The sequence below is a fragment of the Sphingomonas fuzhouensis genome, assembly GCF_034659795.1.
In the GTDB taxonomy this organism is placed as follows: domain Bacteria; phylum Pseudomonadota; class Alphaproteobacteria; order Sphingomonadales; family Sphingomonadaceae; genus Sphingomonas; species Sphingomonas fuzhouensis.
The window spans coordinates 57,093-112,957 of sequence record NZ_JAXSQY010000004.1 but is presented as its reverse complement, the minus strand read 5'-3'; the positions used below and the strand labels follow the sequence as shown (position 1 = coordinate 112,957).

General features: G+C 67.2%; 54 protein-coding genes and 1 tRNA gene (2 of these 55 cut by a window edge). 27 read left to right on the top strand and 28 right to left on the bottom strand.

Translation table 11 applies throughout. The features are described 5' to 3' along the window. From U1H82_RS10515 to U1H82_RS10495, 5 genes are all read right to left on the bottom strand, one after another. Positions 1-32 carry the beginning of a LolA family protein gene (locus U1H82_RS10515; protein ID WP_375339514.1) on the bottom strand. Its footprint begins 601 nt before the window's first position, so only the first 32 of its 633 coding nucleotides appear in the window; it begins with the start codon at positions 30-32; its stop codon lies off the left edge, out of view. Between the two features lie 67 nt (positions 33-99). Then, positions 100-1,500 carry a carbohydrate porin gene (locus tag U1H82_RS10510; RefSeq protein WP_322964875.1) on the bottom strand — a complete coding sequence of 467 codons (1,401 nt, stop codon included), beginning with the start codon at positions 1,498-1,500 and terminating at the stop codon, positions 100-102. Positions 1,501-1,780: 280 nt separating this feature from the next. Then, a complete protein-coding gene (gene msrB, locus U1H82_RS10505; protein ID WP_322964874.1) occupies positions 1,781-2,242 on the bottom strand; it encodes a peptide-methionine (R)-S-oxide reductase MsrB in 462 nt (153 codons plus the stop codon). Positions 2,243-2,263: 21 nt separating this feature from the next. After that, positions 2,264-2,920 carry a DsbA family oxidoreductase gene (locus U1H82_RS10500; RefSeq protein WP_322964873.1) on the bottom strand — a complete coding sequence of 219 codons (657 nt, stop codon included), beginning with the start codon at positions 2,918-2,920 and terminating at the stop codon, positions 2,264-2,266. Positions 2,921-2,997: 77 nt separating this feature from the next. Continuing rightward, entirely contained in the window at positions 2,998-3,198 is a 201-nt protein-coding gene (locus tag U1H82_RS10495) for a hypothetical protein (RefSeq protein ID WP_322964872.1), read from the bottom strand. A gap of 194 nt (positions 3,199-3,392) precedes the next feature. On the opposite strand from U1H82_RS10495, the gene U1H82_RS10490 reads away from it, so the two are divergent. Beyond that, complete coding sequence (locus U1H82_RS10490) at positions 3,393-4,142, top strand: SDR family NAD(P)-dependent oxidoreductase (protein WP_322964871.1); 750 nt, start codon at positions 3,393-3,395, stop codon at positions 4,140-4,142. Here U1H82_RS10490 and U1H82_RS10485 read toward each other — a convergent pair whose 3' ends face one another. Further along, a complete protein-coding gene (locus U1H82_RS10485; protein ID WP_322964870.1) occupies positions 4,143-4,649 on the bottom strand; it encodes a GNAT family N-acetyltransferase in 507 nt (168 codons plus the stop codon). Between the two features lie 93 nt (positions 4,650-4,742). Between U1H82_RS10485 and U1H82_RS10480 the strand changes: the two genes are divergently transcribed. Next, a complete protein-coding gene (locus U1H82_RS10480; RefSeq protein WP_322964869.1) occupies positions 4,743-5,429 on the top strand; it encodes a hypothetical protein in 687 nt (228 codons plus the stop codon). A 128-nt stretch (positions 5,430-5,557) separates the two neighbouring features. On the opposite strand, the gene U1H82_RS10475 is transcribed toward U1H82_RS10480, so the two are convergent. Continuing rightward, positions 5,558-5,632, bottom strand: a tRNA-Gly gene (locus tag U1H82_RS10475). 129 nt (positions 5,633-5,761) lie between these two features. Between U1H82_RS10475 and U1H82_RS10470 the strand changes: the two genes are divergently transcribed. The 3 genes from U1H82_RS10470 to U1H82_RS10460 all read left to right on the top strand — a co-directional run bounded on the left by U1H82_RS10470 (position 5,762) and on the right by U1H82_RS10460 (position 11,412). Further along, entirely contained in the window at positions 5,762-6,523 is a 762-nt protein-coding gene (locus tag U1H82_RS10470; protein WP_322964868.1) for an ImuA family protein, read from the top strand. Next, positions 6,414-7,967, top strand: coding sequence for a DinB/UmuC family translesion DNA polymerase (locus U1H82_RS10465; protein WP_322964867.1), 1,554 nt, complete (start codon positions 6,414-6,416; stop codon positions 7,965-7,967). Before U1H82_RS10470 ends, U1H82_RS10465 begins: the two co-directional genes overlap by 110 nt. Before the next feature lie 157 nt (positions 7,968-8,124). Then, positions 8,125-11,412: an error-prone DNA polymerase gene (locus tag U1H82_RS10460; RefSeq protein ID WP_322964866.1), complete on the top strand. Its 3,288-nt coding sequence runs from the start codon at positions 8,125-8,127 to the stop codon at positions 11,410-11,412. Between the two features lie 42 nt (positions 11,413-11,454). On the opposite strand, the gene murA is transcribed toward U1H82_RS10460, so the two are convergent. Then, positions 11,455-12,735: a UDP-N-acetylglucosamine 1-carboxyvinyltransferase gene (gene murA, locus U1H82_RS10455; protein ID WP_322964865.1), complete on the bottom strand. Its 1,281-nt coding sequence runs from the start codon at positions 12,733-12,735 to the stop codon at positions 11,455-11,457. A gap of 180 nt (positions 12,736-12,915) precedes the next feature. Between murA and U1H82_RS10450 the strand changes: the two genes are divergently transcribed. Together U1H82_RS10450 and U1H82_RS10445 are read left to right on the top strand one after the other, a co-directional pair. Beyond that, positions 12,916-13,650, top strand: a complete 735-nt coding sequence (locus U1H82_RS10450) for a Crp/Fnr family transcriptional regulator (RefSeq protein ID WP_322964864.1) — start codon at positions 12,916-12,918, stop codon at positions 13,648-13,650. 524 nt (positions 13,651-14,174) lie between these two features. Further along, the gene (locus tag U1H82_RS10445; RefSeq protein WP_322964863.1) at positions 14,175-15,134 is read left to right on the top strand and encodes an NAD(P)/FAD-dependent oxidoreductase; all 960 of its coding nucleotides are present in this window, start codon (positions 14,175-14,177) and stop codon (positions 15,132-15,134) included. A 31-nt stretch (positions 15,135-15,165) separates the two neighbouring features. Here U1H82_RS10445 and clpS read toward each other — a convergent pair whose 3' ends face one another. The 3 genes from clpS to U1H82_RS10430 all read right to left on the bottom strand — a co-directional run bounded on the left by clpS (position 15,166) and on the right by U1H82_RS10430 (position 17,583). Beyond that, positions 15,166-15,522 (bottom strand): ATP-dependent Clp protease adapter ClpS, encoded by a 357-nt coding sequence (gene clpS, locus U1H82_RS10440; RefSeq protein WP_322964862.1) that lies wholly within the window; start codon positions 15,520-15,522, stop codon positions 15,166-15,168. A 275-nt stretch (positions 15,523-15,797) separates the two neighbouring features. Next, positions 15,798-17,390, bottom strand: coding sequence for a cisplatin damage response ATP-dependent DNA ligase (locus U1H82_RS10435; protein WP_322964861.1), 1,593 nt, complete (start codon positions 17,388-17,390; stop codon positions 15,798-15,800). 7 nt (positions 17,391-17,397) lie between these two features. Continuing rightward, positions 17,398-17,583, bottom strand: coding sequence for a DUF1328 domain-containing protein (locus tag U1H82_RS10430; RefSeq protein WP_007407044.1), 186 nt, complete (start codon positions 17,581-17,583; stop codon positions 17,398-17,400). A 171-nt stretch (positions 17,584-17,754) separates the two neighbouring features. Here U1H82_RS10430 and U1H82_RS10425 point away from each other — a divergent pair, with 171 nt between their 5' ends. Beyond that, on the top strand, positions 17,755-18,483 hold the full coding sequence (locus U1H82_RS10425; RefSeq protein WP_322964860.1) for a Crp/Fnr family transcriptional regulator: 729 nt from the start codon (positions 17,755-17,757) through the stop codon (positions 18,481-18,483). A 69-nt stretch (positions 18,484-18,552) separates the two neighbouring features. Here the strand turns inward: U1H82_RS10425 and U1H82_RS10420 are convergent, their stop codons facing one another. From U1H82_RS10420 to U1H82_RS10410, 3 genes are all read right to left on the bottom strand, one after another. After that, a complete protein-coding gene (locus U1H82_RS10420; RefSeq protein WP_322964859.1) occupies positions 18,553-19,050 on the bottom strand; it encodes a Dps family protein in 498 nt (165 codons plus the stop codon). A gap of 111 nt (positions 19,051-19,161) precedes the next feature. Further along, positions 19,162-19,719: a TMEM165/GDT1 family protein gene (locus tag U1H82_RS10415; protein ID WP_322964858.1), complete on the bottom strand. Its 558-nt coding sequence runs from the start codon at positions 19,717-19,719 to the stop codon at positions 19,162-19,164. A gap of 11 nt (positions 19,720-19,730) precedes the next feature. Then, entirely contained in the window at positions 19,731-20,069 is a 339-nt protein-coding gene (locus U1H82_RS10410) for a hypothetical protein (protein WP_322965075.1), read from the bottom strand. A gap of 192 nt (positions 20,070-20,261) precedes the next feature. Here U1H82_RS10410 and rpmG point away from each other — a divergent pair, with 192 nt between their 5' ends. Beyond that, positions 20,262-20,429, top strand: a complete 168-nt coding sequence (gene rpmG, locus U1H82_RS10405; protein WP_007407030.1) for a 50S ribosomal protein L33 — start codon at positions 20,262-20,264, stop codon at positions 20,427-20,429. Positions 20,430-20,653: 224 nt separating this feature from the next. Here the strand turns inward: rpmG and U1H82_RS10400 are convergent, their stop codons facing one another. Further along, positions 20,654-21,544, bottom strand: a complete 891-nt coding sequence (locus tag U1H82_RS10400) for a LysR substrate-binding domain-containing protein (RefSeq protein WP_322964857.1) — start codon at positions 21,542-21,544, stop codon at positions 20,654-20,656. A 261-nt stretch (positions 21,545-21,805) separates the two neighbouring features. Between U1H82_RS10400 and U1H82_RS10395 the strand changes: the two genes are divergently transcribed. Beyond that, on the top strand, positions 21,806-24,097 hold the full coding sequence (locus U1H82_RS10395; protein WP_322964856.1) for a CDC48 family AAA ATPase: 2,292 nt from the start codon (positions 21,806-21,808) through the stop codon (positions 24,095-24,097). 209 nt (positions 24,098-24,306) lie between these two features. Here the strand turns inward: U1H82_RS10395 and U1H82_RS10390 are convergent, their stop codons facing one another. Beyond that, on the bottom strand, positions 24,307-24,627 hold the full coding sequence (locus tag U1H82_RS10390; RefSeq protein WP_322964855.1) for an antibiotic biosynthesis monooxygenase family protein: 321 nt from the start codon (positions 24,625-24,627) through the stop codon (positions 24,307-24,309). Between the two features lie 144 nt (positions 24,628-24,771). On the opposite strand from U1H82_RS10390, the gene U1H82_RS10385 reads away from it, so the two are divergent. Next, a complete protein-coding gene (locus U1H82_RS10385) occupies positions 24,772-25,386 on the top strand; it encodes a class I SAM-dependent methyltransferase (protein ID WP_322964854.1) in 615 nt (204 codons plus the stop codon). Between the two features lie 92 nt (positions 25,387-25,478). Here the strand turns inward: U1H82_RS10385 and U1H82_RS10380 are convergent, their stop codons facing one another. After that, positions 25,479-26,666 carry a phospholipase D-like domain-containing protein gene (locus U1H82_RS10380; protein WP_322965074.1) on the bottom strand — a complete coding sequence of 396 codons (1,188 nt, stop codon included), beginning with the start codon at positions 26,664-26,666 and terminating at the stop codon, positions 25,479-25,481. Positions 26,667-26,813: 147 nt separating this feature from the next. On the opposite strand from U1H82_RS10380, the gene rpoZ reads away from it, so the two are divergent. Next, on the top strand, positions 26,814-27,158 hold the full coding sequence (gene rpoZ, locus U1H82_RS10375) for a DNA-directed RNA polymerase subunit omega (protein WP_230483483.1): 345 nt from the start codon (positions 26,814-26,816) through the stop codon (positions 27,156-27,158). A 75-nt stretch (positions 27,159-27,233) separates the two neighbouring features. Here rpoZ and U1H82_RS10370 read toward each other — a convergent pair whose 3' ends face one another. Further along, positions 27,234-27,560, bottom strand: a complete 327-nt coding sequence (locus U1H82_RS10370; RefSeq protein WP_322964853.1) for a hypothetical protein — start codon at positions 27,558-27,560, stop codon at positions 27,234-27,236. A gap of 205 nt (positions 27,561-27,765) precedes the next feature. Here U1H82_RS10370 and U1H82_RS10365 point away from each other — a divergent pair, with 205 nt between their 5' ends. Then, positions 27,766-28,377, top strand: a complete 612-nt coding sequence (locus U1H82_RS10365; protein ID WP_322964852.1) for a hypothetical protein — start codon at positions 27,766-27,768, stop codon at positions 28,375-28,377. Positions 28,378-28,599: 222 nt separating this feature from the next. On the opposite strand, the gene U1H82_RS10360 is transcribed toward U1H82_RS10365, so the two are convergent. Beyond that, complete coding sequence (locus U1H82_RS10360) at positions 28,600-29,997, bottom strand: M20/M25/M40 family metallo-hydrolase (protein WP_322964851.1); 1,398 nt, start codon at positions 29,995-29,997, stop codon at positions 28,600-28,602. Positions 29,998-30,275: 278 nt separating this feature from the next. Between U1H82_RS10360 and U1H82_RS10355 the strand changes: the two genes are divergently transcribed. Further along, positions 30,276-30,929 carry a queuosine precursor transporter gene (locus U1H82_RS10355; protein ID WP_322964850.1) on the top strand — a complete coding sequence of 218 codons (654 nt, stop codon included), beginning with the start codon at positions 30,276-30,278 and terminating at the stop codon, positions 30,927-30,929. A gap of 48 nt (positions 30,930-30,977) precedes the next feature. Next, positions 30,978-31,877: an acetylglutamate kinase gene (argB, locus tag U1H82_RS10350; protein WP_322964849.1), complete on the top strand. Its 900-nt coding sequence runs from the start codon at positions 30,978-30,980 to the stop codon at positions 31,875-31,877. A 193-nt stretch (positions 31,878-32,070) separates the two neighbouring features. Here argB and U1H82_RS10345 read toward each other — a convergent pair whose 3' ends face one another. Next, positions 32,071-32,232 (bottom strand): DUF1674 domain-containing protein, encoded by a 162-nt coding sequence (locus tag U1H82_RS10345; protein WP_322964848.1) that lies wholly within the window; start codon positions 32,230-32,232, stop codon positions 32,071-32,073. A gap of 68 nt (positions 32,233-32,300) precedes the next feature. Between U1H82_RS10345 and U1H82_RS10340 the strand changes: the two genes are divergently transcribed. From U1H82_RS10340 to purH, 4 genes are all read left to right on the top strand, one after another. Beyond that, on the top strand, positions 32,301-33,644 hold the full coding sequence (locus U1H82_RS10340) for an RsmB/NOP family class I SAM-dependent RNA methyltransferase (RefSeq protein ID WP_375339513.1): 1,344 nt from the start codon (positions 32,301-32,303) through the stop codon (positions 33,642-33,644). A 32-nt stretch (positions 33,645-33,676) separates the two neighbouring features. Next, a complete protein-coding gene (rpe, locus tag U1H82_RS10335; RefSeq protein ID WP_322964847.1) occupies positions 33,677-34,333 on the top strand; it encodes a ribulose-phosphate 3-epimerase in 657 nt (218 codons plus the stop codon). Between the two features lie 16 nt (positions 34,334-34,349). Then, the gene (locus U1H82_RS10330) at positions 34,350-36,092 is read left to right on the top strand and encodes a heparinase II/III family protein (protein ID WP_322964846.1); all 1,743 of its coding nucleotides are present in this window, start codon (positions 34,350-34,352) and stop codon (positions 36,090-36,092) included. A gap of 419 nt (positions 36,093-36,511) precedes the next feature. Continuing rightward, positions 36,512-38,131 carry a bifunctional phosphoribosylaminoimidazolecarboxamide formyltransferase/IMP cyclohydrolase gene (purH, locus tag U1H82_RS10325; RefSeq protein ID WP_322964845.1) on the top strand — a complete coding sequence of 540 codons (1,620 nt, stop codon included), beginning with the start codon at positions 36,512-36,514 and terminating at the stop codon, positions 38,129-38,131. Between the two features lie 174 nt (positions 38,132-38,305). Here purH and U1H82_RS10320 read toward each other — a convergent pair whose 3' ends face one another. Then, positions 38,306-39,820, bottom strand: a complete 1,515-nt coding sequence (locus U1H82_RS10320; protein ID WP_322964844.1) for a lipopolysaccharide biosynthesis protein — start codon at positions 39,818-39,820, stop codon at positions 38,306-38,308. Between the two features lie 208 nt (positions 39,821-40,028). Then, positions 40,029-42,803, bottom strand: a complete 2,775-nt coding sequence (polA, locus tag U1H82_RS10315) for a DNA polymerase I (protein ID WP_322964843.1) — start codon at positions 42,801-42,803, stop codon at positions 40,029-40,031. 287 nt (positions 42,804-43,090) lie between these two features. On the opposite strand from polA, the gene U1H82_RS10310 reads away from it, so the two are divergent. Then, positions 43,091-43,447, top strand: coding sequence for a hypothetical protein (locus tag U1H82_RS10310; RefSeq protein ID WP_322964842.1), 357 nt, complete (start codon positions 43,091-43,093; stop codon positions 43,445-43,447). A 74-nt stretch (positions 43,448-43,521) separates the two neighbouring features. On the opposite strand, the gene U1H82_RS10305 is transcribed toward U1H82_RS10310, so the two are convergent. Together U1H82_RS10305 and nadB are read right to left on the bottom strand one after the other, a co-directional pair. Beyond that, the gene (locus tag U1H82_RS10305) at positions 43,522-44,661 is read right to left on the bottom strand and encodes a serine hydrolase (RefSeq protein ID WP_375339523.1); all 1,140 of its coding nucleotides are present in this window, start codon (positions 44,659-44,661) and stop codon (positions 43,522-43,524) included. A gap of 235 nt (positions 44,662-44,896) precedes the next feature. Next, complete coding sequence (gene nadB, locus U1H82_RS10300; RefSeq protein WP_322964841.1) at positions 44,897-46,474, bottom strand: L-aspartate oxidase; 1,578 nt, start codon at positions 46,472-46,474, stop codon at positions 44,897-44,899. An 88-nt stretch (positions 46,475-46,562) separates the two neighbouring features. On the opposite strand from nadB, the gene U1H82_RS10295 reads away from it, so the two are divergent. Continuing rightward, positions 46,563-47,342, top strand: a complete 780-nt coding sequence (locus tag U1H82_RS10295; protein ID WP_322964840.1) for an energy transducer TonB — start codon at positions 46,563-46,565, stop codon at positions 47,340-47,342. Between the two features lie 156 nt (positions 47,343-47,498). On the opposite strand, the gene pdeM is transcribed toward U1H82_RS10295, so the two are convergent. Beyond that, entirely contained in the window at positions 47,499-48,161 is a 663-nt protein-coding gene (gene pdeM / locus U1H82_RS10290) for a ligase-associated DNA damage response endonuclease PdeM (RefSeq protein ID WP_322964839.1), read from the bottom strand. Positions 48,162-48,319: 158 nt separating this feature from the next. Here pdeM and U1H82_RS10285 point away from each other — a divergent pair, with 158 nt between their 5' ends. Next, positions 48,320-50,272, top strand: coding sequence for a potassium transporter Kup (locus U1H82_RS10285; RefSeq protein ID WP_322965070.1), 1,953 nt, complete (start codon positions 48,320-48,322; stop codon positions 50,270-50,272). A 177-nt stretch (positions 50,273-50,449) separates the two neighbouring features. Here the strand turns inward: U1H82_RS10285 and U1H82_RS10280 are convergent, their stop codons facing one another. Next, entirely contained in the window at positions 50,450-50,716 is a 267-nt protein-coding gene (locus U1H82_RS10280) for a hypothetical protein (protein WP_322964838.1), read from the bottom strand. Between the two features lie 128 nt (positions 50,717-50,844). Beyond that, positions 50,845-52,239, bottom strand: coding sequence for a DEAD/DEAH box helicase (locus U1H82_RS10275; protein ID WP_322964837.1), 1,395 nt, complete (start codon positions 52,237-52,239; stop codon positions 50,845-50,847). A 274-nt stretch (positions 52,240-52,513) separates the two neighbouring features. On the opposite strand from U1H82_RS10275, the gene U1H82_RS10270 reads away from it, so the two are divergent. Further along, a complete protein-coding gene (locus U1H82_RS10270; protein ID WP_322964836.1) occupies positions 52,514-53,515 on the top strand; it encodes a fumarylacetoacetate hydrolase family protein in 1,002 nt (333 codons plus the stop codon). Between the two features lie 190 nt (positions 53,516-53,705). Here the strand turns inward: U1H82_RS10270 and U1H82_RS10265 are convergent, their stop codons facing one another. Further along, on the bottom strand, positions 53,706-54,128 hold the full coding sequence (locus U1H82_RS10265) for a 4a-hydroxytetrahydrobiopterin dehydratase (protein WP_322964835.1): 423 nt from the start codon (positions 54,126-54,128) through the stop codon (positions 53,706-53,708). Between U1H82_RS10265 and U1H82_RS10260 the strand changes: the two genes are divergently transcribed. The 4 genes in view from U1H82_RS10260 to U1H82_RS10245 are tightly spaced (at most 6 nt apart) and all read left to right on the top strand, a layout consistent with a single transcriptional unit that may run on beyond the window. Then, entirely contained in the window at positions 54,053-54,487 is a 435-nt protein-coding gene (locus U1H82_RS10260) for a metallopeptidase family protein (protein ID WP_322964834.1), read from the top strand. The genes U1H82_RS10265 and U1H82_RS10260 overlap by 76 nt on opposite strands. Beyond that, on the top strand, positions 54,484-55,074 hold the full coding sequence (ccmA, locus tag U1H82_RS10255; protein WP_322964833.1) for a heme ABC exporter ATP-binding protein CcmA: 591 nt from the start codon (positions 54,484-54,486) through the stop codon (positions 55,072-55,074). Before U1H82_RS10260 ends, ccmA begins: the two co-directional genes overlap by 4 nt. Then, positions 55,071-55,709: a heme exporter protein CcmB gene (locus U1H82_RS10250; protein WP_322964832.1), complete on the top strand. Its 639-nt coding sequence runs from the start codon at positions 55,071-55,073 to the stop codon at positions 55,707-55,709. Before ccmA ends, U1H82_RS10250 begins: the two co-directional genes overlap by 4 nt. A 6-nt stretch (positions 55,710-55,715) precedes the next feature. Then, a protein-coding gene (locus U1H82_RS10245; protein ID WP_322964831.1) for a methyltransferase crosses the window boundary here: on the top strand, positions 55,716-55,865 show its 5' portion. The gene runs 609 nt beyond the window's last position; only the first 150 of its 759 coding nucleotides appear in the window; its start codon is at positions 55,716-55,718; its stop codon lies off the right edge, out of view.

Genomic DNA, 55,865 nt, shown 5'->3' with positions numbered 1-55,865 from the left:
AGCAGGGCGGACGCCATCATCGAACGGATCATCAAATCACTCCTTTGGGCACGCCTGTCCTTGCGCGCCGCCTATTGAACGGGTCGTGAATCATCAGCGTTACAGGGTGAAGGCTGCCTTCAGTCCCAGGATCGTTACGTCGTTGGCTTGGGCATAGCCGCCGGGATGGTGGACGAACTGGACGTTGGGCCGCATCTCCAGCCATTCGGCGGGGTGGATGCTGTAATAGACTTCCGCCGCATATTCCGACCCCTGCACGGCGGGCCGGGTGGGGTCGAGCCGCTGGCCGTCCGCCACGCGGTTGTTCACATGGGTCCGCGCGACGCCGAAGCCCAGCACGTCGCCCGGCACGGCGGGGACCAGCCCCTTGTAGAACAGGCCCGCCGCAACCTGGTTGTCGGTCACGCTGGTCGCGCGGTCGGCCTGGGTCGCGTTCAGGAAGATGCTGAGGCCGTTCTCCGCCTTGCCGTCCTTGGTCTCGCCGGTCAGCTGCTGCTGGATGTTGATATAGACGCCGTAGCGGCTGCTGCGTTCGAGCGGGGCCAGACCGGTGATGGCGATGGGGCGGCGGTTGACGTCGAGGAACACGTCCGGCGCATCCGCCGTCGCGATCCAGCCGCCCAGCTTGTACGATCCGATTCGCCCGGCCGTGGGATTGTTGATCCAGCCGATCTCGGCCGGGACCAGCACGCCGGTCGCGCCCTTGAAATGGCCGATGAAGAAATCATTGTCGAGGTTGCGCGGATTGATCTCATAGACCGCGCCCTGGACATAGAGGTCGTCGCGCGGTTCGTAGCGCAGCCGCGCACCCCATTGGCTGACCGGCCAGTTCTGCCAGTAATCGCCGACCAGATTGCCCGGCTGCGCCCCGCAGAAGCTGAGGTTCATGAAGTGGCAGGAGAAGATGGCGAAATCCTCGCCCGGATTGGTGCGACCGAGCTTCAGCTCGAAGCGATCGCCGATCCGCTGTTCATACCAGAACTGGGTCAGGCGCAGCGTCTGGCCGCGCCCATAGACCTCCTGCACCTGTTGCAGCGTGCCGAGATTCGCATCGTCGCTGAGGTTGCGGCCCCGGCGATAGGTGAGGGTGGCCTGGAACGCGCCGCCCTTCAGCCCCATCACCTTTTCCAGATCGAACAGCGCGCCTGCGTCGAACTGGCCGGTTTCGCGGAACAGCGTCTTGCGCCCGCCGGTGATGTTGGCCGCGCTTTCCGAGGCATAGCGCGCGGTGACGGTGATGCCGCGCTCGTTCAGCCGGGTGCGGATGTCGTGCCAGTCGCCGATGATCCCCGGCGGCGGCGCGCGGCGGGTGTCGGCGGTGATCGCCGAGGGCGCGCTATCGGAGACACGGACGGGACGGCGGCGGGTCGGGGTACGCTGCGTATCGCCAGCGGCCGCATCGGGGGTGACGCGGGCGGCGGTCGGTACGGGGTCGGTGGTCTGCTGGGGCGCCAGCGGGGCCGCCATCAGCAGCGGCGTCCAGATCATCGTCGTCAACATTGCCCCTGTTTCCCGAACCTTATCGTTGCGCGAGCCAAACGATCGGAGGGGAAAAAGGTGCCGTAAACGGCAATGCGTATTCCTCCCCTGCAAGGGGAGGTGGCAGTCTGCAGGACTGACGGAGGGGTGTCCCGGTCGGAGAGGTGGGACAACCTCGCCGGCGGTGACACCCCTCCACCATGCTTCGCATGGTCCCCAGTGACAGGTCGATCATGCCCCCGGCATGATCTGGATTGCCTGGGAGGCAATCCACCTGCCACTCCTTACAGGGGAGGAATTTTCAGCCTTGCTCGGCGGCGCGGACCTGGTCGACGTAATCGCCATAGCCTTCCGCCTCCATATCCCCCAGCGGCACGAAGCGCAGCGAGGCCGAGTTGATGCAGTAGCGCAAACCGCCGCGATCGCGCGGGCCGTCGGGGAAGACATGGCCCAGATGGCTGTCGCCATGCGCCGAGCGGACCTCGGTGCGGACCATGCCGTGGGTAGTGTCGCGCAGTTCGTTGACATGCGCGGGTTCGATCGGCCGGGTGAAGCTGGGCCAGCCGCAATGCGAATCGAACTTGTCGGCCGAGGCGAACAGCGGCTCGCCCGAGACAATATCGACATACAGGCCCGGCTCGCGGGTGTGGAGATATTCGCCGGTGCCGGGGCGCTCGGTGCCGCTTTCCTGCGTCACATAATATTGCTCGGGGGTAAGCTTGGCGAGCGCTTCCTCGGTCTTGGCATAACGGGTGTCGGCCATGGGACTGTCCTTTCCGTGGATTCAGGCAGCAGCAGGTTCGGCGGCGATCTGGCGCAGCGCCTGCTCGAAGGATTCGGGCGGCTGTCCGCCCGAGATGAGATAGCGATTGTCGATCACGATGGCGGGCACCGACTGGATGCCACGCCCCTGCCACAGCCGCTCCGCCTCACGCACCTCGCTCGCATAGCGGTCGGAGGACAGGATCGCGGCGGCCTCGTCGGCATCCAGCCCGGCGCGGGTGACGGCGGCGATCAGCACGTCCTGGTTCGAGATATCCTCGCCACGGGTGAAATAGCTGTCGAACAGCGCGTGCTTCAGCGCCGCCTGCCGCCCCTGGGTCTCCGCCCAGTGGAGCAGCCGGTGCGCGTCGAAGCTGTTATAGATGCGCGCATCGTCGGCCATCGCCATGGTGAAGCCGACCGACGCCGCCCGCTCGCGGATATTGGCGCGGTTGGCCGCGGACTGTTCGGGCGTTGCGCCATATTTGCGGCCGATATGCTCGACGATATTCTCGCCCTCCGGCGCCATGGCGGGGTTCAGCTCGAAGGGCTGGAAATGGATATCCGCCTCGACCGTATCGCCCAGTCGCTCCAGCGCGATCTCCAGCCCGCGCAGCCCGATGATGCACCAGGGGCAGGAAATGTCGGAGACGAAGTCGATACGGAGGCGGCGGGGCATGAGCGATCCTGGCTTGCGCGACCTCGAAGCGGCCGCCCCGCTTATGTGGGAGGGCGATCCGGCCCCCGCAACCGCCCCTACCAGCGCACCCGGACCCAGCTTTCCGCCGTCTCGTCGGGGCAGGGATAGACGATGCGGACGGCCGCCGGATCGCCGGCGGTCATCGCTCCCATGGTCAGCGCAGGCCGGAAATCGCATTGCCCGCCTTTCGCGCGCGGGAAGGGCCCGTGCGGGCGGTCAAGGGCGATTCGGCGCGGGCGTTGCGGTTGTTGATCCATGCCTTTCCTCTCCCGACGCGGATCATGCCGCTGCCCGCCAGCCCCGGCCATCCGGGAAAAGCCCGGTATTTCTATCACTTGGATCGTCACGGGGAACAGGGAAAAGCGCCCGACCCTTTTGCCCTGCGCATGCTTTGCCAGATTCGGTGCCGCCGGATACCAGCAGCGAATCGCGTTGATGAGGAGATGAACGGATGACGAAGACAGCCCTGGTGACCGGCGCGACCGCCGGGATCGGTGCAGGCACCGCGCGCGCCTTTGTCGCGGCCGGATGGCGGGTGATCGGGACGGGGCGCCGCGCCGACCGGCTCCAGGCGCTGGCCGACGAACTGGGCGCGGCCTTCCACCCGCTCGCCTTCGACATCACCGACGAGGATGCGCTCGACGCCGCGCTGGGCGGTTTGCCGGAGGATTTCGCCGCGATCGATCTGCTCATCAACAATGCGGGCCTCGCGCTCGGCACCAAGCCCGCCCAGGACAGCGATCTGGCCCAGTGGCGGACGATGATCGCGACCAATATCGACGGGCTCATCACTATCACCCACCGGCTGCTGCCCCGCCTGATCGAACGGCGCGGGGGGATCATCAACCTGTCCTCGGTGGCGGCGAACTATCCGTACACCGGCGGCAACGTCTATGGCGGGACCAAGGCGTTCGTGAAGCAATTCTCGCTGAACCTGCGTGCCGATCTGCACGGCAAGGGGGTGCGCGTCACCTCGATCGAGCCGGGCATGGTCGAAACCGAGTTCACCACCGTCCGCACCGGCGGCGACCAGGCGGCATCGGATGCGCTTTATGCGGGCTCCGACCCGATGACGGCACAGGATATCGCCGCCACGCTGCTCTGGGTGGCCGAGCTGCCGCCGCATCTCAACATCAACCGGCTGGAACTGATGCCGGTCAGCCAGTCCTTTGCGGGTTTCCAGGTCGCGCGGGCGGGGTGACTATAGCGGTCGGTGCATCACCAGCGCATCGACCAGCCCCAGGCGCGGGTGCCGGAACGCCCCCGGCACCCGCCCGACCGTCGCAAAGCCCAGCGCCGTCCACAGATGCACGGCAGCCTCATTGCTGGCGACCACGAAGTTGAACTGCATCGCGGTGAAGCCCCGTGCACGGGCTGCGTCGAAGGAATGCAATGCCATCGCCCGCGCGACCCCGCGCCCGCGTGCGGCAGCGCTGGTCATGTATCCGGCATTGGCGACATGATCCCCGCCACCCGCCTGATTGGCGCGGAGATAATAGGTGCCGAGGATCACGCCCTCTTCCTCGAACACGAAGACGGTCTTGTCGCTGTCGAACCAGTAATCCAGCGCGGCCGTCTCGGTCATCGCCGGGTCGAGCGCATAGGTCTCACCCGCCCGGATCACCGGCCGGATGATCGCGGCGATGGCGGGCGCGTCCTGAGGAAGGGCGGGGCGGAGGCGCCGCTTCGTATCCGACGGTAAAGGCAATCCTGAATCTTCCCGGATGTTCGATGCTTCGGCCCCCCTCCTAACGCCTGGGGTGGGAGGAACGACATGCCATTTCCACATGATATTCGCAGGATGTTGCTGGCCAGAGCGGAGCAGGATGTCCGCCGCTGGTGTTGCCCGAGAGAGGCGAGGGTCGATCGGAGGCGTCATCCCGATACGCATTGGCTGTGGCTGTTTTCAGGCCAGGTGGAAGCCAATGACGCACGCCTGTTCCTGTCGACGTTTTTGTTGACCAAGTTCGTCGCCTGGGACCGTGCGGGGGTGGCGGCGGCCATCATGGCGATCCAGGCGGCGGCTGCGTTCGACCCGTGCGTCGATATTCCCCGATGGGCGGACAGATTGCCGATCCTGAGGGGGCAGCGGCGGCAATTTAGCTCGGCCGCCAGCAAGATCGCGACCTTTGCCCGGCCACGCGACGAAATCTATATCTGGGACCGATTGGCCAGCAAGGCGGCGCGGCATCGCGATTGGGTTCGCAACGGGCGTGTCGGTGCGCAATATCTCGGGCGGCCTTACGAAGCCGATGGCCGCCATGATTATCCCGCCTTCTGGCGCGCCTGCGATCAGGCGCGGCGGGAAGAGCGTGAAAAGGTGGATTTCCAGCAGGCACGCGACCGGCTGATCGCCGATTTCCGTCATGGGGCGGGCGGGGAGGTCATGGCCGATGCGGCGCGTGTCCCCGATTCCTTCATCGAACGTCGCCTGTTGGACAAGCTGATGTTCTGGGAAGGCACATTGTTGGAAAACCGACCCCTCTGAAGAGCGAGCAAAGGCCTCGGCAACATGTCGGGGCCTATCCCTGCATGGTCATTGCCATGGAACCGCGATGGATTATGGTGAGATGGTCGGTCGTCGCGCGACCTGTGCGATCTCTTACGAGAGACCGCTGGAGCGGGCGAAGGGATTCGAACCCTCGACCCCAACCTTGGCAAGGTTGTGCTCTACCCCTGAGCTACGCCCGCTCTGGCGTTCCGGCCGGTAGATCCCGGCGGGGTGAGGGGCCCAATATAGGGGGGGTGCCGAACCGGCAAGCTCTTTTTTCAAAAATTTTACATTGGCGACTCCCCACTTAGAACATTACAAGAACAAATATGGAGGAATCCTTCGCCCTGATCGATCGCCTGCGCGGGGCCGCCGCACAGGCGGCGCGTGGCCGATCTGGTGAGGGGGATGGGGCGGACGGTGCGCTGCCATCCCTATCGCCGGCGCAACTTCATGAGATTCACGTGCTTTCGACCGAAGAGGCGGCCAGCGGCGCAGGCTTTGCGATCGGGTGCGTGTTGGCGATAGCGGCGCGGCCGGTGCTGTGGCTGCGCACCGAAGCGGCCGAGCGGCAGGGCGGGCGACTCCATGGGCCGGGGCTGATCGCGATGGGTCTCGATCCGCAGGAACTGGTCGTGGTGGTGGTCGCCGATGATTCGGCGCTGCTGCGCGCGGCGGCGGATGGCGCGCGCTGTCCGGGGCTGGGCACGGTGATTACGGAAGGGTGGGGGGCGATGCGCGCGCTCGACCTGACGGCCTCGCGCCGGTTGATGCTGGCCGCCGAAGCCTCGGGCGTGATGATGATCCTGCTGCGTATCGGTGGGCAGGTGGTGTCCAGCGCGGCGGCGACCCGCTGGGCGGTCGCGCCCGCGCCGTCGCGGGCGCTGGCGGCGGATGCGCCGGGTGCGCCCGCCTATGATCTGGAATTGCTGCGCCGACGGGGAGGGCCCGCGGGCGCCCGGTGGCGCGTGGAGTGGAACCGTGACACGCAGAGCTTCGATCCCGCGCCGCTATCTGGCCCTCGTCTTCCCCTGGTTGTCGATCGAGCGGTTGCGGGCACGCCGTCCGCACCTGTTCGTGGCGCGCGATGAGGGGCCGATCGTCTTTGCCGAATCGGTGGGTGGCGGCATCCGGCTCGCCGCGCTCGACCGAGCAGCGGTAGCGGCGGGGCTGACGGTCGGGCTGACCCTGGCCGATGCGCGCGCGCGGGTGCCGGAGGTGGAGGTGTTTCCGCACGACCCCGCCGCGGATGCCGACTGGCTGGAGCGGCTGGCCGAGGGTGCGCGGCGGTACAGCCCGGCGGTGGCGCTCGATCCGCCGCAGGGGCTGGTGCTCGACAGTGCAGGCGCGGATCATCTGTTCGGCGGCGAGCGCGGGCTGGCCGAGGATATCGAGACGCGCATGGCCAGGCGCGGGCTCACCGTGCGGCTGGCCTATGGCGACACGCCCGAGGCGGCGCGGGCTCTCGCACGCCATGCGGGCGCACCCGCGCCGGACGAGATGGGGGCGATCCGCCGCCTGCCCGTCGCGGCGCTGGAGCTGGACGAGGATGCCACCGCCGCGCTGATGGCGGCGGGGCTGAAGCTGGTCGGCGACGTGCTGGGTCGACCGATGGCGACGATCGCGTCGCGATTCGGGCGTGAGGCGGCAACGGCGCTCCGGCGGCTGACCGGCGAGGAGGACAGCCCGCTGACCCCGCGCGTCGTCGCCACACCGATCGGGGTGGAGCGCCGCTTTGCCGAGCCGGTGGCGCGGACCGAGCATATGCTGGGGGTGCTGGAGGAACTGGCGGCGCAAGCGGCGCGCCTGCTGGAGGAACGGCATGAGGGCGGACGCCGCTGGGACGCGCGGCTATTCCGCGCCGATGGCGAGGTGCAGGCGCTGCGGGTCGAGACCGGGCAGCCGACCCGCGATCCCGCCGTGCTGCTGCGGTTGTTCGCCGAGCGGATCGAGGCGCTGGCCGATCCGCTCGATCCCGGATTCGGCTATGACCTGATCCGGCTGGATGTCGGGTTGGCCGAGAAGCTGGATGCGGTGCAGTTGCGGCTGGAGGGTGGCGAGGCGCGGGCGGAGGCGGTGACCGCGCTGATCGACCGGCTGGGCACCCGGCTGGGGCGCGAGCGGGTGCGGCGGATTCATCCGCGCGACAGCCATATCCCCGAACAGGCCGAATTGCTGCTGCCCGCGACGGATAGCGCACCGCGGACGGAATGGACGCCGCCGCCAGCGGGCGAACCGCCGCTGCGTCCGATCCATCTGTTCGACCCGCCCCAGCCGATCGAATCGCTCGCCGCCGAAACCCCGGACGGTCCGCCCGCGCGATTCCGCTGGCGGCGCAAGCTGCATGACGTGGCGCGCGCCGAGGGGCCCGAGCGGATCGCGGGCGAATGGTGGCGCCGCGCCGACATGGCGCCGCCGACTCGCGACTATTACCGGGTCGAGGATGTGCGGGGGCGGCGCTTCTGGATCTTCCGCCACGGCCTGTACAGCGAGACCGAGCGGCCGCGCTGGTATGTGCACGGACTGTTCGCGTGAGGGGAGAGGCCCGAATTCCTCCCCTGGAAGGGGAGGTGGCAGGACGAAGCCCGGATGGAGGGGTGTCGCGGCTTGTGAAGATCATTCTCGCTAGCGGCGACACCCCTCCACCATGCTGCGCATGGTCCCCCTCCCTTTGCATGGGAGGAAAAAGGTAATGCCCGACTTCGCTGAACTGGTCGCGGCGACGCACTATTCCTTCCTCGACGGCGCGAGTTCGGCGGAGTCGATGGTCCAGCAGGCGATCGCGCTGGGGTTGGACGGACTGGGCATTGCCGACCGGAATACGGTGGCGGGGGTGGTGCGCGCCCACCGGGCCTTGCGGCTGATCCGGGAAAAGCTGGGCGAACGGATGCGCCCCTTCGAACTGGTCGTCGGCGCGCGTCTCGTCTTTGCGGACGGGACGCCGGACATCGTCGCCTATCCGGTCAATCGTGTGGGCTGGGGGCGGCTGACCCGGTTGCTGACGCTGGGCAACAAGCGCGCAAGGAAGGGCGGGTGCATCCTGGGGCTAGGCGACCTGACCCGTCATGCCGAGGATTTGCTGCTGATCGTGCTGCCGACCTCCAGCGCGCGGCTTTGCGAGCCGGTGCCCGACGCCATGCTGCCGCCCAGCCGCGCCGATCCGGAGCTGGCCGCAACGCTGGACCGATTGGTCGCGGTGGCGCCGGGGCGGGTGTGGCTGGGCGTGACCATGCCGCGATCGGGCGCGGACCGGCGGCGGCTGGCCGCCCATGCCGCGCTGGCCGAGACGCGGGGTGTGCCGCTGCTCGCCACCACCGATGCGCTGTTCGCGACTGCGGCGGACCGACCGGTACAGGATATACTGACCTGCATCCGCGAAGGCCTGACCGTCCGCACGGGTGGACGGCGGCTGGCGGCCAATGCCGAACGCCATCTGAAGCCCGCCGCAGAGATGGCGCGGCTGTTCGCCGACCGGCCGGGGGCGGTGGCGGAGAGCGTGGCGATCCTCGACCGCATCACCTTCCGGCTGGAGCATATCTCCTACGAATATCCGCATGAGCCGGTGCCCGACGGATGGGCCGCGCAGGATTGGCTGGAGACGCTGGTCTGGACCGAAGCGGCGGACAAGTTTCCCGAGGGCATTCCGGCCAAGTTGCAAGCCTCGTTGACCGAGGAACTCGCGCTGATCCGGGGCCGCCACTATGCGCATTATTTCCTGACCGTGCATGACGTGGTGCGGCACGCCCGCAGCCTGACGCCGCCGATCCTGTGCCAGGGGCGGGGCTCGGCGGCCAATTCGGCGGTGTGCTGGATCTTGGGGGTGACCTCGGTCGATCCGACCAAGCACGACCTGCTCTTCTCGCGCTTCGTCTCGGCGGAACGGGGCGAGCCGCCCGATATCGATATCGACTTCGAGCATGAGCGGCGCGAGGAGGTGATCCAGTACATCTATGATCGATACGGCCGTCACCGCGCCGCCATCGCCGCCACCGTCATCCATTACCGCCCGCGCAGTACGGTGCGCGAGGTGGGACGGGCGTTGGGGCTGAGCGAGGATGTGACCCAGCGGCTGACCAGCACGGTCTGGGGCAGTTTCTCCAAGCAGTTCGAGGAAAAGCGGTTCCACGAAAACGGCTTTTCGCCCGACAATCCCGAGATCGCCCGGCTGCGCACCCTGGTCGACCGGCTGCTGGGGGCGCCGCGCCATTTGTCGCAGCATGTCGGCGGCTTCGTGCTGACGCAAGGCAGGCTCGACGAGACGGTGCCGATCCATAACGGCGCGATGGCGGGGCGGACCTTCATCGAATGGGACAAGGACGATATCGACGAGCTGAAGATCATGAAGGTCGATATCCTGGCGCTCGGCATGCTGACCTGCATCCGCAAGGCGTTTGACCTGATGGAGGCGCATGGACTGCCGCGGCCCGACCTCACCAATCTGGCGCAGGACGAGGACGCGCGCGTCTATACGATGCTGCAAAAGGGCGACAGCATCGGCGTATTCCAGGTGGAGAGCCGCGCCCAGATCAACATGCTGCCCCGGCTGAAGCCCAAGGAGTTCTACGACCTCGTCGTGCAGGTCGCGATCGTTCGGCCTGGGCCGATCGAGGGGGACATGGTCCATCCCTATCTGCGTCGACGCGCGGGAACGGAGCCGGTCAGCTATCCGTCGCCCCGGAACGGCCCGGCGGATGAATTATATCAGCTGCTCGGCAAGACATATGGCGTGCCGTTGTTCCAGGAACAGGCGATGAAGCTGGCCATCACGGCAGCCGGGTTCACCCCTGACCAGGCCAATGAGTTGCGTCGCGCCATGGCGACGTTCCGCAATGTCGGCACCATCCAGAATTTGCATGAGAAGATGGTCGGCGGCATGGTCAAACGCGGCTACGAACAGGAATTCGCCGAGCGATGCTTCAAGCAGATCGAGGGCTTCGGTTCCTACGGCTTTCCCGAAAGCCATGCGCTGTCCTTTGCCCGACTGGTCTATGTCTCGGCCTGGCTGAAATGCCATCAGCCTGCGATCTTCACCTGTGCGCTGCTCAATGCGCAGCCCATGGGGTTCTACGCGCCCGCCCAGCTCGTTCGCGACGCGCGCGAGAATGGCAAGGTCGAGGTGCGTCCGGTGGATGTGAATCACAGCGGCTGGGACAATCGGCTGGAGCGGCGCGAGGACGGCGCGTTGGCGCTGCGGCTGGGCTTTCGGCAGGTCGACGGGTTCCGCGAAACCTGGGGTCACGAAATCGCGAACCACGCACCCTATGAGACCATTGAATCAGTGGCGATCCGCGCACAACTGCCGCGCCGCGCGCTCGACCTGTTGGCGCAGGCCGACGCCTATCGCTCGCTCGGACGTGGGCGGCGCGAGGGGCAGTGGGAGGCACGGCGGATGAAGTCGGCGCAACTGCCGCTGTTCGCCGCGATGCGGGCCCCCGAAATGGCCGCCGAGCCCCATGTCGCCCTGCCGCCCATGCCGCTGTCCGAACAGGTCAGCGCCGATTACCGCGCGACCCGGCTATCGCTCAAAGGCCATCCCATGGCGTTCCTGCGTGCCGAGCTGGCACGCGAGGGCATATTGTCCGCCGCGCAACTCGCCGATCTGGCCGATGGACGACGGGCCAAGGTGGCGGGGGTGGTGCTGGTCCGCCAGCGGCCGGGCAAGGGCAATGCGATCTTCGTCACGATCGAGGACGAGACGGGCATCGTCAACGCGTTGATGTGGGCACGCGATTTCGAGGCGAACCGGCGCGCGGTGATGGCATCGCGGCTGATGCTGATCCACGGCGTCGTCCAGCGCAGCGAGGAAGGCGTCGTCCATCTGATGGCGGCGGGGGTCGAGGACCGCAGCGCGATGCTCACCCGGCTGGAGGATGTGCCCGCCGCGGCTACCCGCTCGCACGACCCGCGTGAGCCGGTGGCACCGCGCGGCGTGCATCCGCGCGATGTCCGGCTGCTGCCGCGCTCGCGCGATTTCCACTGATATCGGGGCCTCCCCAAGCATGGCCTGGGGAGGATGGAACGGTCAGTCGCCGACGCGTTCGATGTCCGCGCCGACCGCCGACAGCTTTTCCTCGAGACGCTCGTAACCGCGATCCAGATGATAGACGCGGCTCACCGAGGTCTCGCCATCGGCTGCCAGGCCCGCCAGGATCAGGCTCATCGAGGCGCGCAGATCGGTCGCCATGACGGGCGCGCCGGTCAGCTTTTCGACGCCCTTCACCATTGCGGTGCGGCCATGGACCTGGATGTCCGCGCCCATCCGCGCCAGCTCGGGCACGTGCATGTAGCGGTTTTCGAAGATCGTCTCGGTCAGCGTGCTGGTGCCCCCGGCCTTGCACAGCATCGCCATGAACTGTGCCTGCATGTCGGTTGCGAAGCCCGGATAGGGCGCGGTCGACAGGGTCAGCGGCTGGAGCGGGCCATGCGCGGTGACGCGGATCGAGTCGCGCTTTTCCTCGACGGTCACACCCGCCTCGGTCAGGGCCGCCAGCGTCGCGCGCATGTCGTCGGCACAGGCACCGACCAGTTCCAGATCGCCGCCGGTGATCGCGGCGGCGCAGGCATAGGAGCCCGCCTCGATCCGGTCGGGCATCACCGAATAGGTCGCGCCGTGCAGCCGATCGACACCCTCGATGGTCAGCGTCTCGGTCCCGATGCCGTCGATCCGCGCGCCCATCGCGATCAGCAACCGGCACAGGTCGACGATCTCGGGCTCGCGCGCAGCATTGCCCAGCACCGAGCTGCCCTTGGCGGTGACGGCCGCCATCAGCGCATTCTCGGTCGCGCCGACCGACACCACCGGGAAGGTATAGCGCCCGCCCGACAGACGCCCGCCGGGCGCGCTGGCCTTGACGTAACCGGCGGTCAGCTCGATCTCGGCACCGATCGCCTCCAGGGCCTTCAGGTGAAGGTCAATCGGGCGGTTGCCGATCGCGCAGCCACCGGGCAGCGACACCCGTGCCTCGCCCGCACGGGCCAGGATCGGGCCGAGCACCAAGATCGACGCGCGCATCTTGCGCACGATGTCGTAGGGCGCCTCGGTCGAGAAGAGCTGACCCGCCCGGATCGTCATCACCCGGCCGAAATCCTCCGGCCGCGTGCCCTCGACCCGCGTCGACGCGCCGATCTGGTTCAGCAGATGGCCGAAGCCATCGACATCGGCCAGACGCGGCAGGTTGCGCAGCGTGACCGGTTCGTCGGTCAGGATCGCGCAGGGCATCAGGGTGAGCGCGGCGTTCTTCGCGCCCGAGATCTTCAGGCGGCCCGACAGCCGGTTGCCGCCGCGAATGAGGATACGGTCCATAGACCTTCCCCCCTAGCGGACGTGCGGGGTATCGCCAAGGGGGGCGGGCGCCCGCCGGCCACCTCCATCGCGCGGCGCGGACCCCCTGTTCCGCCAAGAAAAGGGCCGGTTGATCGATATTAATGCGGGGTCGCGCCCTTGCTGGCTAAGGCACGGGTCCGTTCGGGAGATGAGGTATCGGTGACTGACTGGGGGCTTGCTGATCGCCTGCGTAAATGGGTTTCGCTGACCCCGACCGAGTGCGACGCGCTGTCGCGGCTGGAAGATCGGCCAAGGACGATCCGGCGTGGCACGGTGTTGATCGACGAACAGGTGCGCAGCGAGGAGCTGTTCGTCGTGAAGCAGGGCATGTTGATGTGCTATGTCCTGCTCGACGATGGCAGCCGCCAGATCGTGCGGTTCCTGTATCCCGGCGACCTCTTCGCGCTGTCCGCGCTGGTCTATGGCCGCTCGCTCGACACGATCGTCGCGGTGTCGCATGCCGTCGTCTGCCCGTTCGACCGGGCGGAGATGGCGACGTTGGCGAACGAGCATCCCCGGTTGCTCAGCCTGATCCTCGTCCTCAACCAGATCGAGCGGGTCATCACCACCGATCGGCTGGCGGGGCTGGGCCGCACCTCGGCACGGGCGCGGGTGGCGACGCTGCTGCTGTCGCTGCGCGGCCAGATGCGGCACGCGGGGCTGGATGTCGGCACCTCCTTTGCTCTGGGCCTGACCCAGGAGGAAATGGGCGACGCGATCGGGCTGACCGCCGTCCATGTGAACCGGATGCTCCGCCAGTTGGAGGATGAAGGCCTGATCACGCGCGAAGGGGGGCGCGTCCACCTGCTCGACGAAGCGCGGCTGGTGCGGGAAGCGGGCTATATCGACCGGTTCGAGGGGCTGGACCTCAGCTGGTTGCCACCGGGGCGTTAGGATCGCCCGCCCGCCCATCATCAGAAACGATCGGCGGTCATCACCTTGTTCCACACCTTTACGAAGTCGCGGACCATGCGGGGATGGCCGTCTTCGGCACCGAAGATCAGGTCGTTGCGCGTCGCGCTGTAACGGCGCTCCCGATCCGGTCGCCGCCAAAGGGGAACTTGCCCGCCAGAACCGTCTTATGGTCTTTGATGCAACCAGCTCTCCGGGTTCGTCATTCGAAAATATCAAGCGTGAACAAAGGGATGGAGAGAGGCGGGCGCACCGGCCCACCTATCCGGCGGGGTCATGTCGCATCTGTCATAGACATGGGCGGCCTGTGGTCTTCCCCCGAGCGGAAGGGACGGCCGCTCGTCATGTGCGACAACATCGTTCGCTTCCGGTCGATCCTTGATCGCACTGCTCCGCAGGCAAAAGTCTAGCATGGATCAGTGCCGTTACTCGGTCCGATACTTGGGGCGGTTCACCGATGAGACGGATCGTTCGGGACCAACGGGCGTAACGATGGATGGCGCCCGATGCGGCGGATCACGAAGGAATCGACTATGGCCGGATCGGCGGCGGTCATCGGCGCGGGTATGGCGGGACTGAGTTGCGCCACGCGGCTGGTGGAGGAGGGCTGGCACGTCACCCTCTTCGACAAGGGGCGCGGCCCCGGCGGACGCATGGCGAGCAAGGTGGTGACGGCGCAGGGCATGACCTTCGCCTTCGACTATGGCGCGCAATATCTGACGGCGCGCGACCCGAATTTTATCGCGCAGGTCGCGCGATGGGCGGGGCAGGGTGTCGTCGCACGCTGGAGCGCGGCGGGTGAGGATGGCTGGGTCGGGGTGCCGGGCATGAACGCGTTGGTCGCGCATATGGCGGCCGAGCTGGACATCCGCTGGTCGACGCATATCCGGGCGCTTTGGCGTGACGGCGATGGCTGGCGGCTGGGCCATGACGAGCTGGCCGAGGGGCCGTTCGACGTCGCCATATTGGCACTCCCCGCCGAGCAGACGGCCGACCTCGCCGCCCCGATCGATTCGACCCTGAGCGGACTGGCGAAGGCGCATCCGTCCGATCCCTGCTGGACCGTGCTGCTGGGGTTCGAGACCGGGCTCTCCGCGCCCGACCGGGTATCGGCTTGCGACCCGATCGACTGGGCCGCGCGCAACACCGCCAAGCCGGGTCGCAGCGGCGGCGAGGCCTGGACGATTCATGCGACGCCCGACTGGTCGCTACGGCATATGGACAGCGATCGGCTTTCGGTCACCGCGTCGCTGCTACGCGCGCTGGAAGAGCGGGTGGGCATGCTGCCCATACCGGTTCATGCCACCGCGCATCGTTGGCGCTATGCCCGGTCGGGTAAGGCGGGGGTCGGGGCCTATCACCGGCGGGACACCGGGCTGGCGGCGTGCGGCGACTGGCTGATCGCGCCGCGCGTGGAAAGCGCCTGGCTATCGGGTCGTCAGGCGGCGGAACGGGTGATCGCGTAGGATTCCCCGATGCGGGGAGGCGTCGGCGCGCTTACGCCTTTTCCAGCGTGCATTGCAGCGGATGCTGGTTGGCGCGGGCAAAGTCGATCACCTGCGCCACCTTGGTCTCGGCGACCTCATAGGAGAAGACGCCGCACACCCCCACGCCGCGCTGATGGACGTGCAGCATCACGCGGGTCGCATCGTCCATGCTCATCCGGAAGAAACGCTGAAGGCACAGCACGACGAACTCCATCGGGGTATAGTCGTCGTTGAGCATCAACACCCGATAGGGCGTCGGCTGCTTGGTGCGGGCGCGGGTGCGCGTCGCCACCCCCAGGCCGGTGCCTTCGTCGTCACCATGATCCGGGCCATGATCGGGACCGTGGCCGGGCCCATTGCCGGCCATTCCCAAATTATGGGGGAGAAGATCGCTGTTCTGGGCCATGGTCGTAAAATATGGCATGGCGGGGGGTGGGCACAAGCCCTTGGGGACAGGGTCGATCGTATAAATCGGCACGGTCGGCCTGTGGGCGGATCGCATTTCCCTTCGCGCAGGGATGGGCTTCAGGCCGTGACCACCGCCCGTCGGGGTCCAGTACGGGCACCATCGCGCGCGACACGGGCCTCGACGCCGCCAGCATCAGCCCTTCCTGGTCGCGGCCTTGATACCGGGCGGTTCGGCTACGTCACCAGCCGCTTCAGCGTCTCGATCTGATCGGCCTCGGCGGCGGGCTTGTCGGTGCGGATGCGGGCGATCCGGGGGAAGCGCATCGCGACCCCGGATTTGTGCCGCTTCGAATCGTGGATCGAATCGAACGCGATCTCCAGCACCAGCGTCTTCTCCACCTCGCGCACCGGACCGAAGCGCTGCACCGTATGCGCCCGCACGAAGCGGTCCAGGGACCGCAACTCCTCGTCGGTGATCCCCGAATAGGCCTTGCCGACCGGCAGCAGCTCGCCCTCCTCGGTCCAGCAGCCGAAGGTGTAATCGCTATAATAGCTCGAACGCCGGCCATTGCCGCGCTGGGCGTACATCATCACGCAATCGGCGGTCAGCGGATCGCGCTTCCATTTGTACCACAGGCCGACCCGCCGCCCGCCGCTATAGGGCGAATCGCGGCGCTTGAGCATCACGCCCTCGATCGCCGCATCGCGGGCGGAGGCGCGCAGGGCTTCGAGCGCGGTGAAGTCCTCCGCCTCGATCACCGCGCTGACGTCGAAACGATCGGGGTCGAGTTTCGCCGCGAACGCCTCCAGCCGTTTGCGCCGCTCGGTCCAGGGAAGGGGACGGACATCCTCGGTGCCGTCGACCAATATGTCGTAAAGCCGGACAAAGGCGGGATAGTCGGCGAGCATCTTCGCCGACACCGTCTTGCGGCCCAGCCTTTGTTGCAGCGCGTTGAAGCTGGCGGCACCGCCGCCATCCTCCAGCGTGCCGCCCTGATGCTCGCCCTTGACCAGCAACTCGCCATCGACTGCGCCCACCGCGTCGAAGGCGCTGGCGACATCGGGAAAGGCGTGGGTCACATCGTCGCCGGTACGGCTGTAGAGTCGCGTCTGCCCGGCGACATGGACGATCTGTACCCGGATGCCGTCCCATTTCCATTCGGCGGCATAGTCGTTGAGGTCGACGCGCAAATCCTCCAGCGGATGGGCGAGCATGAAGGGGCGGAAGACCGGCACGTCGGCGGGTGTCGGCTGTGCGCCGGTGCCCTCACCCCAGGCGAACAGCTCGGCATAGGGCGGCGACAGGCCGTGCCAGACCTCTTCCACCGCCTCGACATCCAGGCCGAAAGCCTGCGCGAAGGCGGTTTTGGCGAGGCGCGCGGACAGGCCGATGCGCAGGCCGCCGGTCGCCATCTTGAGCAGCGCGAACCGTTCCTCGGCGGTCAGCCGGTCGAGCATATCGGCCAGCACGGCGGGCGCGTCGGAGCGGGACAGATGCCGCAACCGGTCCACGACGACGCTGACCGACAGCGGTTCGGGATCGCGCGGTCGGTCCGGCGCGGGCCAGAGCAAGGCGACCGTCTCGGCGGTGTCGCCGACATAATCGCGGCTCATGCGGAACAGCACGGGGTCGACCCGCTGTTCGATCAATGCGCGGATCAGCGCGGGTTTGACGCCGGGCAGGTCGAGATCACCGGTCAATGCCGCCATCGCCCAACCCCGGTCGGGATCGGGCGTGGCGGCAAGGTAATCGGCGACCAGTTTCAGCTTGGCGTTGCGCGAGCGCGTATAGATCAGCGCATCGAGCAGCCCCGCAAAGTCGCGCACGGCTACGTCAGTCGATCGCGTTCTTCACCGACTTGCCCGCGACCAGCCCGAGCACCAGGAAGATCACGAACAGCGCGATCGCGATGAAGAACAGGATTTTGGCGATCCCGACGAACGCGCCGCCGATGCCCCCGAAACCGAGTGCGCCAAGGATCAGTCCGACGACGAGAAAGGTGATGGCGAGCTTGAGCATGGGGCATTCCTCCTGACCTGATAAGGGGTTAACCGGCCAGGGCGGTTGGTGTTCCGGTTACCGTTGACCGAAGAATGCGTCGCGGCGGCCCGTCGCGCCTTTTGATATATGATCGACTCTATGTCCTAAGTGGTTGGTAATCGGGCAAAGGCGTGGAAGAAGGGCGGCATCATGCCTTATCCCACGCACCGCTTCCGCGCCTTTTGTGACCTGACCCCCAAGGAGGAGCAGCTGTTGACGACCCTGGGCGACGCCGAGGTCGTTCGGCGTCGCGGGGAAACCTTCCAGCGGGAGGGGGACAGCGTCAGCGGCTTCTACCTGCACATCCGGGGCTGGATCAGTTGGTCGATCGTGCTGCGCAGCGGCGATCGCCTGATCCAGAAGGTGCATCTGCCCGGCGACATCCTGGCCTCGCCCAGCATGGTGCTGCCGCGCGCCGCCGACACGCTGACCGCGATGACCGAGGCGGTGACCGCCTTCGTCCCCTATGACCGCATCCGTCAGCTCTTCACCGATGCGCCGCGCCTCGCTGCCCTGTTCACCGTGGCGGTGCAGATGGAGCGGCTGGCGCTGATGGATGTGCTGGCCGTCACCGGCAATGCCTCGGCCCGCGAGCAGTTGGCGCGGTTGCTGGTCGATCTGCACGCGCGGCTCAGCCCGATCGGGATGGTGCAGGAAGACAGCTTCCACCTGCCGCTGACGCAGGAGGTGATGGGTGACCTGCTCGGCCTGACCGCGGTGCATGTCAATCGGACGATCCGCGGCATGGAGGCGGACGGGCTGATCGCGCGCGAGGCGCACCGGGTTCGCCTGCTCAACCTGCCCGTCTTGCGCGAACTCTCGCCGCTGCAACCCCGGCGACCGCAGTTCGAGCCCGCATGGCTGCCAGCGGCCACCTGACGGCACCGGACATGAAAAAGGCCCCGGCGTTCACCGGGGCCTTTTCGTGTATCGGTCGGGGCCGGGCGATCAGCCCTTGCGGCCCGCCTCGAACAGGAACCAGGCGCGTTCCTCGGCCTGGTCGGTCCATTCGTCGACGATGCCGCTGGTGGCATTGTCCTTGGCCTCTTCCGCCGCGTCCTTGACGGTGCGGAAGCGCTCGACCAGCTTCAGATTGTCGTCGCGCAGTTCGACCAGCATGTCGGCGGCCGACACGAAGTCTCGGTCATTGTCGACGATGGTCTGGCGGCGCGCGATGTCGCCGATCGAGCGCAGCGTGACGTTGCCCGTCTTGCGCACCCGCTCGGCAATGGCGTCGGTCACGCCCAGGATCTGCGTCGCCTGATCGTCGAGCATCAGGTGATAGTCGCGGAAATGCGGACCCGAGACGTGCCAGTGGAAATTCTTGGTCTTCAAATACAGCGCATAGCAATCGGCGAGCGCACCGTTCAGCGCGTCGGCGACGCTGGCGGTGGCGTTGCGGCTCAGGTCGGTCGGCGTATCGAGCGCCGGATTGATATCGGACATGACAGGCTCCCGCTATCGGTCGTGGTTGTCGGATTCGTTGCGTAAACGATCCGATGACGCAATGGCTCCATCCTTGTCCATGGACAAAGCCCGTGCTGTGTGATCGATCGCCTAGATCAATCCCTTTGCCGATAGTCCGATGACGATCCCGGTCAGGATCATGACCGCGCCGCCGAACACCCGGATCGCGCGCCAGGCCAGCCGCCGCCACTCGCGCGTGCCCAGCAGGATCGCGGGCAGCAGCGCCCCCGCCAAGCCCAGCATCACACCCGGCCACGCGGCCCAGGGCAGGGGGGAGCGCGCCGCGGCGACCGCCACCAGGATCAATCCCGATTCCGTCGAGAGGATCAGGCCGGCACCAAGCGCGGCGGTGCCGAACACCCCCAGGCGTGGCGGGCCGAAGGGCGATCCGGGGCGCGGCAATCGCCCGCACATGCCAAGTCCGACCATCACCAGGGCGAACGCCAGGAACAGGCTGAGCGTTTCCGGCGTCACCTGCGGCGCCAGCATCATCCCGATTCGAATCGCGACCGCCGCCAGCGCGCCCTGCGCCAGCATCACGCCGACCAGCACCGGCACGGGGCGGCCGGTCCGCTCGACCAGGCGCTCGACGAAACTGCTCAGCCGCCCGCCCGCCTGTGACAGCAGGGTGGCGACCAGCAGGATCATCAGCGCATCCATCAACCCGCCAGACGCACCGAACAGGCGGCGGCGAAATCATTCGCGGTTTCCCAATCCTGCCGCTCGCTGGCGATCGCATCGGTCAGCATCGCGAGCCAGCCATGGACGGGGACGCCGCCGGGCTCCCGCATCAGCGCACGGTCGATGAAATGGGTGACGGTGACGGCCGGGGCCAGGCCATGGCGATGGGCGATCCGGCGAATCGCCTCCACCCCCTGAACCAGATCGAGGGGCTGGGCATAAGGGGCCGACACGTCGAGCGCGGCGATCCGCGCGCAGAGCTGATCGCGAATCTCGGCAAAGCCGATACCCCGGTCGGGTGATTCGCCAGGCTCCATCACATGCTTCCCCTTTCACACCCCGCCCCGATAGCGGCAGATGACGCTGTCACCATAGGCACTTGCGTGTAAAGAGTGGCTTAAATCCGGCGAAATGCTTGACTCGTGCGGGCATATGGGCCATGCGCGGCCCTTATATAGCGGCGGCTCCGGCTGCCGCTTTCGCTTTTTCACGCATACAGGAACCAGGTCATGGCCAAGCCGACCACCGTCAAGATCAAGCTCGTCAGCTCGGCTGATACCGGCTTCTTTTACGTCACGAAGAAGAACCCGCGCACCAAGACCGAGAAGCTGAGCTTCAACAAGTACGACCCGGTCGTGCGCAAGCATGTCGAGTTCAAGGAAGCCAAGATCAAGTAATTCGAGAGGGGCGCTTGCATAGCGCCCCACGAATGGCTTGAAGGCGTGAAGCCGCCGTCCGACAGGACGCGCGGCTTTTTGTCGTTGGTTATTCGCTGCGAACGATGATCTTGCCGCCCCCCCCCCGCCGGGGGGTGGGGATGGGGGAGGGAAGGCCGCAAGCTGCGTCGCTGGTGGCGGGCCCTCCCCCCAGCCCCCTCCCGCCTGCGGGAGGGGGAGATAGATCACGCCGCTTCCGGATACAGCGTGCGGATCAGCCAGTCGTGGAACAGCCGCACTGACTTCTGTTGCAACGCGCGGGGGCGGCAGACGAACCAGTGGCTGTACGGGCTGTCCACCTCGATATCGAACAGCCGGACCAGACGCGGATCATGCGCGTGTTCGAAATGGCTGGCATGCATGAAGGCGATACCCAGTCCCTGCGCCACGGCCTCCAGCATCAGTCCGCCCGAATCGAAGAAGTCGATCGCCTTGGGCTTGATGTCGTTCAGCCCGGCCGCCTGGCACCAGGCGGTGAAGGCGTCGGGCATCTCGCGGTGCAGCAACGCCGTCATCCCGTTCATCTGTTCGGGCCGCAGCAGCGGGTTGGGGCCTTCCAGCAAGCGCTTCGCGCCGATGACGTACACCTTGTTGCGGTCGAGTCGCTTGGCATAGAGCGAGGGATCGATCTCACGACCCAGCGCGATGACCGCGTCCAGCCCTTCGCCCAGCCGCGCAATGCCATGACCGGCGGTGTCGATGTCGAGATGCAGTTCGGGATGCGCCGCCCGAAGCAGCCCCATATGCGGGAACAGCCGTTGCGATGCATAGAGCGGCAGCACGCCGAGCCGCAGGCGTAGCACTTCCTGTCCGCTGGTCATCGCCTCCACCGCGTCGGACAGCTGGTCGAGCAGGGGGGCGATCTGCTCCATCAGCCGCTGGCCATCCTCATTGGGAACCATCGCCTGATGCCGCCGGGCGAAGAGCGGCTTGCCGACGAAGCGCTCCAGCGTCTGGACGCGCCGGCTGAGCGCGGGGGCCGACAGCGCCAGTTCCTCGGCCGCCGCCTTGATGGAGCCCAGGCGCACGACCTGGACAAATGCTTCGATCGCACCCAGCGGGGGGAGCCTGCGCATGCCGCACCTGTACTCGTTGACCTATTGGTCAGAGGATTGCACAAACTGCAATCATAACCAAGCTTTTCGCACTTGCAACATAACGTTTCGCACCGCAAAAGGAACGGGCCTTTCAGGCATCCTCTCCTAAAAACTTTCCGGGCTGGTCGTTTCGATCGGCCCTTTTTTTTGCCTCCGCTGGGCCGAGCGGTCTTTCGCTGGCCGGAACCCGCCCCCACGTCCCGCGCTTTCGTGTTTCAGACACTTTGCCAAGGGACGATCATGGCCGACAGCGACGCGCCGACCCGCAAGATACAGGTGGCCAATAGCCGCCCCGAGGATTCGGGCCGGGGTCTCGCCCATATGCCCCGCACGCTGATGGCGGCGCTGGGCATTACCGAGGGCGACGTGGTCGAGATCGTCGGCAAGCAGGCGACGCCTGCGCGGGCCGTCGCGCCCTATCCGGAGGATGAAGGGCTCGACTTATTGCGCATCGACGGGTTGCAGCGCGCCAATGCGGGCGTCGGCTCGGGCGATTTCGTCGAGGTGCGCAAGGTCGAATCCAAACCCGCGACTCGCGTCGTCTTTGCGCCTGCGCAGGAGAATCTGCGATTGCAGGGCTCGGCCCAGGCGTTGAAGCGCACCTTCTTCAATCGCCCGCTCTGTCAGGGCGATGTGGTGGCGACGGCGGGGCAGCAGCGCGTCACCAACATGCCGCCGGGCGTCGCGCAGTTCATGAACGCGCCCGCTTATGCGCTGCAGGAAATCCGCCTCGCGGTCGTCGCGGCCAGCCCCAAGGGCGTGGTCCATATCGACGAGAATACCGAGGTCGAGCTGCGCCCCGAATATGAGGAACCGCGCGAGGCGCGGCGGGCCGACGTCACCTATGACGATATCGGCGGCATGGCCTCGACCATCGACCAGCTACGCGAGATGGTCGAGCTTCCCTTGCGCTATCCCGAATTGTTCGAACGGCTGGGGGTCGAGCCGCCCAAGGGCGTGCTGCTCCATGGGCCGCCCGGCACCGGCAAGACGCGGCTCGCGCGCGCGGTGGCGAACGAATCGGACGCGCAATTCTTCCTCATCAACGGACCCGAGATCATGGGCTCGGCCTATGGCGAGTCGGAACAGCGTCTGCGCGAGATTTTCGAGGAGGCGACTAAGTCCGCCCCCTCGATCGTCTTCATCGACGAGATCGACTCGATCGCGCCCAAGCGCGACCGCGTGCAGGGCGAGGCGGAGAAGCGGCTCGTCGCGCAGTTGCTGACCCTGATGGACGGGCTGGAGGCGCGTGCGAATCTGGTCATCATCGCCGCGACCAACCGGCCCGAGGCGATCGACGAGGCGCTGCGGCGGCCGGGTCGCTTCGACCGCGAGATCGTGGTCGGCGTGCCCGACGAGCGCGGGCGGCGCGAGATACTGGGCATCCACACGCGCGGCATGCCGCTGGGCGACAAGGTGGATCTGGACGAGCTGGCGCGCACCACCTTCGGCTTTGTCGGCGCGGACCTGGCGGCGCTGACCCGCGAGGCGGCGATCGAGGCGGTGCGGCGGATCATGCCGCGCCTGAACCTGGAGGAGCGGACGATCCCGGCGGACGTGCTCGACACATTGTCGGTGACGCGCGAGGATTTCATGGAGGCGCTGAAGCGTGTCCAGCCCTCGGCGATGCGCGAGGTGATGGTGCAGGCACCGACCGTCCGCTGGGAGGATGTCGGCGGGCTCGACACCGCGCAGATGAAGCTGAAGGAAGGCGTCGAACTGCCGCTGAAGGACCCGGATGCGTTCCGGCGTCTGGGCATCCGGCCCGCCAAGGGCTTCCTGCTCTATGGCCCGCCCGGCACCGGCAAGACGTTGCTGGCCAAGGCGGTGGCGCGTGAGGCGCAGGCCAATTTCATCGCCACCAAGTCGAGCGACCTCTTGTCCAAATGGTATGGCGAGAGCGAGCAGCAGATCACCCGCCTGTTCGCCCGCGCGCGGCAGGTGGCGCCGACGGTCATCTTCATCGACGAACTCGATTCGCTGGTGCCAGCGCGGGGCGGTGGCCTCGGCGAGCCGCAGGTGACCGAACGGGTGGTCAACACCATCCTCGCCGAGATGGACGGGCTGGAGGAACTCCAGTCGGTCGTCGTGATCGGTGCGACCAACCGACCCAATCTGGTCGACCCCGCGCTGCTCCGGCCGGGGCGGTTCGACGAACTGATCTATGTCGGCGTGCCCGACAAGGCGGGGCGTCGGCGCATCCTGGGCATACAGACCGCCAAGATGCCGCTGGCGGCCGATGTCGACCTGGACGACGTGGCGGCGCGGACCGATCGCTTCACCGGTGCGGATCTGGGCGACGTGGTGCGCCGGGCGGGCCTGATCGCGCTCCGCAAGTCGCTGAACGTACAGCAGGTCGACATGGCCGCCTTCGACGAGGCGCTGACCGAAGCCCGCGCCAGCGTCACGCCGGAGATGGAGCGCGATTACGAACAGATCGCCGCCAAGCTGAAGCAGGAGGCCGCCGCGATTCAGCCGATCGGCTTCATCGCGCCGGGGATGCTGACGCCACGGGGGGATAAGACGCCGTAATCACTCCTGCCGCTTGAAGCCCCTCCTCCGGAACGGGAGTTTCAGGTCGGTCATGCCCCCGGCATGACCTAAACGATGCGGGGCATCGTTTACCTGAAACTGGGTTTGGGGAGGGGGCATGCCGCGGGCGACAGGCTCGGTGAGACTCCCAGCCCTCCCCCATCCCCTCCCGCTTGCGGGAGGGGAGCGGCAAGATCAGAGGGCAGGCGTTATTCTCGTGCCCATTCGTAACTCCGGCCCACCTCGGCCACCGCGACCTCGTACCGCGCATACCATTCCGCCCGCCCCCGCTCGCGGATCGCCGCATGTTCGGGATGCGTCCGCCACGCCACCGCGCTGGCCTCGTCCGCCCACCAGCTGACGGTGATGCCCAGCCCGTTGGCCCCGCGCACGCTGTCGACGCCGCAATATCCCGGCTGCCGCGCTGCGAGGGCGTCCATTGCCTCCGCCGCCTCGGCATAGCCTTGCCCGTCGCTAACCGTCCGTTGTGACACGAAAATCACCGCGATCTGGCCTGTTCTGTCGGTCATCGCGTGTCCTCCATCGCATCCGCTTTGCGACGGAATGCACCGCTTCGCCGCAACCCAATAGCTTGAAAGTCGTTCGGGACCTGTGCGACGAGGGGATTTCCCTCGCGCGTCCCTTACGCGGGGATCACGAACGACAGGAACTCGATGCCCAGCTCGACCACCGCCGCGCGCAAGTCCCGCACCGACGCCACGGGTTATCCGTCGCCCGGCCAGATGTTTTTTCAGCAATTTCTGAAGCATCCGGTGATGGTGGGCTCGATCATTCCCTCGTCGGGCAAGCTGATCCGCAAGATGCTGGCCCCCGTCGATTGGGCCAATACCAAGCTGTTCGTGGAATATGGTCCCGGCGTCGGCACCTTCTGCCGCCCGATTCTGGAGCGGATGGCGCCCGATGCGAAGCTGATCGCGATCGATACCAATCCCGATTTCTGCGACTATCTGCGCCACACCATCATCGATTCCCGCTTCGCCGCGGTGAACGGATCGGCGGCGGACGTGCAGAAGATCGTGCGCGACCATGGCTTCGATCATGCCGATTACGTCCTGTCGGGTCTGCCCTTCTCGACGCTGCCGCCCGGCGTCGGCCCCGCGATCGCGCGCGGCACGCATGACGTGCTGCGGCCCGGCGGCGCGTTCCTGGTCTATCAGTTCAGCCCCAAGGTGAAGGACTTCCTGGTGCCGCACTGGGACAATATCGATCACAACATGGAATGGTGGAACGTGCCCCCGGCGCAGCTCTACTGGGCCTGGAAGGACTGATCTTCCGTCATTGCGAGCATAGCGAAGCAATCCAGGGGCAAAGCGTGACGCCCCGGATTGCTTCGCTACGCTCGCAATGACGCCTGACGCAATCATTCCCCGTCCGGCGACTCGATCCCGAAATTGAGCCCCCGCGATACCGACGGGTCGATCACCGCGATCAGCAGATAGGCGGCGAACTGTCGCAGCCGCTGGAACCAGCCGGTATGGCGTTTGTACCAGTCCGGCGTGATCGTCTCCGACCGCGCGACCTCTCCGTCGACATAGGTCCGGACATGCGCGGCAAAAGCCGGGTCCTCGATCCGCAGCATCAGCTCCAGATTTACGAACAGGCTGCGCATGTCGAAATTGGCCGAGCCGACATGCACCGCGTCGTCGATGACGTATAATTTCGTGTGCAGCTTGGTCAGGTGATACTCGAAAATCCGAACGCCCTTGCGCAGCAGGCCCGCATAGGTGAAGCGCGCCGCCGCGATCGTCGCCTCATTGTCCGACTTGCCCGCCGTCACGATCCGCACCTCGGCATCACGCCGCCCGGCCCGGTCGAGGCGCCGCAGCATGGTGGGGCTGGGGGTGAAATAGGCGGCGATCACATCGATCCGTCGCCCGCGCCGCATATCGTCGCGCACCGTCCGCGCCCAGGGCGACAGCCGCCGCGTCGGGCCGCCGATCAGCCAACGCAGCCGTCCAGTCGATTCACTCCAATGCGAAAGCGCCTTGTTCAGGTCGCGCAGCCGCCCCTTGGGGTTTTCCGTCCAGGCGAACAGCGCGTCGAAATAGCCCGCCATCCGCGTCGCCGCCGGGCCCTCGACCAATAGGCCCAGGTCGCGCCAGCTCTGCTCGGCGGGGGTGCCGAAATAATCATCCTCGATATTGAAGCCGCCGATGATGATGGAGGGGCAGGGCCCTTCGGCATCGGCCAGGGCCAGCTTCTGATGGTTGCGCAACAGGTAGCGGCGGCCGAAGCGCGGTTCGAACCGCGACAGTCGCGCCCCGGTATCGACCAGGGGGCGGAAGAACGCCGCGTCCGCGCCCGCGCCGAACCCGTCGACCACCACCGAGACCGCCACGCCGCGCCGCGCCGCCGCGATCAGCGCATCGCGCACCCGCCGCCCCGTCCGGTCGTCGGCATAGATATAATAGAGGATGCGAAGCGAGACCCGCGCGCCCTCGATCAGCGCCAGCACCGCCTCCAGCCGCCGGGGCCCCGTGTCGAGCAGGGTCAGCCGGTGGCCATCGACCTGAAAACCGGGCTGTTCGGGGGGATGGCGGGCGGAAATGGTGCGGTTCCTCCGGCGAATGATTTCGCTCGGAAGCGTAACGGTCAAGATGACAGCTGCGTTGCACGGTCATGGCTTTTGACTTGGGGCCCCTTTGCTGTTAGGTGGCCCGCTTTCATCCCAGCATTATTTGCGAAGGACACACGCATGGCGCGCGTCACCGTCGAGGATTGCGTCGACAAGATTCCCAACCGGTTCGATCTGGTGCTGTTCGCGGCGCAGCGGGCGCGGCAGATTTCGGGCGGGGCCGACCTGACCGTCGATCGCGATCGCGATAAGAACCCGGTCGTCGCGCTGCGCGAGATTGCCGAGGAAACGGTTCGTCCGGCCCATCTGGAAGAATCCGTGGTCAACAGTCTGCAGCGCGTCCAGATCGACGACGAGGACGAGGCGGATGACGTCGGCAGCCTGCAGGCCTCGGCCGAGGCGCTGCGCCTGACCGCCGCCGCCCCGCCGCGCAACCAGAATCTGGGTGCCGATTACGACGGCTGATCGGCCGTCCGTCGGACTTCACAAAAAGGGCCGGTGCGATATCGTCGCGCCGGCCCTTTTCGTTGGGTGACAGGATCAATACCCCCAGCCGCCGCCATGCCAGTAATCCCAGCGCGCGGCATGCCGCTCATGCTGGGCGAACCGCGCATCGCGCCGCGCCTCCGACCGGCGCACCGCCGCGGCATGGGCATAGGCATCGGCGGCACCGTAATCGCCATAATAGGCCGCTTCATCGGCGGCCCGCTGATCGCGTCCGGCCTGATAGGAATGGACCTGGGCCCCGCGATAGGCCCGGTGCGCCATATAGTCGTCATAGCGCCAGTCCTGCGCACCGGCGGCGGTGGCGGTCAGCATGGCCCCACCGGCAAGGGCCACCAGCAATCCCGTCCTGAGCATCTTCATCACGAACACCCTTGGAATCATCATCTCCCGTATGATGAGGATATTGCGTCGTTTATCCTGAATGGCGGGTGGCGGTCGCGTTCAGCAATATTTTAGCTACCGACGCGTCTTCGTCAGGATCATGTCATCGCGGCGTCAGCGCCTGGTCAGGCGATCGGACTATACTGGCCCCGAATTGGCACCGCGGATTGTCGGGGTAGGGGCTATGGCGAGCATCGTTTCTTTCCCGCTTCTGGCTGTCACAGCCCTGCTGTTCGCCGCGCCGTCGGAGATTGCGAGGCCCCGTATCCCGAATGCGATGGTGACATTGTTCCGCTGTACGTCCGATCACCGCCTGACCTTGACGCCTGACGGGGAGGATGAAACCGGTCCGAAATATGCCGTATCGGCGCGCGTTCCCGACAAACGGGCGATCGCGCTGGCGGTCGGTCGCGCCGATCACAGGCTGTACCTGTTGCTCGGACAGGGGCGAGGCGCCCAACGCTATGTCCTTCACGATGTGCGGCAAGGCAGTTCGCCGGGGTCCGGCGCGGGTGGGCGGGCCGATAGCTTCATTACCGGCACGAGCGGAAGTCAGACATTCCTGCTTTATGCCGGATACGACAATAATGGCGAAGAATTCGGAGCCGATCTGCGGATAACGGGGCGCGCAAATCGCGTCTTCGCCTGTGACGACAGAATCTACCGGTCCCCCTCGGTTTTCGTGCTCGGCACCAAGATGCCGGTCAACATCTACACCCTGGCATATGAGGGACTGGCCGAAGCTTTGGCCGCCATTCCCGATCTCCCCGACAATGGCAGCCCTATGAACCATTAGAAAAGGATGACAGGCGCTGGAATCGTCATTGCGAGCGTAGCGAAGCAATCCAGAGCGTCTTGCCCGGACACTGGATTGCTTCGCTACGCTCGCAATGACGGATCGGGTCGAACTGACGTCATCGCGCTCTAGGTCAGATGACGTCAGTTTGACCCGAATCCAGCTCATGCCATCTTTCTCCAGGGTTGCAGGTCGGAGAGCTGGCCTCCCCGGTTCGCCCCCTCAATAGGCATAGGCCCGGACCAGATCGTAGAGGTAATCCCGGCCGTCATAGAGCGATTTGACCCGGATGCGCTCGTTCAGGCCGTGGATGCCCGACATGTCCTTCTCGATGAAGATGCCCGGTGCGCCATAGACAGGTATGCCGATCGTCTGGAAGAAGATGCCGTCGGTCGCGCCGGTCGACATCATCGGGACCAAGGGCACGCCGGGGAAGTGCTTCGCCGCCAGCGTCGTCATCGGCCCGATGATCTTGGGGTCGAGCTTGGGCGGGATGGCGGTGGGGCGGACCGGCTGGTTGGCGGTGACGGTGATCCTCGGCCCGGCCAGTTGCCGGAGCTTGGCCAGCGTTCCCTCGACTGTCTCGCCGGGGAAGATACGGCAGTTGATATTGGCGGTGGCGCGCTGGGGCAGGGCGTTTTCGGCATGGCCCGCCTGCAACAGCGTCGCGACGCAGGTGGTGCGCAGCGTCGAATGCAGCGCCTTGTCCTGGCTGACGATCGCATCCGCCGGCTGGTCGTTCGGATCGGCGAGCAGCCGGGTGATCGCGCCGGCCAGCTGGCCGCCGACCTTCTGCGCGGTCGCGGTCAGGAAGGCGCGGGTCGTGTCGGTCAGGTGGATGGGAAACTCGTAACCCTGCACCGCCTTCACCGCATCGGCGAGTTCATAGATCGCGTTCTCGGGTGTCGGCTGCGAGCTGTGACCGCCCGGATTGGTCGCGAGGAAAGTATAGTTCTGCGCCGCCTTCTCGCCGACCTGCACCGCCAGCAATTCGCGCTTGCCGTCCGAGTCGAGCCGCCCGCCGCCGCCCTCGTTCAGGACGAACTCGGCCGCGATCAGATCGGGCTTGTTCTGCGCCAGCCACTCCGCGCCGTTGAAGGCGAAGGTCGTTTCCTCGCCACAGGTCAGCGCCATTTTGATGGTACGCTTGGGCGGGGTCTTTTTCAGGCGGATCAGCGTGTCGGCCCAGATCGCGCTCATCGCCTTGTCGTCGACGGTGCCGCGGCCATAGAGGAAGCCGTCCTCCTCGATCAGCTTGAACGGATCGCGGGTCCAGTCCTCGCGCTTGGCCTCGACCACGTCGAGATGGCCGAGCAGCAGCATCGGCTTCAGGCGCTTGTCGGTGCCGGGCAGAACCGCGACGATCCCGCCGTCCTTGGGATGCTCGGGGACCGAGAACAGGGTGATGTCGGCATCTTTATAGCCCGCGGCCTTCAGCCGGTCGGCGATCTGCGTGGCGGCCTGGGTGCAGCTGCCGACCGACAGGCTGGTATTGGTTTCGACCAACTGCTTGTAGAGGTCGAAGAACGCCGTCTGGTCGGGGCGGGTCTGCGCCGCCGCCACGCCGGGCAGCAGTGCCAGCGTCGCGGCCACCCCGCCAAGCCATTTTGCCAACCGCATGTGCCATCCCCTTGTTTTCGTTTCGGTGGGAATAGAGCGGTTCGGACGGTTCGGTGCAAGGGGAGGGCCATGCCCCTCCACCACGCCCTTGCGGGCGCGGTCCCCCTCCCCAAGCACAGCTTGGGGAGGATTTGAGCGTTATTCCTCCCCAAGCTGTGCTTGGGGAGGGGGACCATGCGCAGCATGGTGGAGGGGCATGGCCGCAGGCCATATCCCGGTGTAGCGAGGAAACGCGCCTAATCCTTTGCCCCGGCCCGATTTCGCGCTAGCAGTCGCCGATGGACCAGCCCGACGTCGCATCCCGCCCCCGCCTGATCTCGCCCTCGCTCTTTGCCCTGTCGATCTTCTACGGCGGCATGGTGTGCATCGCGGGCGTGTTGGGCAACAAACAAGTGGCGCTGGGGCCGCTGGCGGTGGAGGCGGGCATCTTCGCCTTCCTGCTGCTGGTCGTGACGTCGAGCGCGGTGGCGGAGCTGCACGGCCCCCAGGTCGCCGGGCGGCTGGTGCGGGTGGGCTTCGTGCCGCTGCTGGTGTCGCTGGCTTTGTCCTGGGTGGTGTGGATGCTGCCGCCGTCGCCCGAGATGATCCCGGCGAACCGCGACGCGATCCAGCTGGTGCTGGGTTCGACCTGGCGGATCTGGCTGGGCGGGATCGTCGCCTATGGCGTGTCGCAGACGCTGAACGTCACCATCTTCGCCGCGCTGAAGGGGCGGGAGGGCAGCAAGCTCCTCTGGCTGCGCGCGGCGGTGGCCAGCATGCTCAGCCAGGTGGTCGACACGCTGCTGTTCGTGACCATCGCCTTTTACGGCGAGTTTCCGGTCGGCCCGCTGATCGTGGGGCAGATGATCGCCAAGGTGACGCTGTCGGCCGTGCTGGTGCCGCCGCTGATCTATGTGTTCGTGGCGCTCGGGCGACGGCTCGACCGCGCCTGATCCATATTGCCGGTTTTCCCCGCTCCCGACCCGCGATAAAGGGCGGGAATGACCAACCACGATCCCGACGCCGCCCTGCTCGCCAAGGCCGAGACGCTGACCGAGGCGCTGCCCTATCTGCAGCGTTATGCGGGCAAGACCTTCGTGGTGAAATATGGCGGCCACGCCATGGGCGACCCCGAGCGGCAGCGCGACTTCGCCGAGGACATGGTGCTGCTCAAGGCGGTCGGCATCAATCCGGTGGTGGTCCATGGCGGCGGTCCGCAGATCGGCGCGATGCTCAAGCGGCTGGGCGTCGAGTCGCAGTTCGTCAACGGCCTGCGCGTCACCGACCGAGAAACCGCGCAGATCGCCGAGATGGTGCTGGCGGGGTCGATCAACAAGGAAATCGTCAGCTGGATCTCCGCCGCCGGGGGCCGCGCGGTCGGCATCTCGGGCAAGGACGCAGGCCTCGTCATCGCCGAGAAGATCCAGGGGCGCGAGGCCGATCCGCTGAAGGGCATCGAGCGCCATGTCGATCTGGGCTTCGTCGGCGAGCCGGTCGCGGTCGACCCGCGCCTGATCGAAAGCCTGTGCGCCGACGGCATCATCCCGGTGATCGCGCCGGTGGCGATCGGGCTGGACGGCCATACCTATAATATCAACGCCGACACCATGGCGGGCGCGATCGCCGCGCGCCTCCATGCCTCGCGCTTCTTCCTGCTGACCGATGTTGCGGGCGTGCTGGACAAGCAGGGCGAGCTGATGACCGACCTGAACCCGGCGAAGATCGCCGAATTGCGGACGGATGGCACGATTTCGGGGGGGATGATCCCGAAGCTGGAGACCTGCGTGTCGGCGGTCGAGGCCGGGGTGGACGCGGCGGTGATCCTCGACGGGCGTGTGCCGCACGGCATGCTGCTGGAGATTTTCACCAAGCAGGGCGCGGGGACGCTCGTTCGTCGGTGATGCGCGGGGCGGGGTTGAGGGCGTGGCCTTCGACTTCGCTCAGGCTGAACGGCGGTTGGTTTATAAGCTCTCGACTCTAGCCGCTCCCCTCCCGCAGGCGGGAGGGGATGGGGGAGGGCAGGCCCCAAGCGATAGACTCTGCGAGGCCCCTTGCCCTCCCCAAACCCCTCCCGCCTGCGGGAGGGGCTTAAGGTCAGAAATCGACCGCCACGCCCTTCAATTCCCAGTCCCCGTATCGCACCGGGTTCTTGCCCAGCGGATCACCTTCCGGCTCCGGCTTGGCCTCGGGCTGGGGCACCGGCGGGTTTTCCGAGAGATAGGCGGGCGGCTTCACATGGTCGGGGCGCTGGCCCATGGGCGGTCCTTTCGACTAAAGGGGCGGAATATTGCAGCCCATGTCGGGGTTGCCAGGAGTTTTGCCAAGTGACACGTCCTCCCCAATCGCCGACCCGTGGCCGCCCCGATCGCCGGGGTGCGCCCAAGGGCGAGGACCGGCGCGGGCGGCAGCAGCGCCCGACCGAGCCGCTGGGCACCGCCGCCCGCCGCGCCGCCATCCGCCTGCTCGACGCGGTGCTGCGCCGGGGGGAGCCGCTGGAGGCGGCACTCGCCTCGGCGACGCGCTCGCTGGCGGGTGGCCCCGATCGCGGCCTGGCGCACGCCATTGCGGCGGAAACGTTGCGCCGCCTGCCCGATCTCGACGCGCTGATCGACTCGGCGACCAAGCAGCGCCTGCCCGACGATGCCAAGGCGCGGTTCGCGCTGCGCATCGCGCTCGTTCAGGTGCTGGCACTGGGCACGCCGCCGCATGCGGCGATCGCGACCGTGTTGTCGCTGGTCGATGGCGGTCCACGCAAGCTGGTCCACGGCGTGTTCAGCACCATCACCAAGAGCGGCGTCCTGCTCCCCGAAATCCCGGCATTGCCCGAGGCCACTGAAGCGCGCTGGGAAGCGAATTGGGGCGAGGAGATGGTCGAGGCCGCCGCCCATGCCATCGCCGCCCCGCCGCCGCTCGACCTGACGCTGGCTGATCCGGCCGCGACCGCCGAATGGGCGGAAAAGCTTGGCGGGGTCAGCCTGCTGCCCGGTCATGTCCGTCTGCCTTCGGGCCATTCGGTCATGGAGTTGCAGGGCTTTGACGAGGGCGCTTGGTGGGTGCAGGACCTTGCCGCCTCGATCCCCGCGCGTCTGCTGGGGCAGGGCAGGGGCCATGTGTTCGATCTGTGCGCCGCGCCGGGGGGCAAGACGCTGCAACTCGCCAGCGCCGGTTGGACCGTCACCGCGATCGACCAGTCCGAGTCGCGACTCGCGCGCCTGACCGAGAATCTGGAGCGCACCAACCAATCGGCCGAAATCGTCACCGCCGACCTGCGCGAATGGGCACCGAAGGAGCAGGCCGACGCCATCTTGGTCGACGCGCCGTGCAGCGCCAGCGGCATCTTCCGCCGCCACCCGGATGTCCTCTACCGCGTCCGCCCCGCGATCATCGCCGAGATGGCGACGTTGCAGCGGTTGATCCTGACCCGCGCTGCCGACTGGCTGAAGCCCGGCGGCACGATGGTCTATGCCACCTGCTCGCTGGAGCCGGAGGAGGGCGAGGCACAGATCGCGGCGTTCCTGGAGGCGCGCCCCGATTACGCGCTGGTCCCGATCACCGGCGACTGGCCGGGCATCACGACCGAGGGCACGATCCGCACCCTGCCGACGATGCTCGCAAAGGAAGGGCGGCTCGACGGGTTCTTCATCGCGATGTTGCAACGCAAAGGCTGACTTGGGCGCGATATGCGCGTAAGGGGGCGTGCATGCTCCCCGTGCGTATCGCTCCCTCCATCCTTTCCGCCGATTTCGCCAAGCTTGGCGAAGAAGTTCGGGCCATCGACGCCGCAGGCGCCGACTGGATTCACATCGATGTGATGGACGGGCATTTCGTGCCCAACATCACCATCGGCCCGGCGGTGGTGAAGGCGTTGCGCCCGCACACGACCAAGCCGTTCGACGTGCATCTGATGATCTCGCCGATCGACGCCTATCTGGACGCCTTTGCCGAGGCGGGGGCGGACACCATCACCGTGCACCCGGAGGCGGGGCCGCACATCCACCGCACGATCCAGCACATCAAGGGGCTGGGCAAGCGCGCCGGGGTCGTGCTGAACCCCGCGACGCCCGCCAAGATGCTGGATTATCTGATCGACATGGTCGACCTGGTCCTCGTCATGAGCGTCAACCCCGGTTTCGGCGGGCAGAGCTTTATCGAGAGCCAGCTCAAGAAGATCGCCGCGATCCGCAAGATGATCGATCATTCGGGCCGCGCCATCGATCTGGAGGTCGATGGCGGTGTCGATCCCACCCATGCCAAGCGCTGTATCGAGGCAGGCGCCGACGCGCTGGTCGCGGGCACGGCGGCGTTCCGGGGTGGCCCGGAGCATTACGCCGCGAACATCGCCGCCCTGCGCGGCTGAGCGGGCATTGACCGAAATGCGCGATCGCATGGGGGCCGAAGAGGCCCGTATCGCCGCCGACAGCATCGAAGAGGGCAAGCGCCTCGTCCGTGTCCAGACCGGCGGCCTGTCGCTCGCCGATCGGTTGAGCGAGCATCTCCACCGGCTGACCTGGCGCACGCCGCTCCATTCGCTGCGGCTGAAGGGGCGGCATCCGCTCAAGCTGATGGCGGTGCCCGAGGACCCGGTGCTGGGCGATATCGAGCGCGGTCATGCCCTGCTCGGCGGGGTGCTCGACTGGCGCGGTGAAGAGCGCGGGGTCGAGTCGATCGACTTCGCCCGGCCTGACTGGTCGACGGGCTTTGCCGATCACCTGCACAGCTTTGCGTGGCTGCGCGACCTGTCGACCGTCGCGACTCGGGCGCAGGGCGCGCCGATCGCCGAATATCTCATGGGCCGCTGGCTCGACGCCTTTGCCGAGACGGTGGATGCCACCGCCTGGCGGCCGGACCTGTGGGGGCGGCGCATCCTGTTCTGGACCGCGCATGCGCCGCTGATCCTGTCGTCGACCGATCTCGTCTATCGCTCGCGGGTGCTCAACACGATGGCGCGCGGGGCGCGGCATCTGGATCGCGGCGCGGACAAGGCCCCGGCGGGCGTGGCGCGGATCGCGGCCTGGTGCGGCGTGATCGCGGCCGGATTGCTGCTGGCGGGCGGCGATCCGCGACAGGCGTTCGGCGAGGCGGGGCTGGCCCGCGCGCTCGACACCGGGCTGTTCACCGATGGCGGCGTCATCGCACGCAGCCCGGCGGTGCAGCTCGACGCGGTCATGCTGCTGACCATGATGCGCGAAGTCTATGACGCGCGGGGTCTGCCCTTCCCGGATCAGTTCCAGACGCGGTTGCAGCGGATGATCTCGGCGCTGCTCGGCGTCATGCATGGCGACCGCGCGCTGTCGAGCTGGCAGGGCTCCGGCCCCGAGACGCCCGAGCGCATCGCCGCCGTCATCGAGGCATCGGGCGTGCGCACCCGGCCGCTGCGCCAGGCAGGTGACTGGGGCTATCAGCGCCTCGCGGCCGCACAAGCGGTGCTGGTCATGGACGCCGCCCCGCCGCCGATCGCCCGCGCGATCGAGGGTGGTTGCGCCTCGACGCTCGCCTTCGAGTTTTCAGACGGCGCGCAGCGGATCGTCGTGAATTGCGGCGGCGCGCGCGCGACCGTGGCGCAGGTGCCCGCCAGTCTAGCGCACGGCCTTCGCACCACGGCGGCGCATTCGACGTTGACGCTGGGCGACAGCAACTCCACCGCGATCCACGCCGACGGCACGCTGGGGCGCGGCGTCGCCCAGGTGGAGTTGAGCCGCCAGGAATCGGACGCGGCGAGCCGGATCGAGGCGAGCCATGACGGTTATGTCCGCCGCTATGGCTTTACCCATCGCCGCCAGCTGCTGCTGACCGGCGACGGTCGCGAGCTGCGCGGCGAGGATGCGCTGCTGCCCGAGGGGCGCAAGCGGCAGGCGGGCGCTACCCATTTCGCTTTGCGCTTCCACCTCGGCGACGGAGTCGAGGCGATGGTGACGGCGGAGAGCGGCCAGGCGATCCTGCGACTGGAAGACGGCGCGCTCTGGCAGTTCCGCTGTCGCGGCGGTGTGCTGGCGATCGAGGAGTCGCTGTGGATCGACGGCACCGGACGGCCGGTGGCGACGCAGCAGCTGGTGGTCACTGGCGAAACGCCAGCGGGCGGCGCGCATGTCAGTTGGGCGTTCAAGCGGGCGCTTTAATCGGGATGGTTCGCGCAGAGGCGCGGAGGACGCAGAGATGGCTGGCTTGCCGCGCTGACAAGACTTCTCTTCTGCCCAGTTGGTAATCCGAGCGGTTTGTCACCGGGTCAAACCCCTCCGCGTTCTCCGCGCCTCCGCGCGAACCATCCTAATTCCTCCCCTGTAAGGGGAGGTGGCAGGGCGCAGCCCTGACGGAGGGGTGTCGCCCTCTCGATAGCGCGACACCCCTCCACCAGCTTCGCTGGTCCCCAGTGACAGGTCGATCATGCCCCCGGCATGATCTGGATTGTCTGGGAGGCAATCCACCTGCCACTCCTTACAGGGGAGGAATAACACTTCCCCGAATCACATTTTGCGCTTCGGCGAATCGGAGTCTATCGGGTCCGCAAACTCCTTCCAGTATCAGGACTCGCTGCTCGATGGCCGTATCGCTCCCCACCGCTCCTTCCGTCGATCTGGTGCCGGTCCGCCGCGCGCTGCTGTCGGTGTCCGACAAGACCGGCGTCATCGACCTGGCCCGTGCGCTGGCCGAGCGCGGGGTCGATCTCGTCTCGACCGGCGGCACCGCGAAGGCAATCCGCGACGCAGGGCTGCCGGTGCGCGACATCTCCGAGGTCACCAACTTCCCCGAGATGATGGACGGCCGGGTCAAGACGCTGCACCCGATGGTCCATGGCGGCCTGCTCGCGGTGCGCGACGACCCCGCCCATGCCGCCGCGATGACCGAGCACGGCATCGGCGCGATCGATCTGGTGGTCGTGAACCTCTACCCCTTCCAGCAGACCGTCGCGAAGGGTGCTGAACGGCCCGAGATCATCGAGAATATCGATATCGGCGGCCCGTCGATGGTGCGTTCGGCGGCCAAGAACCATGGCTATGTCTCGATCCTGACCGATCCGGCCGACTATGCCGATTTCCTCGCCGATCTGGCGGCGAATGACGGCGCCTCGACGCTGAAGACCCGCCAGCGTCTCGCCGCCAAGGCCTTTGCCGCCACCGCCGCCTATGATTCGGCGATCGCTCAGTGGTTCGGCTTCGTGGATCAGGGCGAGGCCTTCCCGGCCACCCTGCCGCTCGCCTTCACCAAGCACCCCGAAACGCTGCGTTACGGCGAGAACCCGCATCAGGTCGCCGCGCTCTATCTGCCGCAAAAGGGCGGTCAGGGCATCGCTCAGGCCGAGCAGTTGCAGGGCAAGGCGCTGAGCTACAACAACCTCAACGACGCCGATGCCGCGCTGGAACTGGTGAGCGAATTCCTCGACGGCCCGCCGACCGTGGTGATCGTCAAGCACGCCAACCCCTGCGGCGTGGCGAGCGGCGAGACGCTGCTCGAGGCCTATCAGGCGGCGTTTGCCTGCGACACGGTGTCGGCGTTCGGCGGCATCATCGCCTGCAACCGCCCGCTCGACGCCGAGACGGCCGAAGCGATTTCGGGCATCTTCACCGAGGTCGTGGTGGCCCCCGATGCATCCGCTGAGGCGCGCGCGATCTTCGCCAAGAAGAAGAATCTGCGCCTGCTGCTCTCGGGCGAACTGCCCAACCCGGCGCGCCCCGGCCTGATGATGAAGTCGATCGCGGGCGGCCTGCTGGTCCAGAGCCGCGACAATGGCCGCCTGACCGACGATATGCTGAAGGTCGTGACCAAGCGCGCGCCGACGGAGCAGGAACTGGCCGATTGCCGCTTCGCCTGGACGGTCGCCAAGCATGTGAAGTCGAACGCCATCGTCTATGCCAAGGGTGGCTCGACCGCCGGTGTCGGCGCAGGCCAGATGAACCGCCTGGAATCAGCGCGCATCGCGGCATGGAAGGCGAAGGACGCCGCCGACAAGGCGGGCTGGGCGGAACCGCGCACCATCGGGTCGGCGGTCGCGTCGGACGCCTTCTTCCCCTTCGCTGACGGCCTGCTGGCAGCGGTCGAGGCGGGCGCGACGGCGGTGATCCAGCCGGGCGGCTCGATCCGCGACGACGAGGTCATCGCGGCGGCCGACGAAGCGGGCCTCGCGATGGTGTTCACCGGCATGCGCCACTTCCGGCATTGATCCTTATTCCTCCCCAAGCTTGGCTTGGGGAGGGGGTGTGGGGACGAGATTGTGCCGGGGGCACAATCCTCGTCCCCACACCGCGAAGCGGTGGTGGAGGGGCAGAATCACTGGCCGGGACACCCCTCCGTCAGTCCTTCGGACTGCCACCTCCCCTTGCAGGGGAGGAAAAGATCAGCGCGTAATTCCGCCTGCGTTCGGCAGCGTCGCTTCCTCCGCGCTCGGTGCTTTCCCGAACAGCGCGCGGTCGGCTGGGCCGAACGCCCAGCGCCATAGGATCAGCAGATAGGTCACCGCGATCGCGGGTTCGCCGAACAGCAGCTCGGCCCATTCCAGTCGCTTGGGCAGCAGCGTGAACGCGCCCCCGACGACGACCGCCGCACCCGCCGCCCAGACCAAAGGCCAGCGGAAGGGGGACACAGGCGCTTTCAGGATACCCGACAACACCCGCGCCTTGATGACCGAGGTCATCGTCACGCTCATCGCCAGCGCCACCGCCGGACCTGCCGCCGCCCAAGTCTCGGGCCAGCCGAGCGTCCGCATGCCGATAATCAGCGCGAAGCTCAGGCCGATCTGCACCCCCAGCATCGCGATCGAGATCATCAGGTTGCGGTGCCGCGCGGTATAGACCAGCGCCGATTCACACACCGCGCCCGTGGACGCCAGCACCTCGGCGAACAGCAGGAAGGCGAGCGCGGCGGTGCCCGAGACGAATTGCGGGCCGACCACGCCCATCACGCCTTCGCCCGGAATCGATCCCATCAGCGCCAGACAGCCCTGCGCCGCCATGATCCAGAACGCGACCTGCCGCACCTGCCGCGCGATCGCGCCCATATCGCCATTGGCCAGGCTCTGGGTGATGACCGGCCCCAGAATCGGGTCGAAGCTGGTCTTCAGCTTCTGCGGCAAGGACGCGACCTGCTGCGCCATATAATAGATGCCGACCACGCGCGGCTCGAACATCACGCCCAGGATGAAGCGGTCGACATTGCGCGTCCCCCATTCCAGCGCGTCCGCGCCCGCCAGCGGCGCATTGGCACGGGCGAGCGCGAAGACGCGGGCAACGTGCGGCGTCCAGCCATGCGGCAGGCCATAGCTGCGCAGGAACGGCACCAGGCTGGCGATCAGCGCCGCCGTCATCGACGCGACATAGGACAGGACCAGGCCGTCGCGGATCGTGAAGAAGGAAAAGACCCAGGCGGCGATCGAGATCGTCCAGGGCTCGATCACCGCGCGCGCGGTCACGGTCGCCTTGACGTTATGGCGATAGGCGAGCGCGGCCAGGCTGACGTCGGACCAGGCGATGGCGACGATGATGCAGGGCAGCCATCGGTCCAGCCCGGTGATCGCGCTGTTGGGATAGAGAAGCTCTGGGAAATTCCACAGCAGCGCGCTCGCCGCAAGCGAGGCGAGGAAGGCCAGCGCCATCGCGTCCCAGACGATATGGACATGCGGCCGGTCGGTCGAGGACAGCGCCTGCGCCAGCCCGCGCTTCATGCCCAACGTCGCGATCAGCGCGGCCAGCTCGACCACGACGACCGCGATGGCGAAGCGCCCGACCAGATCGGGGCCATAGATGCGGCCTGCGATGAACAGAAACGGGATGCGCGCCGCCAGCCGCAGGATAAACCCCGCGATATTGGTCCGCCCGCCCTTGGCGAGCGCATCGATGTCCTGGGTCTGGGCCATCAGAGGACGCGGAATCCTAAAGTCGGTCGAGATGCATATCTTCCTCCCCTGCAAGGGGAGGTGGCAGGCCGAAGGCCTGACGGAGGGGTGTCACCGCCAGTGAGGATCATTGCCGTATCGGACGGCCATGCCCCTCCACCATGGCGATAGCCATGGTCCCCCTCCCCAAGCATAGCTTGGGGAGGAATGGGGGTGAGGGAAGTGCGGATCAATGCGCCGCGCCCCAGCTCTTGCCGAAGCCGATCTCGACGCCCAGCGGCACGGACAGGACGACCGCCGGTTCGGCCGCGCCCGCCATGACTTGGCGGATCACCGCGCCTGCCGCCTCGGCATCCGCCTCGGGCGCTTCGAACACCAGTTCGTCATGCACCTGAAGCAGCATCCGCACATGGCCGAGGCCCGCAGCGGCGAGCGCGGGTTCCATGCGGACCATGGCGCGCTTGATGATGTCGGCGCTGGTCCCCTGGATCGGCGCGTTGATCGCGGCACGCTCGGCACCCTGGCGTTCGCCCTGGTTGCGCGAGGCGATGCGTGGGAAATGCGTCTTGCGCCCGAACAGGGTCTCGGTGAAGCCCTTCTCGCGCACGCTCGACAGCGTTTCAGCGATATAGCGGTTGATGCCGGGGAACCGCTCGAAATAGCGGTCGATCATCGCCTGCGCTTCGTCCGCCGACACGTCGAGGCGACCGGCAAGCCCCCAGCGCGAAATGCCGTAGAGGATGGCGAAGTTGATCGTCTTGGCCCGCCCGCGCGTGTCGCGATTGACCTCGCCGAACAGCTCCTTGGCAGTCAGGCTGTGGATGTCGTCGCCATTGGCGAAGGCATCGCGCAAAGCGGGCACGTCGGCCATATGCGCGGCGAGGCGCAATTCGATCTGCGAATAGTCGGCGGCGATCAGGACATGGCCGTCCTCGGCGATGAACGCCTCACGCAACTGCCGCCCGACCTCGGTGCGGATCGGGATGTTCTGGAGATTGGGTTCGGTCGAGGATAGGCGGCCGGTCTGCGCGCCGGTCAGGCTGTAGCTGGTATGGACGCGGCCGGTCTTGGGGTTGATCTGCGCCTGGAGCGCGTCGGTATAGGTGCTCTTCAGCTTGGACAGCTGGCGCCATTCCAGGATCTTGCGCACGATCTCCGCCGCGTCGCCGCCGTCGCGGGCCAGGCGTTCGAGTTCGGTCACGTCGGTCGAGTAAACGCCCGACTTGCCCTTGCGCCCGCCCTTCAGGCCGAGCCGGTCGAACAAAATCTCGCCCAGTTGCTTGGGGCTGCCGATGGTGAAGGGGGTGCCCGCCATCGTGTGGATTTCGCCTTCCAGCGCAAGGATCTGTCCGGCGAATTCGGTCGAGAGTTGCGACAGGCGATCGCGATCGACCTTGATCCCGCGCCGCTCCATGCCCGCAATGACGGGGACGAGCGGCCGGTCGACCATTTCGTACACCCGCGTCGCCTGCTCCATGGGCAGCCGCGCCTTGAACCGCTTCCACAGCCGCAGCGTGACGTCGGCATCCTCGGCGGCGTAGCGGGTGGCGAGTTTGAGATCGACCTCGTGGAAGCCCAGCTGCTTCTTGCCGGTGCCGACCACTTCCTTGAAGGCGAGGCAGGTGTGCGACAGATGCGTCGCGGCCAGCTCGTCCATGCCGTGCCCGTGCAGGCCCGCATCGAGGTCGAAGCTCATGACGATGGTATCGTCATGCGGCGCGATCGCGATGCCGCGCTCGCCCAGCACGATCATGTCGAACTTTAGATTCTGGCCGATCTTCAGGACCGACGGGTCCTCGCACAGCGCCTTGATCCGATCGAGCGCCGCCGCGACCGGAATCTGCACCGGGACTTCCGACAACAGGTCGGTGCCGCCATGGCCGAGCGGGATATAGCACGCCTTGTTGGGCGCCAGGCACAGGCTGACCCCGACCAGCTCGGCCTGGGTCGCGTCGGTCGAGCTGGTCTCGGTATCGATCGCGACGAAACCTTGGTGACGCGCCTCGGCGACCCATTGGTCGAGCGTTTCCAGGTCCTGCACCGTGATATAGCCGTCGAGATTGCACGGCTCGTCATCGTCCATCGGCGCGGACGGAGCGGCTTCTCCGGCGGCGGGAGCAGGCGCGGCGTCGTCGGTGATCTGGCCCATCTTGGCGATCAACGAGCGGAAGCCGTGATGCTCCAGGAACGCACGCAACGGCGCATCCGGGATCGTCGGGTGCAGCGCCAGTTCCTCCAGCGGCTGCGGCAGCGGTGCATTGCACTCCAGCGTGACCAGCCGCTTCGACAGCCGGGCATTGTCGGCATGTTCGATGAGGTTATCGCGAAGCTTGCCCTTCTTCATCTCGGGCGCGGCGGCGAGCACGGATTCGAGGTCGCCATGCTCGACGATCAGCTTGGAGGCGGTCTTAGGCCCGACACCCGGCACACCCGGCACGTTATCGACGCTGTCACCCATCAGTGCGAGCACATCGCCCAGCTGCTTCGGGCCGACGCCGAACTTCTCTTGGACGTACGCCTCGCCCAGACGGCGGTTGTTCATCGTGTCGAGCATGTCGAGGCTGCCATCCTCGACCAGCTGCATCAGGTCCTTGTCGCCCGAGACGATCGTGACCTGCCACCCTTGCGCCATCGCGGCGCGGGCATAGCAGGCGATCAGGTCATCGGCCTCCAGCCCCGCTTCCTCGATGCAGGGCAGCGAGAAGGCGCGGGTGGCATCGCGGATCATCGGGAATTGGGGGACCAGATCGGGCGGGGGCGGGGGCCGGTGCGCCTTATACTGGTCGTACATCTCGTTGCGGAAGGTCTTGGACGACTTGTCGAGGACCACCGCCATATGGGTCGGCCCGTCGGCGGCGTTGATCTCGTCCACCAGCTTCCACAGCATGGTGGTATAGCCATAGACCGCCCCCACCGGCTCGCCATGCTTGTTCGTCAGCGGCGGCAGGCGGTGATAGGCGCGAAAGATATAGCCGGAGCCGTCGACGAGATAGAGATGGGGCATATGCTCGCGGTTTAGCGGAACAGAGAGAGGGTAAACAGCCCCCGATGTTAGCGGTTTTTTGGGTTTGTGGCGGATGGGCCACGTTGTTGAGATGGTAAGGTGCGCCAGAGCCAGTCGACGTTCAGGCTGCACCTTTGCCATTCCTCCCCTGCAAGGGGAGGGGGACCATGCGAAGCATGGTGGAGGGGTGTCCCCGGCCGCGAGCTTTGACTGCCCTTTCCTATGGGGACACCCCTCCGTCAGGCCTTCGGCCTGCCACCTCCCCTTACAGGGGAGGAATAAAATGAATGTCGATTGGTCTTGGAAAGCGGACTTGTGCGAAGGCCCTCATCGCGTATTCTCGGCACATGCAATCAGCAGCCAACCCGGGCCGACCAATTGTCAGTTTGGCTCTGGCCATGCTCGGGCTCACGTTCGGAGCGTTCGCGCTTCAATTCGCTCTTATATCTTCGCCACATTACGGTTGGCTCCTTCACCGTTGGGCGTTGTTCTTCCTGCTCGCAAGCTCGGCTGCTTCGCTCGGGTTCTATGTCGGCGGTCGAAAAACCCGGTGGGCATCTTTTGCCGTGCTGATTGTCCTGGCGGTGAGCGCGATTGATCCTTTGTTTCGGATAATTTTTTACGGCAGTTGGTGGGACATCTGACTTCTTCACTTCGCGGCGGTGACATGCCTTATGGCAAAAAGTCAGTCATTCGCTCATTTGAGCCCCTCTGACTATCAATTCGCCACCGTCACCGGCCCACGCGGCGGACCCGCCGCATTGGCCACCGCCGCCGCGACGTTCTGGATCAGCTGTTGCCGCTTGCGGATATCCTCGGTCGTGTCGCCGATCATCACTGCGATGGCGAAGCGGCGGCCATCCGGCGCCGTCAGCAGGCCGACATCGTTGAAGCCCGCATTGCGGCGGCCCAGATCTTGGCCGGTGCCGGTCTTGTGGGCGATGGTCCACCCCGAAGGCACGGCGGCGCGCAGGCGGGCATGGCCGGTACGCGAGGCCTCCATCGTGTCGATCAGAATGCGGGTCGAGGTTTCGGACAGCAACTCGCCGCGCGCCAGCCGGGCGAGCGCATCGGCGATGGCGATGGGCGCCGCGCCATCGGGCGGATCGCTGACATAGGCATCGAGGGCGGCCTTGCGCGCCGCCGGGTCGAGCCGGTTGCGCGCCGCCTGGAACGCGCCCGCCGCCGCGAAGGCGGGCTGCCACGTCAGACCGGCGGTCTTGGCCTGGAGCAGCCGCTCACCGGGACCGAAGCGGATATCGCCCAGCCGCTTGGCGGCGATCATCGCGCGTACCGCCTGCGGGCCGCCGACATAGGTCAGCAGCCGGTCGTTGGCGGTATTGTCGCTCATCGTCAGCGCACGGTTCAGCAGCTCGCCGACCGTGGTGTGGTAACCGTCGCCCTTGACCAGCATCGCGATCGGCTGGTGGAAGACGGTCAGGTCTTCGCGGCGGACGACGATCGGCTCGTCCAGACGGGCGCGGCCCTTGTCGCGCAGATCGAGCAGGGTGATCGCGACCCACAGTTTCGACACCGATTGCTGCGGCAGGCGCTGACGGCCGCCCACCTCGACCGTCCAGCCGTCATCGACCGCGCGGACCGCAATGCCCTTCTTGCCGGTGAACCCGGCGGACAGCTGGTTGATCGTATTGACCAGTCCGGCGGGTGCGGCGGGGGCACGGCTGGGACGGGGCGGGGGGAGCGGCATCGACACCGAAACCTGCGGATCGGCAACGCTGGGAGCATGGGACGTCGCGCCGGGGCGTGAATCAGCCCCACAGCCTGCGAGCCCCAAGAGAAGAAACCCGGCAGGCCAAAGACGCAGCCCGCCGCTCGATACTCGCTTCGTCACCGCAATACCCCGCTACACACGAATATCCTTACGTGTTGACCGGGTGGGGGAAATCCCCGTGTACAGGCCTTGCGACGAAAGGCCGCAAGGGCGCGATAAGATGCGAAACCTCCGCATTCCTCCCCTGCAAGGGGAGGGGGACCAGCGAAGCTGGTGGAGGGGTGTCCCCCTCTCGATAGGGTGACACCCCTCCGTCAGGCCTTTGGCCTGCCACCTCCCCTTCCAGGGGAGGAATGGGGGATCAAGGAATCAGGATCGTGTCGACCGCGTCCGCCAGCGTCTCGGGATAATCGAGCGTATAGTGCAGCCCCCGGCTTTCCTTGCGATGGAGCGCGCAGCGGACGATCAGCTCGGCGGTCTGGAGCAGGTTGCGCAGCTCGATCAGGTCGGGGGTGACGCGGAAATGGCCGTAATAGTCGTTCACCTCGTCGGTCAGCATCCGGATGCGATGCTGCGCGCGCTCCAGCCGCTTGGTGGTGCGCACGATGCCAACATAATTCCACATGAAGCGGCGGATTTCGGTCCAGTTCTGCTTGATGACCACCTCTTCGTCCGAATCGGTGACGCGGCTTTCGTCCCAGGCGCGGATGGCGGGCGGCGGGGGCAGGTCGTCCCAATGCTGCGCGATATGGTTGGCGCACGCCTCGCCATAGACGAAGCATTCGAGCAGCGAGTTGGACGCCAGGCGGTTCGCGCCGTGCAGCCCCGACTGGGTGACCTCGCCCGCGGCATAGAGGCCGGGCAGGTCGGTGCGCCCGTCGCGGTCCACGATCACGCCGCCACAGGTATAATGCTGCGCGGGCACAACCGGGATCGGCTGCACCGTCATGTCGATGCCCAGCGAGAGCAGCTTTTCGTGGATGTTGGGGAAATGCTCGCGGACGAAGGCGGGCGACTGGTGGCTGATGTCGAGATGGACATAGTCCAGGCCCAGCCGCTTGATCTCATGGTCGATGGCGCGCGCCACGATGTCGCGCGGCGCGAGTTCGGCGCGGGGGTCGAGATCGGGCATGAAGCGGTGGCCCGTCTCGGGGATTTTCAGGTGCCCGCCCTCGCCGCGAACCGCCTCGGTAATCAGGAAATTCTTGACCTGGGTGTTGTAGAGGCAGGTCGGGTGGAACTGCATGAACTCCATGTTGGACACCCGCGCGCCTGCGCGCCACGCCATGGCGATGCCATCGCCGGTCGCGCCCTTGGGGGCGGTCGAGAATTGATAGGTGCGGCCTGCGCCCCCGGTCGCCAGGATCGTCGCGCGGGCGGTGTGCAGGACGACGCGGCCCGTCCGGCGGTCGACGGCATAGATGCCCCAGACATTCCCCGCCCCCGAATAGCGCATTTCATGGCGGCTGGTCGCCAGGTCGATCGCGACCTGATCGGGGACCATGGTGATGTTGGGATGCGCGTCCGCCGCCTTCAGCAACGCGTCGAGCACCGCCCAGCCGGTCGCGTCCGCCACATGCACGATGCGGCGATGCGAATGCCCGCCCTCGCGCGTCAGGTGGAGCATATTGCCCTCGGTCGCGAAGGGGACGCCCAGCTTCTGCAACCGTTCGATCGCGGCGGGGGCGTTCTCGACCACGAACTCGACCGTGGCACGGTCGTTCAGGCCTGCACCTGCGACCATCGTGTCCTCGATATGGCTGTCGAAGGTGTCGCCGGGTTCGAGCACGGCGGCGATGCCCCCTTGCGCCCAGGCGGTCGAGCCCTCGTTCAGCTTGCCCTTGGCCAGCACCGTCACCTTGAACCGGTCGGCGAGGTTCAGCGCGGCGGTCAGCCCGGCCGCGCCCGATCCGACGATCAGGATATCGGATTCGGTCATGCGCGGGCTCCTTCGGGCGCGGTGGCTGGATACATGACCGTCCTGTGGCACGGACGGGGGACGGGGGACAGGGGGTAAGCGGCTTGTCTTGGGCGGTGGGCCTTCCCACTTCCTGCGCATGACGCTGGCCCGGCCCGATTGGCGCGACCGTCTGCGCGCCGCGATCCCCACGGGGTTGATCGTGGGCGTGATGGGCTATGCGTTGATTATCGGACTGGGCTTCGCGCCGCCCCTGCCGACCCCCAGCGAGGCGCTGGACAGCTTCGACGTCCGCCCGCCTGCGCCGCCACCGCCGCCCCGCATCCAGCCCAAGCGGGTCCAGACCCACCGCCCGCGCGGGGCCGCCGCCCCGCCCAACCTCCGGTCGCAGGCGACGGAAGTGGTTGCGCCGCCGCCGGTGGTCGTGCTGCCGCCCATATCGCCGGTGATCGCCGCGCCGGTGGCGGGCACCGGCGCGCAGGCCAGTCAGGGCGCGTCGGACAAACCCGGTCCCGGCACCGGGGCGGGCGGGATCGGCAATGGCACGGGCAGCGGCGGGTCGGGTGACGGCGACGGCTATGGCGACGACACCCCGCCGCGCCGGATCAAGGGCCGGATCAAGGATTCCGACTATCCGCGCGAAGCCGCCGAAGCGGGTATCAGCGGCAGCGTGACGGTGCGCTATTTCGTCAATGTCGACGGCCGGGTCAGCGGCTGTGTCGTAACCCGGAGCAGCGGCAACCGCGCGCTGGACGAGACGACCTGCAGCCTGATCGAGAAACGCTATCGCTACGACCCCTCGCGCGATGCGGACGGCCGGCCGGTGCGCTCGATCATCGTCGTGAGCCAGGACTGGATCTTGGAGCGCGAGCCGGCAGAGGGGCGATAGGGCCAAGCCCATTCCTCCCCTGCAAGGGGAGGGGGACCATGCACAGCATGGTGGAGGGGTGTAACCGGTTGTTGGAGCAACCGAACCTCACCAAGCGGGACACCCCTCCGTCAGGCCTTCGGCCTGCCACCTCCCCTTCCAGGGGAGGAATTGGAGTCACGCCGCGACAGGGAAACGCAGCATCCGATCACGCACTGGCACCAGCGCTTCGGCGGGGCGACCGATCGCCTGGCGCAGCGCGGGGTGTTCGACGTCCAGCCCGCCGGTCAGCGCCCCGAAGGCGGGCAGGATCAGCTTGTTCGCCGTTCCCACGAAACAGCGCCGCGCGACCAGCTTGCCGCGCACCCGCAGCCGCAGCTTGGGATGGAAATGCCCCGACAATTCGGGGCGCGTCTCCGCCGGATCGGCCTCGTGGCGCAGGACCAGCCCGTCGACCACCGCTTCCTCCGTCACCGCACCCCCACAGCGGTCGCGCAGCACCGGATCGTGATTGCCGGTGATCCACGTCCAGTCGGTCGCGCCGGTCAGCGCCAGCAGCATCGCCCGCGCCTCCGGCAACAGCCGGTCGCACCCCTCGGCATCGTGGAAGCTGTCGCCCAGGCACCAGACCGCGCGCGCACCCGTCCGGGCGACGATCGCGGTCAGCGCGGTCAGCGTGGCGAGCGAGTCATAGGGCGGCAGCATCTGTCCACCGCCCGCATACCAGCTCGCCTTCTCCAGATGCAGGTCGGCGACCAGCAAAGCGCCGCGTGCGGGCCAGAACAGCGCGCCATCGGCCAGCGCCTGAAGGGCATGACCGCCGAACGAAAAGGGAACCATTTCCTGTCCATGCGCTTGACGCCGGGCAATATCAAGCGTTTGCAGGGGCCGATCGAAAGCCCTTGCTTCGGGCGCGCAGAAGCGTAAAGCGCGCCGTCCTTTTGGCACAGGGGGTTCCGGCGGGCATGACGGGGACGGCAACCGACATGGGTGGCAAGATGACGGGCCATCCGATCCCATCGACCGACACGGGCGATGCGGGCGTGCGACGCCACCCTGCGCTTGCGGCGCTGACCATCGGGGCGATCGGCGTGGTGTTCGGCGATATCGGCACCAGCCCGCTCTACGCCTTTCGCGAGGCGCTGGCGCAATCGGCAGGCGACGGCATCGACCCCAGCGAGATTCTGGGCGTGCTCAGTCTCGCGCTCTGGTCGCTGATCCTGGTCGTGACGATCAAGTATGTCGTCTTCCTGATGCGCGCCGACAATCAGGGCGAAGGCGGGGTTCTGGCGCTGGCCGCACTGGCCCGGCGGGCGGCAGGCGCGCGCTCGCGCATTGCGCTGGTGCTGGGCGCGGCGGGGGCGTCGCTCTTCTACGGCGATGCGATCATCACGCCCGCTTTGTCGGTGCTGTCGGCGATGGAGGGGTTGCGGACCATCCCCTCGGCCGCATCGGTGTTCGACGAACATATCATCCGGCTCTGCACGATCGTCATCCTGGTCGCGCTGTTCTTCATCCAGTCGCGCGGCACGGCACAGGTGTCGAAGCTGTTCGGGCCGATCTGTATCCTCTGGTTCCTGGTCATCGGGGGCCTGGGCATGTGGCATATCGCCGACGAACCCTCGATCGCGCGGGTCGTCTGGCCGGGCTATGGCGTGGGTTTCCTCGCCAGCCATGGGGTGGTCGGGCTGTTCGTGCTGGGCGCGGTGTTCCTGACCGTCACGGGGGCCGAGGCGCTGACCGCCGATATGGGCCATTTCGGGCGGCTGCCGATCCGGATCGGCTGGTTCTCGCTGGTGCTGCCTGCGCTGGCGCTCAACTATCTGGGGCAGGGCGCCTTCGCGCTGTCCTCGCTGGAGCGGGCGACCGCCAATGGCCAGCCCTTCACCAACCAGGACTGGTTCTTCCTGATGGCGCCCGAGCCGCTTCGCCCCGCGCTGATCGTGCTGGCGGGGCTGGCGACCGTGATCGCGGCGCAGGCGGTCATCACCGGCGCCTTTTCACTGACCCAGCAGGCGATCCAGCTCGGTTTCCTGCCGCGGCTGCGGGTGCGCCAGACCTCGGCCGATTTTCAGGGGCAGATCTATCTCCCCGCGATCAACTGGCTGTTGCTGTTCGGGGTGCTGGTGCTGGTCATCCAGTTCAAGACCTCCTCGGCAATGGCGGCGGCCTATGGCATCGCGGTGACGGGGACGATGGTGGTGACGACGTGCCTCGCCTATCTGGTGGTGCGCCACCGCTGGGGCTGGTCGCGCGGGCTGGCGCTGGCGGCGATCCTGCCGTTCCTGACGCTCGACCTCGTCTTCTTCGGGGCCAATATCCTGCGCGTGATCGAGGGGGGCTGGGTGCCGCTGCTCGTCGGAGCGGGCGTCGGCCTGATCATCCATACCTGGGTGCGCGGGCGGGGGATCGTCTCGGCCTTCGAGAAGCGGCAGGCGATCCCGCTTGCCGATCTGGCCGCCGCGCTCGCCAAGCGTCCGCCCGAGCGGGTGCCGGGCACGGCGGTATTCCTGACCGCGAACCCCGCTTCGGCACCGGGGGCGCTGCTGCACAATCTGAAGCATAACAAGGTGCTGCACGCGCAGAATCTGGTGGTGACGATCCGCACCGCCGATCGCCCCTTCGTATCGGCCGAGTGCCGCGCGAAAGTCGAACGGCTGGACGACAATTTCGCGACCGTCGTGCTGATCTATGGCTTTATGGAAACGCCCGACGTGCCGCGAGACCTGCCCCGCGATCTGGGCGTCGAGACCAGGCCCGCCGGGTTGGACCCGATGAAGACCAGCTTCTTCATCGGCCGCAATACGCTCAAGCCCGAGGCGGAAAAGGGTATGCCGCTCTGGCAGGACCGGCTGTTCATGTTCCTGCAGCGCAATGCCAGCGACCCGACCGAATTCCTGCGGATTCCGCCGGGCAAGGTGCTGGAACTGGGTGAGCAGGTGACGGTGTAATATTGTCCTCCCCAAGCTCGCTTGGGGAGGGAGACCGCTCGGCGATAGCCGAGTGGTGGAGGGGCAGGGGGCGGCGCTTCATCCTGTTCCGGCCTTTGGTGATGGGGCAGGCCGCAGGGCCTTGCCCCTCCGTCACCGGGTTGGCGCCCGGCGGTCCCCCTCCCCAAGGAATAAGGGCTATAGCGTGACCTTGGGCGGCTTGGCCGCTTCGACCGCGACCAGGATCATCTTTTCCCAAATCGCGGGATCGCCCGCATCGGCCATGGCCTGATCGGGTTCGCGCAGTGTCCGCAGGACAGCCAGCGCATCGGCCATATGCTCGCGCCAATGCGCATCGACCAGCTTGGCGGCCGACTCCGAGTCGCCCCCGGCATTGGCGCTCAACCGCTGGCCGCACAGCACGCGGGCGATGCGTTCGGCGGCGGGAGTATGGGCAATATCCATGGCAACCTCTCCTGAAGCGTGGAAATCGTTACGCGTTCAACGCATCAGGATGGGCTTGGGGTTCAGACATGGAAAGGCCGCCCGTCGCTTTCGCAAGCGGGCGGCCACATATCCTGTCGGCGCGGCTATCAGCCCTGTGCGCCGCGACCGGCACCGCCGCCGCCACCGGGGCGACCCTGGCCGCCACGGCCGCGACCACCGCCGCCCGGACCACCGGCACCGCCGCCGCCGCCACGACGGCGCGGCTGGCGACCTTGGGGCGCGCGGCTGTCGGTCGCGCGCGGGTGATGGGTGGCACGCGGACGCGCCGGATCGCGCGGACGGTCGACGCGGGGGGCGGGATCGGCGCCGATCGCCTTGACCCGCTGCGACTTGATCGTCTCGGCGCGCTTCACGAAGTCGGCGGGCAGCGGAACGACATTGATCTTCTGCCGGGTCAGCTTCTCGATATCCTTCAGATACGGACGCTCATCCTCAGCGCAGAAGGCGATGGCCAGGCCCGAGCGGCCCGCCCGCGCGGTGCGGCCGATGCGGTGGACATATTGCTCGGCGACGTTGGGCAGCTCGAAGTTGAAGACGTGGCTGACGCCCGGAATGTCGATGCCGCGCGCGGCGATGTCGGTCGCCACCAGCACGCGGGTCTGGCCTGAGCGGAACTCACCCAGCGCCCGCTCGCGCTGGCCCTGGCTCTTGTTGCCGTGGATGGCGTTGGCGGCGATGCCGTTGCCCGCCAGCAGCTTCACGACGCGGTCGGCGCCATGCTTGGTGCGGGTGAAGACCAGCGCCAGCTCGATCGCGGGATCGGCGAGCAGGATGGTCAGCAGCGCCTGCTTTTCCTGTTGCGTGACGAAGGTCACCGACTGCTCGACACGCTCGGCGGTCGTGGAAACCGGCGTGACCGAGACGGTCGCGGGATTGTCGAGGAACTTGTCGGCCAGGTCGCGGATCGCGGCGGGCATGGTGGCCGAGAAGAACAGGGTCTGACGCTTGCGCGGGATCATCTTCACGATGCGGCGCAGCGCGTGGATGAAGCCCAGGTCGAGCATCTGGTCGGCTTCGTCGAGCACCAGGATCTCGATCATCGACAGGTTCAGGAAGCCCTGTTCGACCAGGTCGATCAGACGGCCGGGCGTCGCGACGAGGATGTCGACGCCGCGCGACAGGTCCTGCCGGTTCTTGTTCAGGCTGGTGCCGCCGAAGACGGTCGCCACCGCCAGCTTGGAGAACTTGGCATAGCCCTTCGCATTCTCGGCGATCTGGCTGGCCAGTTCGCGCGTGGGGGCAAGCACCAGCATCCGGCAATGGGTCGGCAGGACGCGCTTGTTCGCCTCGACCAGGCGCTGGATCGACGGCAGCACGAACGCGGCGGTCTTGCCGGTGCCGGTCTGGGCGATACCCAGCAGGTCGCGGCCTTCCAGCAGCGTCGGGATCGAATCGCGCTGGATCGGGGTGGGTTCGGAATAGCCCTTGGCTTCGAGCGCACGGACGAGCGGCTCGGCAAGGCCGAGTTCGGAAAAGGACATGGGATAACTTTCTGACATGGCGCGCGAGTCACGACAGGCCGCAAGCGCGGGCCGGGGTTGATGACACCCCGCGTGACAAGGGAAGCCTGAAGACAGGGTCGGGGCGGAGCCGGGACCAGATGGTCCGTTCACGCTGCAGGTGGACGCCTCGACGGGCGGGCATGTGCGCTGCCGCTTGCGGAAAGTCAAGTTTCGGGCAGGATCGCGTGTGCGATGCGTGACAATCGCGAGCAGATGGTTACATCTGATACCACATTGCGAAGAGGAGTCCTGCATGAAACTCGCCAGTCTGAAACAGGGTCGCGACGGCAAGCTGGTCGTCGTGTCGAGCGACCTCGCCTGGTATGCGGATGCGGGGCATATCGCGCCGACGCTGCAGGCCGCGCTCGACGATTGGGAGCGGCACGCGCCCGCGCTGGCCAATCTGGCGACCGATCTGGATCACGAAGCGATCCCGCGCGCGCGCTTCCATGAGCATGACGCGGCCTCGCCCCTGCCGCGCGCCTATCAATGGGCGGACGGCTCGGCCTATGTGAATCACGTCGCACTCGTCCGGCAGGCGCGCGGGGCGGAACTGCCCGAGAGCTTCTGGCATGATCCGCTGATGTATCAGGGCGGCTCGGACGGGTTCCTGGGGCCGCGCGACGCCATTCCGCTGGCCGATGAAAGCTGGGGCTGCGACCTGGAGGGCGAGGTCGTCGTCGTCACCGGCGATGTGCCGATGGGCGCGAGTCGCGAAGAGGCGCTGGCGGCGATCCGGCTGGTCGGGCTGACCAACGACGTGTCGCTGCGCGGCCTTATTCCGGGCGAGCTGGCCAAGGGGTTCGGCTTTTTCCAGTCCAAGCCCGCCTCCGCCTTCTCGCCGGTGTTCGTCACCCCCGAATCGCTGGGCGACTGGTGGCAGGACGGCAAGCTGCACCGGGTGTTGAAGGTCGACCTGAACGGCCAGCCCTTTGGCCGCGCCGATGCCGGACAGGACATGACCTTCGACTTCGGGACGTTGGTCGCCCATGCCGCCAAGACCCGCGCTTTGGGGGCGGGGACGATCATCGGGTCGGGCACCGTGTCCAACCGCGACTCGGACGGCGGACCGGGACGGCCGGTGGCCGAGGGCGGCGTCGGGTATAGCTGCATCGCCGAGGTGCGGATGATCGAGACGATCCGCGGCGGCGCGGCCGCGACGCCGTTCCTGAAGAAGGGCGATACCGTCCGCATCTGGATGGAGGACGACCGCCACCATCCGATCTTCGGCGCGATCGAACAGACGGTGGGGTGAAACCCAATCCTCCCCAAGCCATGCTTGGGGAGGGGGACCATCGCAAAGCGATGGTGGAGGGGCATGGCCCGGCGCTTTGCCAGTCTCCGACGATCGGTCATTCGGCGGGCCGCACGACCTTGCCCCTCCACCACCCGGCTGTTGCCGGGCGGTCCCCCTCCCCATCAAAGATGGGGAGGATTGGTTCGGCTCACCCCACCAGCGCGTCGATCGCCTCGGCCATGTCGATATCGCGCGCCGACAGGCCGCCCGCATCATGGGTGGTCAGCACGATATCGACCCGGTTCCACACATTGGACCATTCGGGGTGATGGTCAGCCTTTTCCGCCAGCATCGCGACGCGGGTCATGAAGCCGAACGCCTCGTTGAAGTCGGCGAAGACGAACCGGCGGCTGATCGCATCGCGCCCCTCGTCCCAGTCCCATTCGATCAGACCGTCCAGCGCCTCGTCCCGGTCCAGCTCGCTCAGCCGCTCCACCATCTGCGTCCCCTTGCTTCTCTTGTTCTTTTGACCGGCACAGCGGTAAGACGGCGGCCATGAGCGGGCAAGACGCGATCGGTGAAGCAGCCATGGGTGAAGCGCCGGGAGCCGATGCGATCGAGCGGATCGCACGGGATGCCATCGCGCGCCTGCCGTCCGAATTTCGCATCCATCTGGGCGATGTCGTCCTGATCGTCGAGGATTATGCCGATGACGAAACACTGGCTGCGCTAGGGATCGAGCATCCGCTCGACCTGACGGGCCTCTATCACGGACGGCCGGTGGGCGAGAAAAGCGCGATGGACTCCGGGGCCCTGCCCGACCGCATCCATCTCTATCGCCGTGCGATCCTGGACGAATGGATCGAGACGGGGGTGCGGCTCGACGATCTGATCGTGCATGTGACGATCCATGAGATCGGCCATCATTTCGGCCTGTCCGACGACGATATGCATGCGCTGGAAGACGCGGTGGACGTCGCCGCGACGTGATCCTCACCCTGTCCCAGGTCGCCTGTGTGCGCGGCGGGCGGCTGTTGTTCGCGCAATTATCGCTGACCCTGGCCGAGGGCGGGGCGGCGATCGTCACCGGCCCCAACGGCATCGGCAAGTCGAGCCTGCTCCGCCTCGCCGCCGGGTTGATCGCGCCGTTCGAGGGGCAGGTCGGCCGCATCGGGCGCATGGCCCTGATGACCGAGGATATCGCGCTCGACGCCGAACGGCGGCTGGGCGACGCGCTGTCGTTCTGGGCACGGCTGGACGGGCAGGGGGCAGCGGGCGAGCGGGTGGCGGCGTCGCTGGATGCGGTCGGCCTGGCGGCCCTGGATCAGGTGCCGTTGCGGTTGTTGTCGACCGGGCAGCGCCGCCGCGCCGCGCTGGCGCGGGTCTTGGCGGCACGGGCGCCGCTCTGGTTGCTCGACGAGCCGGGCAACGGGCTCGACACCGATGGCATCGCGATGCTGGAGCGGGCGATCGCGCGCCACCGGGCGTCGGGCGGGGCGGTGCTGCTGACCACGCATCAGCCGCTTGCCGTGCCGGAGGCCGTCATCGTGCCGCTGGCCGCGTCGGTCCCGGCATGAGCGCCGCGATCGCCCTGATCGCGCGCGACGTGCGGCGTGGCTATGCCGGGGGCGGGGCGGGGCTGGTCTGCGGCTTCTTCCTGCTCGCGGTGGTGTTGTTCCCCTTTGCCATCGGGCCGGACCGAGCCGTCCTGGCACGGGTCGGCGCGGGGGGGATCTGGGTCGCGGCGCTGCTGGCGGCGCTGTTGCCGGTCGAGCGGCTGGTCGCGCCCGATTGCGAATCGGGCTGGTTCGACCAGATTCGCGTGCATGGCCTGTCGCTGCCGCTGGTCATGGCGCTCCGGATCGTCGCGCATTGGCTGGCCTTTGCGCCGCCGTTGATGGCGGCGGCATTGGTCGCAGGCGGATTGTTCGGGCTGGAGGCGACAGCCGTGGTGCGGGTCGAGGCAGGGCTGTTGCTCGGCACGCCGGGGCTTGCGGCGCTGGCGGTGGCAACGGGCGCGCTGACCGCGGGATTGCGCGGGGCGGGCGGCTTGGCGGGACTGCTGCTCTTGCCGCTGGCCTTGCCGCTGCTGATCTTCGGCGCAGGCGGCGGCGATATGGGGGCGCTCAAGCTGCTTGCGGCGGTGTCGCTGATGCTGGTGGCGGGGGCGCCCTGGATCGCGGCGGCGGCGGTCCGATCGGTGCGCGACTGACGCGTCATGTCGGGGGCTGGAACCAGGACGGCGGCGCGGATCGCGCGGGCCTTTGACGCGGCGGCGGCCTATGACCGCCATGCCGTAGTCCAGCGTCAGGTCGCCGACTGGCTGGCCGGGGCGATCGTCGCCGCTGCGCCGCCCGCCCCGCGTGTG

Coding starts and splice junctions, on each gene's coding strand:
- U1H82_RS10480 (WP_322964869.1), top strand. CDS start 4,743: ATGTTGCTGGCCAGAGCGGAGCAGGATGTCCGCCGCTGGTGTTGCCCG.
- U1H82_RS10490 (WP_322964871.1), top strand. CDS start 3,393: ATGACGAAGACAGCCCTGGTGACCGGCGCGACCGCCGGGATCGGTGCA.
- rpe (WP_322964847.1), top strand. CDS start 33,677: ATGCTCCCCGTGCGTATCGCTCCCTCCATCCTTTCCGCCGATTTCGCC.
- U1H82_RS10395 (WP_322964856.1), top strand. CDS start 21,806: ATGGCCGACAGCGACGCGCCGACCCGCAAGATACAGGTGGCCAATAGC.
- U1H82_RS10420 (WP_322964859.1), bottom strand. CDS start 19,050: ATGTCCGATATCAATCCGGCGCTCGATACGCCGACCGACCTGAGCCGC.
- polA (WP_322964843.1), bottom strand. CDS start 42,803: ATGCCCCATCTCTATCTCGTCGACGGCTCCGGCTATATCTTTCGCGCC.
- U1H82_RS10260 (WP_322964834.1), top strand. CDS start 54,053: ATGAGCGGGCAAGACGCGATCGGTGAAGCAGCCATGGGTGAAGCGCCG.
- murA (WP_322964865.1), bottom strand. CDS start 12,735: ATGGACCGTATCCTCATTCGCGGCGGCAACCGGCTGTCGGGCCGCCTG.
- nadB (WP_322964841.1), bottom strand. CDS start 46,474: ATGACCGAATCCGATATCCTGATCGTCGGATCGGGCGCGGCCGGGCTG.
- U1H82_RS10415 (WP_322964858.1), bottom strand. CDS start 19,719: ATGATCCTGCTGGTCGCCACCCTGCTGTCACAGGCGGGCGGGCGGCTG.
- pdeM (WP_322964839.1), bottom strand. CDS start 48,161: ATGGTTCCCTTTTCGTTCGGCGGTCATGCCCTTCAGGCGCTGGCCGAT.
- rpoZ (WP_230483483.1), top strand. CDS start 26,814: ATGGCGCGCGTCACCGTCGAGGATTGCGTCGACAAGATTCCCAACCGG.
- argB (WP_322964849.1), top strand. CDS start 30,978: ATGACCAACCACGATCCCGACGCCGCCCTGCTCGCCAAGGCCGAGACG.
- U1H82_RS10275 (WP_322964837.1), bottom strand. CDS start 52,239: ATGTCCTTTTCCGAACTCGGCCTTGCCGAGCCGCTCGTCCGTGCGCTC.
- U1H82_RS10270 (WP_322964836.1), top strand. CDS start 52,514: ATGAAACTCGCCAGTCTGAAACAGGGTCGCGACGGCAAGCTGGTCGTC.
- U1H82_RS10460 (WP_322964866.1), top strand. CDS start 8,125: ATGCCCGACTTCGCTGAACTGGTCGCGGCGACGCACTATTCCTTCCTC.
- U1H82_RS10280 (WP_322964838.1), bottom strand. CDS start 50,716: ATGGATATTGCCCATACTCCCGCCGCCGAACGCATCGCCCGCGTGCTG.
- U1H82_RS10370 (WP_322964853.1), bottom strand. CDS start 27,560: ATGAAGATGCTCAGGACGGGATTGCTGGTGGCCCTTGCCGGTGGGGCC.
- U1H82_RS10330 (WP_322964846.1), top strand. CDS start 34,350: ATGCGCGATCGCATGGGGGCCGAAGAGGCCCGTATCGCCGCCGACAGC.
- U1H82_RS10510 (WP_322964875.1), bottom strand. CDS start 1,500: ATGTTGACGACGATGATCTGGACGCCGCTGCTGATGGCGGCCCCGCTG.
- U1H82_RS10470 (WP_322964868.1), top strand. CDS start 5,762: ATGGAGGAATCCTTCGCCCTGATCGATCGCCTGCGCGGGGCCGCCGCA.
- rpmG (WP_007407030.1), top strand. CDS start 20,262: ATGGCCAAGCCGACCACCGTCAAGATCAAGCTCGTCAGCTCGGCTGAT.
- clpS (WP_322964862.1), bottom strand. CDS start 15,522: ATGGCCGGCAATGGGCCCGGCCACGGTCCCGATCATGGCCCGGATCAT.
- U1H82_RS10345 (WP_322964848.1), bottom strand. CDS start 32,232: ATGGGCCAGCGCCCCGACCATGTGAAGCCGCCCGCCTATCTCTCGGAA.
- msrB (WP_322964874.1), bottom strand. CDS start 2,242: ATGGCCGACACCCGTTATGCCAAGACCGAGGAAGCGCTCGCCAAGCTT.
- U1H82_RS10355 (WP_322964850.1), top strand. CDS start 30,276: ATGGACCAGCCCGACGTCGCATCCCGCCCCCGCCTGATCTCGCCCTCG.
- U1H82_RS10430 (WP_007407044.1), bottom strand. CDS start 17,583: ATGCTCAAGCTCGCCATCACCTTTCTCGTCGTCGGACTGATCCTTGGC.
- U1H82_RS10285 (WP_322965070.1), top strand. CDS start 48,320: ATGACGGGCCATCCGATCCCATCGACCGACACGGGCGATGCGGGCGTG.
- U1H82_RS10425 (WP_322964860.1), top strand. CDS start 17,755: ATGCCTTATCCCACGCACCGCTTCCGCGCCTTTTGTGACCTGACCCCC.
- U1H82_RS10390 (WP_322964855.1), bottom strand. CDS start 24,627: ATGACCGACAGAACAGGCCAGATCGCGGTGATTTTCGTGTCACAACGG.
- U1H82_RS10385 (WP_322964854.1), top strand. CDS start 24,772: ATGCCCAGCTCGACCACCGCCGCGCGCAAGTCCCGCACCGACGCCACG.
- U1H82_RS10250 (WP_322964832.1), top strand. CDS start 55,071: ATGAGCGCCGCGATCGCCCTGATCGCGCGCGACGTGCGGCGTGGCTAT.
- U1H82_RS10495 (WP_322964872.1), bottom strand. CDS start 3,198: ATGGATCAACAACCGCAACGCCCGCGCCGAATCGCCCTTGACCGCCCG.
- U1H82_RS10360 (WP_322964851.1), bottom strand. CDS start 29,997: ATGCGGTTGGCAAAATGGCTTGGCGGGGTGGCCGCGACGCTGGCACTG.
- U1H82_RS10445 (WP_322964863.1), top strand. CDS start 14,175: ATGCGGCGGATCACGAAGGAATCGACTATGGCCGGATCGGCGGCGGTC.
- U1H82_RS10410 (WP_322965075.1), bottom strand. CDS start 20,069: ATGGAGCCTGGCGAATCACCCGACCGGGGTATCGGCTTTGCCGAGATT.
- purH (WP_322964845.1), top strand. CDS start 36,512: ATGGCCGTATCGCTCCCCACCGCTCCTTCCGTCGATCTGGTGCCGGTC.
- U1H82_RS10500 (WP_322964873.1), bottom strand. CDS start 2,920: ATGCCCCGCCGCCTCCGTATCGACTTCGTCTCCGACATTTCCTGCCCC.
- U1H82_RS10310 (WP_322964842.1), top strand. CDS start 43,091: ATGTCGATTGGTCTTGGAAAGCGGACTTGTGCGAAGGCCCTCATCGCG.
- U1H82_RS10365 (WP_322964852.1), top strand. CDS start 27,766: ATGGCGAGCATCGTTTCTTTCCCGCTTCTGGCTGTCACAGCCCTGCTG.
- U1H82_RS10320 (WP_322964844.1), bottom strand. CDS start 39,820: ATGGCCCAGACCCAGGACATCGATGCGCTCGCCAAGGGCGGGCGGACC.
- U1H82_RS10400 (WP_322964857.1), bottom strand. CDS start 21,544: ATGCGCAGGCTCCCCCCGCTGGGTGCGATCGAAGCATTTGTCCAGGTC.